The organism is Micropruina sp. (assembly GCF_047606365.1).
Lineage (GTDB): Bacteria > Actinomycetota > Actinomycetes > Propionibacteriales > Propionibacteriaceae > Micropruina.
The window spans coordinates 1-57,671 of sequence record NZ_JASGEN010000085.1 but is presented as its reverse complement, the minus strand read 5'-3'; the positions used below and the strand labels follow the sequence as shown (position 1 = coordinate 57,671).

Below are 57,671 nucleotides of genomic sequence, written 5' to 3'. Positions count from 1 at the left end.
ACGCTCACGCTTCTCCCTCTCCGCACGCTCAACGTCAGGGCGCCTCCCGCGCGCTGGTCCTCGCCGGGGCCGGAGCTGCCGGCAATGCCTGGCAACTCGGCCTGGTCGCCGGCCTCGCCGATGCCGGGATCGACCTCACCGGTGCCGACTTGATCATCGGCACTTCGGCGGGCTCCACCGGGGCGGCACAGCTGACCGGCGGGACCCGTCCGGCCGACCTGTATGCCGCTGTCCTCGCCCAGCCGCCTGCGGGGCCGCCCAGGACGGCACCACTGCGCCGTCCGCAACTTTCGGGCCCCGACTACCTGGAATGGTCGGATCGGATCATCGCCTCGGCCAGCAGCGCGGCGGGGTTCCGCCGTGCGCTCAGTGCCGCAGCCCTGGCCCTGGACTCCCCCGATGGTGCGGCGTCCGCACGCTGGCGTGGCATCGTTGCGGGCCGGCTTCCCGGCCAGGATTGGCCGCGACAGCGGGTGCTGATTCCAGCCCTCGACGCCCGCACCGGTGAGCCTGTGGTGTTCGATCGGGACAGCGGCATCGATCTGGTGGATGCGGTGGCGGCCAGCACCTCGGCACTGACCCCTTACCGGATCGGCGACGACCGTTACCTCAACGGCGGCTACCGACGCAGTTCCAACGCGGATCTGGCTACCGGGTACGGACGCGTCCTGGTGCTGGATCCGTTCAGCGGCAGATCCCGGTACCCGGCCGAGTGGGGATGGATCTCGCCACCCAGGTCGCCGAGTTGCGAGCCACAGGCAGCCGGGTCGAGACGGTCTTCCCGGACGCCGGCGCCGGGGACGTGTTCAACGCCAACGCTCTGGATCCCTCGACCCGGGTACCTGCCGCACGGGCGGGCCACCAGCAGGGCACGGTGCTGGCGGCGACCGAACTCGCCGACTTCTGGGGTGTGGCGTGATCGGTTGATCGCGTCCACGCTGATCAGGGAGGTCCCGCCGCCCCCGCCTAGGGTGGACGGCCCAGCGGACATTCCGACAGGAGGTGCTGCCATCAGCGTCGAATACTCCCCGGTCCAGCGGCTGGTCGAGCGGGTCACCGAATCGGTGCTGCCCACTCGGCACGGCGTCTTCCGCATCGTCGGCTATCGCGGCAGCAACGGCGTCGAGCTGGTCAGCCTGTCCCAGGGCATCGAGGACGGACGGCCACATTCGGGTGCGCCGTTGGTCCGGTTGCATTCGGAATGCCTGACCGGCGACGCCTTCGGGTCGTGGCGGTGTGACTGCGGCGAGCAGCTCGATGCCGCGCTCGGGCTCATCGCGCAGGCCGGTGAGGGTGTGCTGGTCTACATCCGTGGCCACGAGGGGCGCGGCATCGGGCTGGTCGAGAAGCTGCGGGCCTATCGGCTGCAGGATCAGGGCTACGACACGGTGGACGCGAACCTACGGCTGGGGCATCCGGTGGATGCTCGTGACTACAGCCAGGCGGCGGAAATTCTGCGCGATCTCGGCCTCGATCGCGTCCGGCTGCTGTCGTCGAATCCCGCCAAGCAGGAGGCGCTGGCGGCCCTCGACGTCGACGTGGTCGAACGGCTCGGCGCGGCCGTGCCGGCTCGGCCCGAGAACACCCGTTACCTGCAGACGAAACGGCAGCGGCTACGGCACGACGATCTTCGCACGGTCGCCGCGGCCGGCTCGACGTCCGACGAGGAGGCAAGCCGGTACGAATGGCTCGTCGACCGGGACGAGTGGGTGGTGGCGCAGAGCGCACAGAGCCTGGACGGGTTCCTGGCCACCCGTCGCGGTGACGGCACCGGTCTGTCGGGCGAAGCCGATCATCGGCACCTGCATCGGCTGCGGGGCCTCGCCGACGCGGTGATCGTGGGTGCCCAGACCGTGCTGAACGATGATCCGCTGCTGACCGTCCGGCTGGCGTCCGGAAGCAACCCAACCCGGGTGGTGCTCGATCCGCGCGGCCGGGTCCCGGCCACCGCGCGCGTGTTCTCGGAGCCCGATGCGCCGACCCTGTGGGTCACCGGGCCAGATGTGGTCACCATCGGCGAGGCCGCTTCGCACCTGACGCAGCTGCAGCTCGGCGCACCACCCTGGCCTGCCGGCGATGTGGTCGATGCGCTCCGGGCGCGCGGTTTGCGGCGGGTGTTGGTCGAGGGCGGTGGACGCACGGTCTCGACCTTCCTGGCGGCCGGTGCGCTCGACCGGCTCTTCCTGACCACAGTGCCGGTGCTGCTCGGTGACGGCGTCCCCGGCGTCCGCGTTCCGGCGGTCGACACCGTCGCCGACGCCCCCCGCTGGCCCGTACGTCGGTTCCCCCTCGGCGACGACACCTGCCTCGAGTTCACCCTGCGCTAACCCGTTGGTCGAGTTTGTCGAGACCTCTACCGGCATGGTTTCGACAAGCTCAACCAGCGGGGTTGCCAGGAGTGAGCAGCAGGTCGACATGCCCGACCCGGACGCGCAGCGCTCCCCGGTCGAGCAACCTCAGCCGGGCCCCGAGCCAGTCGGCGGCTGAGTTCGCCAGCTCGGGACGTGCCTCGACGGCAGCCTCGGCGCGCTCGGTCAGCAGGCGACGGATCAGTGGCGCGGCAGCAGCGTCCAGCAACCAGGGCGTGTCTGCCTCCTGCACCACCAAACCCAGGTGCTCACCACGCTCAGCCAGATAACCAGCGGCGCCGCTGCCGGGACGTCCGTCGCGCGCCTGATGCTCGTTGAAGGCCGCGATCAGGGCCGAGTCGTCGGGGTGCGGAGGGTCGAGCTGGAGGGTGCCGTCCACGGTCAGGCTGAACAACGCGGGGACGCGGTGGGCGACCAGGACCTCGGCCAGTTCGTCGAGTTCGGCGGTGGTCAACAGGTCCAGCAGGGCCGAGCAGGTCACCAGCCGGGCATCGCACCTGCGGATCAGGTCGCCGAGTTCACCGATGCCGCCGACCACACCTTCGACATTCTCGCCGGGCGACGCGGCAAGCAGTTCCGCGTCGTGATCGAGCAACACCCACCGGGCCGGCCTCGGTAGTCGCCGCTCCAGGTAGGCGCGGTTCGCCCCCGTCCCGGCGCCGACGTCCACGATGATCAGCGGGTCTCCGCCGACCGCCGCGGCGACCCAGGCGGCCACCAACTCCGGGGCACCATCCCGCGCCGCGGTGTCGGCGGTACGCCGCAGCGCCAGCCAGTCGGCGGCGATCGGACGCTCCGGCCGGGTCACTGCCCCACCACCTCGGCGAGTTCGGAGGCGACCTGATCCCAGCTGCGAAGACCCGCCCGGGCGTCGAGCGCCCGGTCACGCCACTGCTGGCGTCGCTCGGGATCGGTCAGCCAGCGCCGCAACTCGCGGGCAAGCGGGCCGGGCTGACCGGTGGGCACGGCCGCTCCGGGCAGCTCCAGCGTTGACCCGCTGCCGAGCGCCTCCACCGCCCCGGTGCCGGCCCCGACGATCGCCGGGATTCCCCGCGCGAGGGCTTCGGTGACCACCATCCCCCAGGTTTCGGCGTGCGCCGGATGCAGCAACAGATCCGCCGCGGCGTAGGCGTCGTCGAGCGCCGCGCCCTGCAACGGGCCCGTCCATTTCGCCCGAGTCGCGGGCAGCGCTGCGCGGAACCGTTCGGCGTAGTCAAGGTCGGCGACGGGGCCTACGAATGTTGCCGTCCAGGAGAGATCGTGGCAGCTCTTGAGTGCCGCAACCGTGCCGAGTTGGTTCTTGCGCGGGCCCATCGAACCCACCTGCAGCAGTTGCGGCGGGTCGTGGGAGTCGGCGGGCTCCGCCGTCGTCACACCGGGCGGGACGGCCGCGATGTCGTCGCGGCCCACCTGCCGGGCGAGTTCGTCGGCGGCCGTCCGGCTGGTCGCAACGACCCGCCACGAGGCCCGGATGCTGCGCTCCTCCAGTTCGGCCAGTTCGCGACGTTCGGCGTCCGACAGCCCACCCTCGGCGGCCAGCGGCAGATGCACCAGCAGCACGATCCGGACGCCGCGTCCGGCCGCCTCCTCGATCAGGTCCGGCGAGGCTGCGCCGACCAGGCCATCGAGCAGGATGGCCTCCGAACTGTCCAGAACAGCGCGCAGCGCTTCGGGAGAGGCCGCACTCCCGCGCGGCCAAGGGCCATCGAGCTCCACCAGCCTCGGTGGCGGGCCGGGCCAATGCCGGAGCACGGCCGCGTTGTAGCCGTGACCACCGGACGGCGCCGAGGGTCGCGGCACCACGAACCGCACTGTCATCTACAGCTCGAGCCGGTAGCTGGCCCAGGCGTCCGGATGTTCCCGCAGCCGCACCGACAACGCGGTGAAACCGGTCAGGTCCATGGCTGCCCGCAGCCGGTCTCCGATGTGCCCGGCCACCACCTCGGTGGTGCTGAACCGGCCGGCGAACGCCGGATGCTCGTCCAGGTTGCGGTAGTTGAGGTCGGCCAGGACCTCCTGCAGCCGGGTCGACGCCTCCCCGATGTCGATCACCACACCGTGCTCGTCCAGTTCCGGACGACTCCAGGTCACCTCCACCACGAACGTCGCACCGTGCAGCCTCGCGGCGGGACCGAAGAACGCGTCCGGCAGGCTGTGCGCAATCATCACGTGGTCGCGGACGGTCAACTCGTACATGCGCCCTCCCGGGGGTAGCTGATCACTTGGCAGAGGGTGGTGCCGCGACCGGCATCCATGGCGCGCAGCGTGCCGGGCAGATCGGCGAAGGGAACCGGGGGTGCCAGCAAGGCATCGAAGGCGTCGTCGCGCAACAGGTCGAGCGCCAACCCCAACCGATCGGACGTGCCCCGCCGCACCGCCCGCGCGGGGCTCACCCTGCCGACCTGACTGGCCCGCAGCGTCAGCCGCCGAGCGTGGAAGTCAGCACCCAGCGGGATGCTCGGCCGGTTCTCGCCGAACCAGGACAGCTCGATCACCTCGGCCTCGTCACCGCACAGCCGCAACGCTGCGGCCACCCCGTCAGCCTGCGCGGACGCCTCGAACACCAGGTCGCAGTCGCCGGCCGCGGCGTCCGGTCCGACCAGCGGGACGCCGATCCGCGCCGCGATCGCCGCCTTCGCCGGATCGATGTCGACCAACTGGAGGCGTCCGAGCGGGAAACGGCGCAGCAGGGCGGCCACGCTCAGGCCGACCATGCCGGCACCGATCACCGCCACCCGATCGCCGATCCGGGGTGCGGCGTCCCAGAGCGCGTTGACCGCGGTCTCCACCGTCCCGGCGAGAACGGCGCGCTCGGTGGGGACGCCGTCCGGCACCTCGGTGACCGCCGATGCCGGGACGACGTAGACGTCCTGATGAGGGTGCAGGCAGAACACCCGCCGATTGAGCAGCCGAGCCGGCCCTGCCTCCACCACGCCGACGCTGAGGTAGCCGTACTTGACCGGCCCGGGCAGGTCGCCGGCCTGGAACGGGCAACGCATCAGCGCCCGCACCGGCTCGGGGACGGCATGCCGATGTACCAGCAGCTCGGTCCCCCGGCTGATCCCGGACGCCAGAGTGCGCACCCGCACCTGATCGGCCTCGGGCTCGGGAAGCTGCTCGCGGCGCAGTTCGCCCTGCCCCGCTGCGATCGTCCAGTACGCCGTCGCCTCCATGCCGGCCACGCTACCTGTGCGGACCGGTTCCTCCGCCCAGCGTGGCGATCGGTCCCTGCAGCAGGTCGAAGGCCCGGTTGGTCGCCACCGTGAGCCGCTCCGCGATCGCTTCGGGTGCGAGCCCCACCAGGCTGTCGCGTTGCACCTGGTTCAGCAGGTTGGTCTGGATCGCGACCAGAATCCAGGCGGTGCTCGAGGCGACGATGTCGTCCTCGGTGGTGTTGAGTTCCTCGGCGATGGCGCTGGTCAGCCGGGTGACGGAGCGGTCCACCATCAGCCGGGACCGCGCTTGTAGCGAGGGGCTGTCGGCAACCATCCGATAGAACCTGCCCATCCCGGCAGCGAGCCCGACCCGCCAATCGCGCTGGTCGATCAGGTTGAGCAGATCGCGGCGGCAGGCGTCCACGAACGGTTCGGCGGGTTGTCGGGCACGGACGGCATTGGCCAGCTGACTCACCACCTCGTCCTGACGATCGAAGAAGAGGTCCTCCTTGGTCGGGAAGTAGTTGAAGACCGTCGCCACGGACACCTCGACAGCATGCGCGATCTCCGCGACGGTGACCTGGTCGAAGCCTCGCTCGGCGAACAGCGTCATCGCCGCCTCTGCGATCGATGCCCTCGTGCGGGCCTTCTTCCGCTCGCGCAGCCCCTCCGGTCTCGCCACCATGGGGTTCATTCTATCCGAAATATTATGGTCACTCTAGTTTTAGAGTGGTACTGTCTTTTCAGTGAGCACAGCGGCAGAACAGCAGCCGCAAGAGCCTCGGACTCCTCAGCGGAGACCCGCCCTTCGCGGTCGCGGAATCAACTACGACACCGGATTCGCCGGCGACGGTCACTCATCACGGACCCACTTCGATCCAGACCTGGTGCGCCGCGAGATGAGGGTCATCGCCGACGACCTGCAGTGCACAGCCGTCCGGGTCTCCGGCGGCGATCTGGACAGGCTGGTCGTCGCCGGCCGGGCTGCCCTCGATGCGGGCCTCGAGCTGTGGTTCGCGCCCTTCCCGACCGAGCTGGCGCCGTCCGACCTGGCGCGGCACCTCGCGGATGCCGCCGAGCGTGCGGACGCCCTGGAGCGGGCCTGCCCCAGCCGCGTCGTTCTCGTCGCCGGCTGTGAGATCAGCCTGTTCAACGCCGGATTCCTGCCCGGCGCCACCTTCGCCGAGCGTGCCGCGAAGCTGTCGGCCGGCGCCTGGCCGGACGAGCTCCGCGCCGCCTTCGGCCGGTTGCCGTCCGCCCTCAACGCGTTCTTCGCCGACGCGTTGACGGCTGTGCGGGCCAGGTTCCGCGGGCGGGTCAGCTATGCCAGCGGCAGCTGGGAGAGCATCGACTGGACACCCTTCGACATCGTCGGAGTGGACGGCTACCGCGACGCGCAGAACGCGGCGACCTACCGCCGGCAGTTGCGCGCCTACCTGGCCACCGGCAAGCCGGTCGCCGTCACCGAGTTCGGCTGCTGCACCTACCGCGGCGCGGCCGACAAGGGCGGTCTCGGCTGGGCCATCGTCGACTGGGAACACACCCCGCCCAAGCTGGACGGCCGCTACGAACGCTCCGAGGACGAGCAGGTGGACTACCTGCGCGAGCTGCTCGCGATCTTCACCGCCGAAGGGATCGACTCGGCGTTCTGGTTCACCTTCGCCGGCTACGAACTGCCGCACCGCGCAGACCCGCTGTTCGATCTCGACATGGCGTCCTACGGGGTGGTGAAGCTCATCGAACCGGACGTGGCGCACGAAGGGACCGGTCTCGGCTGGCAGCCGAAGAAGGTGTTCGCCGCCTTGGCTGAGGCCTACGGGAAGGAGAAGTCATGGAATGGGTCCTGATCAGCATCGCGCTCACTGTCGCCGCGGCCGGCGGCGTCCCGTACCTGCGCGGCACCGGACGGCGGCTGGCGCTGCCCGGAATGACCCTGGTGCTGGCAGCTGTCACCGCCGTCGTCAGCATTCTGGGCAACCTGAATCCGGACATCCTCGCCGGCCTCGGCCGGGACCGCCACGCGCTGCTCGGCGGGCAGTGGTGGCGGCTCGTCACTCCCCTGTTCGTGCAGGACGGCGGCTGGGCCGGCACGGTGTTCAACCTTGTCGCACTGCTGATCGTCGGCGCCCTCGCCGAGACGCTGTACGGCCGGGGCGTCCTGCTCGGCGTGTACGTCGCCGCCGGTATCGTCAGCGAGATCGCCGGCTACACGATCCTGCAGAACCAGGGCTTCGCCGGAAACTCGGTCGCCGACCTGGGCCTGACCGCACTGTGCCTGGTGACCTACGTCGTCGGTGCGCAACCATTGCCGCGGGTGCTGGGCGTGGTCGGCCTGCTCGCCGGAGCGACCCTGATCGTCACGGCGAACCTGCACGGCATCGGCTTCGCCGTTGGTGCGGTTGCCGGTCTCGTCCTGGCGCTGCCGGGTCATGGACGGCAGGCGTCCGCCGCCGTCCCGGCCGTCGAGGGCCACCGTGGACGCTGAGCCGCACACCATTCCACGGGTGGCCGTGCACAGCACGGCCGGCGGCCTGCTGTTGATGGCGTTCTTCACGACGCTCTGGGCGTCCTGGACGCTGGCCGGCCTGCCCCTTCCGGCCGGCTTCGTGGTGGTCGCAGCCTTCCTGGTGTGTGTCGTGCTGTTCGTCGTCGAGGGCATCCGCCTGTTCGTGCTCGCCCGCCGGTTCCCGACCGTTGACACCGTGGAGCGGCGCGGCCAGACCCGCAGCATGGGGCGCCGTTTCGGGGTGATCTTCGGACTCGAAGGCGTCCTCATCGGCGTGGCGAGCGGCGTACTCGGCGCAACCGGGCTGTCCGACTACCTGAACCCGGTGATCGCGCTGATCGTCGGTCTGCACTTCATTCCGCTCGCCGGCGTCTTCGAGCGCACGATCGACTACTGGATCGCCGGCTGGGTGATCGCCGCCGCGCTGGTGGGCATCGGACTGCTCACCTTCACCACGCTCGCCGCGACCACCGTCTGGACGATCGTCGCGCTCGCCACGGCCTGCGGCACCAGCACCTACGGGTTCTACATGATCTGCCAGGGACGCCGGATCGCGATCAACGCCGGCTGACCGTGCCGAAACTCCGGCCGCTTGTCGAGCTTGCCGAAACCTGTCTGGCAGCGGTTTTCGACAGGCCCAAGCCGCGAGCCTTCACATGATCAGCGCGTCCTACGTGTTCCGAACCTTCCAGAACCGACCGATCTCACTGATCCAGAAGACCGCGAAGAGCAGCACCTCGATGACTTCGAGGACCAGCACCGCCTGCGGCAGTTTCAACCACAGCCCCAGCAGTAGCCACACCGCGACCGGGGTCACCAGCATCCCGGCGACGACTCCTCGATAGAGCCGCCGACGCGCCGGGCTCGGCTCGATCGCTTGGGGCATCCACTGCCATCCCTGCGCGGCCACCGCGACGCCCAGGTGGATGAACAGCAGCACAGCGGCCGGCGTGTGCACCCAGGCGAAAGTGGTGGAGGGATTGACGACGTTCACGGCAAGCCACACGGCGTAGGCGGCCAGGACGGCGAGCGAGGTGAGGGTCAGGTTCCGCAGCAGGCCCGACCCTTTGGCCAGCCAGCCCATTGACCAGCCGCTGCGGGTGTAGTCGACGAACACGAAAGCCGCGACAGTGATCAAGGCGCCACCGAGGATGATCCGGACCACATCGCGCGGCGACGTCTGCCCCGAGGTCGCCATCTCGCTGATCTGGGCGGCGATGTCGTTCGGTACCAGGGCGACGATCGTGGCGTAGAAGCCCGCGACGTTCAGGGTGTAGTCCTCAATCGGCGTCACTCCCCAGTAGCCGAGCAGCGCGACGGCGGTGCCGATCAGACCGCCGACGAACAGGTCACGGTACTGGCCGCCGTGATAGCTGCTGAGCGAGTCGGGGATGCCGGTTGACGCCGTCCAGCCCATCACAGCCAGCAGCGCCATGATCGGCGCCAGCACCAGAAGGCGCTGCAGATGTTGGGCACCACCACCGCCCAGCGGCGGATCGCACTGCTGCTGGTCGGGCCGGATGAGCATCACAGCGGACCATTCTTGTCGAAACCCTGCCCGCGGGTTGGGTTTGTCGCAACCCTGCCCGCGGGTTGAGCTTGTCGAAACCCTGCCCGCGGGTTGAGCTTGTCGAAACCCTGCCCGCAGGTTGAGTTTGTCGAAACCAACTCAGCTCCGACACCTACCGAGCAGCTTCCCGTCGGCATCCAGAACCTTGCCCTCCACAGTCGGCGGATGATTCCAGTCGGCAAAGTGGACACGCGCTTGTGGGGTCACCCTGGCGTCGACGATCGCGATGCCATTGACGACCGAATGCGTGCTGGTCACCTTGTCGCCGGCCAGCCCGATCTGAAGGGTGGCCGCCTGAGTCAGGACGACGCCTACCTCATTGCGGACGGCGCCGGCCCCCTTCAGTTCGTACTCGGCGACGGTGCCGTCATCGTTGGCCATCAGTCCGCTGGGTTTCACGGGGCAGGCCGGGACTCCCACGGCTGCAGGACCACCGAGCGACAGTTCGACGGAGGCGGCGATGTCCTCGTCGGGGTCCTCACCCTCGGGGTGGTAGCGGACTGAGCAGCTGACGACTGTGCGGTGCTCATCGATGAACGCCACCGTCGTGGGTGTGCCGGGTAGCTCACCGGTTGGCCTGCTCAGGTTGTGACCGACGAATCGCCATTCGGTGTCCATGACGAGGCCGCTGGTCGAGCAGATCCGCCGTAGCCCCGCCTCGGTACGACGCTCGGCCGCCGTGACTGTCACCGAACTCGGGGATTCGGACCAGCCGATATCGCAGTGGTAGTCGTCGGTCCAGAAGGAGTAGTTCACGTCGACGCCCGGGGGCAGGGACGTCACCCGCGACAGGTCCGGTTCGGAGGACCAGCCCGCCGGTGGTGGACAGCGCTGCACGACGACCGAACGCGGAATCAGTGGCTGCTTCCACCACTCCCCCGGCTGGTGCACATCCAGAGCCCAGCCCTCCGGCACCTTTTCGATCGGGATGGCACCCGTGCACCCCGGCAGCACCAGCGCCGCCAGCGCCACGAGCACGACCGCGAGTCGCTCGAATCGATGGTTCACTGAGCCCCCAAACGGCGGTTCGCCACACCCCCAATAGCTCCGACTTCGAGGTATCGCGATCAGGACAGGATAGTGGGGCGCCAGCGGTGTGCATACGTGTCGACCAGCACGGCGGCATCACGCCCAGTCCTGCAGCCCTTGCGCTGTACCGACTAGTAGGTACAGTAGCGATATGGAGTCCCGGGAACGCCTGATCACGGCGATGAGCGAGCTGATGTGGGAGCGCGGCTACGCAGCGACCAGCCCGCGCGAGATCCGCGAACGATCAGGCGTGGGCCAGGGCAGCATGTACCACCACTTCCCCGGCAAACGTGAGCTGGCCCTGGCCGCGCTGGAGCGCAACTGCGCCGACCTGCTGCCCTCGACCGAAGAGTTGCTCACTGCTCCCGGCGACCCGATGGAGAAGCTCACTCTCTACCTGACGCGTCCCCTGCCAGCGCTCAAAGGCTGCAAGGTCGGCCGAATGACTCAGGATCCGGTGGTGGCACACGACGCCCGCCTCCTGGCACCTGTCGCTCAGGCGTTCGCGGCCGTCCATCGGGCACTCACCGCGGTCGTCCGGGAGGCGATCGAACAGGGACAACTCAGCGCCACCCTGGACGCCGACCGCGTGGCCCATCTACTCACCGCCACCATCCAGGGCGGATACGTGCTGGCTATCGCGGCGCAGGATCCGCGCCCCTTCGACGACGCGCGGGCCGGCGCCCTCGACCTGTTGCGGGCCTCAGCCCTGGATCCGCGGCCAACTGCCACATCGACACCATTAGGAAAGGAGCACTGAGATGACAGTGCGAATCGGAATCAACGGCTTCGGACGGATCGGGCGCAGCTATCTGCGGGCGGCCCTGGCCAACAGCGCCGACGTCGAGGTGGTCGCCGTCAACGATCTCACCGACGCCGGCACTCTGGCGACACTCCTCGAGTGGGACTCCATTACCGGACACCTCGATGGCGTGAGCGTCGACGGCGACACGATTACGGTGGGCGCCAACCGGATCGCGGTGCTGTCGCAGGCTGACCCGGCCAGCATCCCCTGGGGTGAGCACGGGGCCGACGTCGTCATCGAATCGACCGGCCGGTTCACCGACCGCACCTCGGCGCTCGCCCACCTGGTCGGCGGAGCCAGAAAGGTGATCGTGTCCGCCCCGGCCAAGGGTGACGTCCCCACCTTCGTGCTGGGCGTGAACGATGACCGGCTCGACCCGACCGCGTCCGACGTGTTCTCGAACGGATCGTGCACCACGAACTCGCTGGCACCGCTGGCCAAGGTGTTGAACGACTCATTCGGTCTGGAGAGCGGACTGATGACCACGATTCACGCCTACACCGGCGACCAGCGGCTGCACGACGCACCGCATTCCGATCTGCGTCGCGCACGAGCCGCAGCCATGTCGACGATCCCCACGTCCTCCGGCGCGGCGAAAGCCATCGGCAAGGTGATCCCCGAACTCGAGGGACGGCTCACCGGGTTCGCCCTGCGGGTGCCCGTACCGGTTGGCTCGATCACGGATCTCACGGTTGTTCTGGGGCGAACGGCGTCCGTGTCGGACATCAACCAGGCCTTCGCCGAAGCTGCCGCCGGCCCGCTGCGAGGCTATCTGCAGTACTCCGAAGCGCCGCTGGTGTCGGTGGACATCGTGGGCAACCCGCACTCGTCCATCTTCGACGCACCCCTGACCGAGGTGGTGGGCAACCAGGCGAAGGTGCTCGGGTGGTACGACAACGAGTGGGGCTTCTCCAACCGCCTTGTCGAGTTCTCGGAGCGCATCGGCGCCGCGTGAGGGCGGCTGCCGGCCGGCCCGAGGTCAGCTCAGCAGGGCCAGATCCCGTCGGATGTAGCGCAGGTGCGCCCACTCCTCCTCCAGGATCACCCGGATGCAGTCCCCCACGGTGGGGCTCCAGTCGCCGCCCCAGGGATCCTGACGTTCCTCGGCTAGCAGTTCGGGCGTCGCGGTGCTCAGGAAGTCGGTGACCAGCTGCTGCCGCTCGGCGCGCACCGCAAGGATCTCGTCATAGCTGGGGGTGTCCGTGCGGAAGATCGACATGTCGAAGCCCATCTGCTCGGCGCCGGTGAAGATCTGACCGATCTCGTGCAGGGGTTGCGGTATTCGCAGGATGCCGCCGCGCAGCCAGGCGTCGGTGGCGAGGATGAGGTGCCGCAGGGTCTGGGCCAGGGACCACTCGTCCTCGACGTGGGCGTCGACCATGTTCCGCGGTGTGCTCTCGACGGTGGTCTGCCAGGCGGACTGCACGGCGACCCAGCCGTCGCGCAAGCCTTCCGGGGTTTGCGCCTTCTGCAGCTCGCGCCCCGGGAACTGCCGGTTGAGTTCAGCATCGACCAGCGGCACCACATCGACACCGTTAACCAGGAGGCTGCCGAAGAACAGGTCGTGGCTGTCGATATCGAGTCCGTCCACGTCGACGCTGCGCATCGTGACGCCGCTGACATCGGAGAACCGCAGTGTGGCTCCCTTGAAACTGGCCTTGACGAAGGTCGCGCCTTCGAACTCCTTCGTACCTGAATAGGTCGTCATGGCTTCATCATCACAGCTGCCTCCGACATTTCCGCCTGCCCGGTCGCGCCGCCGATCCACCGTTCCAGCGTTGGGCCTCGATGGCCTTGTCAGTGCCGGACCTTACGATGAACCTCGTGCCTGACTTGTTGCCGCTGGACGTGCTGCGCCGCACCTTCGGGTACGACGAATTCCGCGGCGAGCAGGGCGCGATCATCGATCAGGTCACCGCCGGCGGCGACGCCATCGTGTTGATGCCGACCGGCGGTGGCAAGTCGTTGTGCTACCAGATTCCGGCGATCGTCCGGCCCGGTGTGGGGGTGGTGATCTCGCCGCTGATCGCGCTGATGCACGACCAGGTGACCGCCCTGGAGAACCTGGGCGTGCGCGCCGGTTTCCTCAACTCGAGTCAGAGCTACGAGCTGCAACGACTCACCGAGCAGCAGGCGTTGGCGGGCGAACTCGACCTGCTCTACCTGGCCCCTGAGCGACTCGACCTGCCCCGAACCCAGGAGTTCCTCGATCGGCTCACCCTGTCGGTGTTCGCCATCGACGAGGCGCATTGCGTGTCGCAATGGGGCCACGACTTCCGCCCCGAATATCTCAAGCTCTCAGTGCTCGGCCAGCGCTGGCCCGACGTGCCGCGGATCGCGCTGACCGCCACCGCCACCCCCAACACTCGGCGCGAGATCGCCGAACGGCTCGGCCTGCAGCGGGCGCGAACGTTCGTGGCCAGCTTCGACCGTCCGAACATCTCGTACCGGATCGTGCCCAAGCAGCAGCCGCTGAAGCAGTTGCTGTCGCTGATCCGCACCGAGCACGACGGGGACGCCGGCATTGTCTACTGTCTGAGCCGCAAATCGGTCGAGGCGACTGCGGAATCCCTAGTCAAGGAGGGCATCGAAGCCCTGCCGTACCACGCGGGATTGCCAGCCGCCGTCCGGTCGGCCAACCAGTCGCGGTTCCTGCGCGAGGACGGCATCGTGATGGTGGCGACCATCGCCTTCGGTATGGGCATCGACAAGCCCGATGTCCGGTTCGTGGCGCATCTGGACCTGCCGCGCAGCATCGAGGGCTACTACCAGGAGACCGGACGCGCCGGCCGCGACGGCCTGCCCGCCACCGCGTGGATGGCCTACGGGCTGGCGGACGTCGTCCAGCAACGCCAGATGATCGACCGCTCTGAAGGGGACGCGGCCCACAAGCGGCAGCTCGGCCAGCACCTGGACGCGATGCTGGGCCTGTGCGAGACGCTACGTTGCCGGCGCCAGTTGATGCTCGACTACTTCGGCGAGGCCAGCGAGGCCTGCGGCAACTGTGACACCTGCCTCAATCCACCCACACCGTGGGACGGCACCGTCGCCGCCCAGAAGCTGCTGTCGACGGTGGTGCGCTTGAAGCGGGAACGCAATCAGCGCTTCGGCGCTGGCCAGCTGATCGACATCCTGCACGGACGCCGCACCCCACGGGTCGAACAGTGGCGGCATCACGAGTTGAGCACGTTCGGCATCGGCACCGAGCTCACCGACCTGCAATGGCGGGCGGTCGTCCGGCAACTGCTCGCCGCCGGCATCCTGGCGGTCTCCTCCGACGGTCACCACACCCTGGAGATCACCGACACCTCGTGGCCGGTGCTCCGCGGCGAGCACCCCGTCCCGCTGCGTGAAGATGCGGTGATCCGCGCCGGCTCGACCCGCAAGCGGACAGCGTCCGCATCGTCGAAGGGCCCCGCCGCCGCGACCGAGCTCACCGCGGACGACCGCGAACTCTTCGAGCGCCTGCGCACCTGGCGCTCCGAAACCGCCCGCGCCGCCGGCGTCCCCGCCTACGTCGTCTTCCCGGACACCACCCTCGCCGCGATCGCGCAACACCGCCCGTCCAGCACGGAGGACCTGTTCACCATCAGCGGCGTCGGTGCCAAGAAGCTCGAGTCCTACGGGGAAGCCGTCCTGGCCGTCGTCACCGAGCAACCCGGCTAGGAGCAACTGCCTGTCATCCCGGCGAACGCCGGGATCTCCTGACGCGCCCGAACCATCCGGAGCGGTGGTTCTGGGCGCCCGGTGGGTCCGTAGACTCCGGCAATGCGCACCTGCCCGCCACCCCCACCGCCTCGATCACCGCAATCCGCGGCCACGCCTATCCGGTCAGTGTGATGAACACCTCCGGGCCTGCGCGAATCTTCGACCGCCTCGGAACCGCCACGCGTCCCTCTGGCTCCGGACGGTTGGGTGGTCGTGCCATTGTCCTGGGCGGCAGCATCGCGGGCTTGCTGGCCGCTCGGGTGCTCACCGACCACTTCGACGACGTGGTCATCGTGGAACCCGACTCGCTGGTGGACGACGCGGCACCGCGCCACGGCGTGCCGCAGTCCCGTCAGGTGCACACCCTGCTGCCGGCCGGCCGGGTGCAGTTGGACCGTTGGTACGACGGCTTTTCCGATGATCTGCTCGCGGCCGGCGCAGGCTTGGCGACGACCGAGAACAGCCGCGTCTACTACAACGGTCGACTCAAGGTCGCGGTACCCGAGACCGCGATGGTGATGAGTACCCGGCCGTTCCTCGAAGCGGCGCTGCGCCGCCGAGCCCTCGCGCTGCCGAACCTGCAGGTGGTCGGCAGCCGCGCGGTCGGGCTCGATGTCGTGGGTGAGGCGGTCGCCGGCGTGCGCCTGGACGGGGGCGACACGCTCACGGCCGACTTCGTGGTGGACGCCACGGGCCGCTCCACCCGGCTGGGTCACTGGCTGGAAGACGCCGGTTGGCCCGCGCCCCCTCTGCAGCGCATGCGCGTCGACATCAACTACACCACGGCGCTCTTTCATCGGGACGAGGTCGATCCCGAGGTCGCATTCACCTTCGCAAGCTGGGCTATCGGTCGGACGCCGGCCGGCCTTGCGCCGTCCATCATCAACGCTGTTGAGGGCGACCGCTGGATCGTCATGATGGGCGGCTATGCCGCTGACAAGCCCGGACGCACCCCGGACGCGCTGCGCGCGATCTGTGCCCAGCTACCGCCCCCGTTCCCGCAAGCGACGGCCGGCGAGTTGCTCGAACCCATCACCGGCTACACCCAGGCGGACAGCCGCCGCCGCGACTTCCATGCGCTCACCCGGTTCCCGGCCCGGCTGGCCGTCGTCGGTGATGCCGCAGCCTCCTTCAACCCGATCTACGGCCAGGGCATGAGTTCGGCAGCGCTGCACGCGTCCTGCCTGTCGGAATACCTGGCCTCCGGGCCTGACCTCGATCAACCGGCACGAGCGTTCTTCGATCTGCAGCGGGTGATCGTGGACGCCGCCTGGCAGACCTCGGCCGTACCCGACCTGGCACTCCCCCACGTCGGCGCACGGCAGACCGCAATGACGCGGGCCGGTCAGGCGTACGCCAACATGCTGATCGACGGGACCGTCACCGACGTCGCGCTGGCCCGCAAATTCTCCGAGGTCACGTTCATGCGTGCGCATCCCAGCAGCTTGACCAGCCCCGCAGTTGCCGCGCGAACCTTCGCCCTCGCCGCAGCCCGGGCTGTCCAGCAAAGACGAAGCCGCCGCTAGCTCCAGGTCCGGCTGACACGGTTGTGCCACTCAGTGAGATGTCCGTGTGGTGCCAGATTCGGCCCGGGGTTCAGGATTCTGGCAAAGAGAGAACCCTGCGGTTCATCCCCGTATCCATCGGTGCAAGGGGGCACTATGAGCGCCGAGAATCCCGTCAGTCCCAAGGTGCTTGCATCCGCGGCCGGGGCTGGTGCCGGTGCATCCGTCAGCACACTGCTGATCTGGGTACTCGGGGTCACGGTATGGGGCCAGGCGCCGAGCGCGAGTGACGTCGATCAAGCGTTGGCGGCGGTCCCCGCACCGGTATCGAGTGTCATCGTGCTGCTCGTCACCGTTCTGGCATCCGCAGCTTCCGGCTGGCGGGTGACCGATCCCCATCGGATCACAACCACCGAATTGATGGCATTGGAGCGGCAGCGGGAAAATTCGGCGCCGCCCACCTGAAGGGAAATTCTAGAGCAGGTTACGCCGACCTGGAATCGGCACTTATGCCACCTCGAACAGGCTTGCTCAGCTCAGCCCGGGAAGGGAAATTAGTTAACAACAATCAGGTTCGGCGCGGTCTGACGATGTCAGCGCGCCGGCCCCGCCACTGTCCACACAGGCGGAGGACTCCATGGACGATCACACGGTCAGCGGCCGCACCGTCGCCATCCTGGACCTGGTCGCCCTATCGGGTGTGGCGAGCCTCGCCGCGCTGACCGAGCACACCGGGATACCGCGCTCCACCGCGTACCGGCTCGCCGAGGACCTCTGCCATCGGGGCGTGCTACTCAAGAAGGACAACCTGTACCGGCTGGGCAGCAGGATCGTGGCCTGGGGTTGTCAGGCAGTCGCGAGCAATGAGTTGCGACAGGTCGCGGATCCGTATGTGCGGGAAATGTATGAACGGACCGGTGAGTTCACCTGGCTCTATCTGGTCGAGGGTGAGGACGTCCATATGCTCTCGCGCAGCCATGGCGCCTTGCCCGGCCAGATGGCCTCCATTCCGTGGCCCAAAGGGCAACACCGCACGGCCCTTCTGCTCGCCGCGGGCGGGCGAGCTGCGGTGGCCGGTAGGCCTGATCTGGTGGAGGATCTGCTCGCCGGTGGCGTACCTCGGAGCACCCCGTACGCGCCCCGCCGACACGATCAGATTCGCGAAGGCATGGCCCGGTGCCGCGAGTCAGGCTTCGCGGTCGAACAGGAGTGCTTCGCCCAGGGTTGGGGCTGCGTGGCCGCACCGATCAGTGATCCGGCCGGCCAGACCTGTGGTGTCATCGGCCTGACGGTCCGAGCCGGACGGCTGACCCCGGAACGGTTCTCCGGTCGCATCCTGGGCGCCGCCGAGGCGATTGCGGGTCGGCTCCGCGCATCGGCCTAGGACCGGCGCTCGAAACAGTTCCTCAGCCTCTTTCCCAAGCCAATTGGCCGGCTATTCGAACGCCGCTTGATAGCCCAGGTCGAAATGCTGGATGTCGCCGTTGGACGGCGCCCCGAAATCCGATGCGCCCCACCGCATTCCTCGACCGGCCGGCTGGCCCAGAATCGCGTCGCCCTCCTCGATCATGGCCACGACGAGTTCCCGGCGGAAGGGCAGGAATCCACGCGCCGGGTTGCGGGTGGTGCGTACCGGTTCACTGGCACTGCCGAACAACATCGGTGTCCGGACCAGTTCGAAATCGCGCAGCGTCTGCCAATACTGCTGCTCTGCCGTCCAGGGCCAGGAGGGATGCACGGCTTGCCAATCAGGATCGTCCAACAAGGTCTGCAGCATCGCGATCGCCGAGGCGGGGTCTGTCGCCAGTTCGTTGGCGCCGATCGCGGCGAACGCCGGATCGCCGTCCGGCAAATCCTGAACATTGGGGATCGGCGGCCGATTGATCTGTCGGAGTTCCCCCGAGATGACACCCGCGAAGTAGTAGATGAGCGCATCCGAGACCAATCGGAAGCGGTCGTAGGTCTGGCTGATGGTGTCGTTCTGGCGAACACTCAGGTCGGCCCGCGTGGTTCCCCAGTCGCCGAACGCGACCGCATTGTCACAGGCCTGCACCGCGCGCTCCCGCATCGCCCGCACGCCGGCCTCCGGAAGACTCGACTTCTCGCCGCCGTAGGTCGCGCCGCTACGGGTCGCGATGTAGGGCGCGGTGTTGTAGTTGATGTCGACCGCATTGCCATTGCTGTGATTGCCCTGGCCCGGCCCGCGAACGCTCCGGACCGGTTCGTCGAGACCGATCCATTCCGCCAGCGAACCGGTGTCACCCTCGGCCTGCTGTTCGGCGAGTAGGCGGCTCTCAACGGCAGCAAGAACGCGCGCCATCGTCATGCTGGTGCCCCCGGTGACGGCCCAACCGGCGAACGATGCCTGGGTGATCATTTCTCGACCCCTTCCCTGTGCCTTACGTAGTCAGACCCACAAAGGTCGAACCGTCGAGGGACTCCGCCAACCCCTCAATCGTGTCGGCGTCGGGCTCCCCGGTCGAAGCCAGACCGATCGCCAGTTGGAAATCCGAAATCGCGCCGCGCGTCGCGGGACCCGTCTGGCCGTCCAGTGGTCCGGGGTCGTAGCCGATGGAAAGGAGGGCCGCCTGGACGCCGAACAGACCGGTCAGATCGAACACCAGCAGCGCTGGATCGAGGCCCTCGTCGTCCACCCTTGCCGCATTCAGCAGCGATTGCCGATCCAAGATGTTGCGCAGTCGCAAGGTGCCGCTGTCCGGTTTCATCCGGCACTGCTCGGCCGCCGTTCGCCAGTCCCGGGTATCTACGGCGCCACGGAAGATTGTGAACTGCTCAAACTTGCCGGTCCCCATCGCCCACGCCATGCTGTGTACGGCCAGCTGGGCGTCCGCCGGCCAGTTCTCCAGGTCGGCGAACTCGGGCCGCCGCATCAGTTCGAGCTCATCGCCGTCCAACCGGCGCATCACGAAGTCATCGATCACTTCGTCCTGCAGATGCAGCGAGGTGAACGGCGGCGCGAAGGCTGTATGCCCGGCGGCGGCCAGGTCGAGCCGCCCTTTCACGGCGTCCCAATCACGGGCCACCTCGCCGCCGTCGGCGAGCCCACCGTCCGAATTGCGTTCCCAGGACAACTGATTGGCCAACACCAATGACCTTTCGCGTTCGGCGGCGCTTGCCGGCGATAGCTCTCGCGGAGTCTCATCGATCTTGTTGCCGATACCCGTGGTCACCCAGCCTCTGGAATCGAGGTACATGTATCGGACCCGCCCCTCGTAGGGCTCATTGGTCCATATCCACGTGGTACGCACGCTGTCGTGCATCTGCCACCTGCCCTCCGACCGAACGGCCACCGAATCGGTTGCTCTGCTCTCGATGGATCGTTGTTCTCTCAATGGATCTTTCGACGAACGTAGCCCCGGGCTGACATTCCGGCAGCAGACGTTTCCCACTCAGTGGGAAGCAAACGCGTTCCCGGCGAACGAGGAGGGAATCGGCGGGCGAATACTGATCCGAAAGCGCTCAAACGGGGTGTGCCACTGAGTGGTACGCGGAAGGTTCGTTCACGCTGGGGCGCGTCTAGCGTGCTGCGATATGGACCGCAATGTGGTGAGACCAGAGGACCTGTTGGTGGCGCTGCTGCAATTCGACAACCTCACCGTGGTCAGCGACCCGGACGCCCCGGGCGGGCGTGCCTTGGTGCGAATCAGGCCCGGTGAGGCCTCCCTGGTGCTGAAGTTGCCGCCGCAGCACTTCATGGAGCCGTCCTTCCAGACCTACGACGAGGCGTCTCTGCCCGCCGACGCGAGCACGCTCGCCACCTTCGCGGCGCCGGCAGTACCCCTGGTGGCGGCCGGGGCGTGGGCCCGCTTCCAGTTCGTCCCGGAGGAAGCCGTCGACCGCTGGCCGCTGCCGAGTGGTGGCCTGCTCGATCTGCTGGCGGGCTGGACACCGCAGCAGGGCAACACGATGATCGGCGTACTGGCCAACCTCACCCTCACCATGGGCCCCGACGAGTGGCAGTTTTCCGTCACACCGGGCGCTGCTGCCACGCCGGTATGGCATGCCCGTCTCCGAACGGCGTCGGTGGTGACCGGGCTGGCGGTCCCTCCCGGACGGTTCCCGGAACGGATCCAGGCGGTTGCGTTCCCGCGTCCGGGTCAGGAGCCACGACAGATCACGGTTTCGGGGGTGCTCTACCACCCGTTCCCGTATGCACCCAGGGCGTCCTTCCTGGTGCGCCGACTCATCGCGACCCCGCTCGGCGGCAGTGTCGATCTCGCCGGTCCGGTGAGCGACGACGCCGCGTTCGCCTACGAGCACCGCACCGCCCTGGGTCGCGACGCGCGGATCCGCCGCACGGTCTCCGGCACACTGTCCACCGGCCATCGGGCCAACATCACCGTGACCGCGGCCCGGGTGATCCGCGCTCGCCCACCAGGCATCACCGCCACGTTGACGGACACCACCGAGCTGACCGTGTTGGAGCACACCGTCCAGTTCGACTCGTGGCCGGGAGCGCCCGACGGCGGCCGGACGATGCCGTGGCGGACGCTGACCCTTCAGCTGGACCGGCTCACGATCAACAGCGCCTCGCTCACCGAGGCCTCGTGGCTGACCACCGCGTCAGGCTCGCTGCTGGCCGATCTGGTGGCGATGGACCGCAGCGGGCGTGTAGCGAGCCTGCGGATGCCGCTGGCGTTCCTACCCGACGGTGCCGACCCGGCCGGCCTGGTCCGACTGCTCGGGGACGGCGCCTGGGCGGTGGCGCAGCCGACTGCGGTGGCGCTGGGTACTTCACCCGATGACAGCGCCGCCGACACCGTCACGGTGACCGGTGCCGCGTTCGGACTTGCCGCGACCGGCAACCCCACGCGGCCGGTGGTGCCGTATCTGCGACAGCTGAGCATCGCCCTCGACGCCCTGGCCGGTCTGGGCGGTGAGGCACCGATCGTGACCGCCGGCTTCGACGCGGCGTTCGTGGCCGCCGGGTTCGATCCGGTGGCGAACCCCGCGGGACAACTGCTCGCGATGGAGCCGACCAGCCTCCGATTGCCCACCGGAGCGACGGGTGGGCTGGGTAACCCCGGCGGAAACGTCGATCTACTCACCACTCGCGATGGCCTGGTGAGTTCCGCGGTCGCCGGGTTGACCCCCGACCAGGCTCCTGCTCGGGAGGTGCTGGAGCGCGCATTCCCATCGCCCAAGCTGTTCGGCAGTATCAACCTGCTCGACCTGATCGCGACGCTGCCCAGCACACCCCAATTGAGCCGAACGGGACCAGCTGGGCAGGAGGTGGTTCGCTACACCTTCCAGGCCCGCCTTCAGTCGTCATCACAGCTAGGCATCAGGGCAGCTGCGGACGCCCTACTCTCCCTGACCGGTACCGTCGCACTCACTGCCGGCGGGATTCGTCCGCCACGGACGAGCGGCACCGTGACCGGGCTCACCTTCGACCTTGCTGGCCTGGTGGACATCACCTTCCCGAAGCTGGACTTCAGCAGCGACGAAAACGGACGCACCACCATGAGCCTGGGCGCCGGCCTGGTCGTGGCGTTCAAGAAGGAGCTGGAGTTCCTTCAGGACATCGCGAACACCCTGGCGGGCCTCGGCCAAGGATCCGGCACCCGGGTCGATATCGACGCGGGCGGGGTGACCGCGGGCTTCCAACTGCAGTTGCCGACCCTGGCCATGGGCCTGGTGCAGATCTCCAACCTGTCGATCTCGGCATTGGTTCGGATCCCGTTCACCGCCGAACCGATGACCTTCCGGCTCGAGGTCGCCCGTCGCGACCGTCCCTTCCTCGCCACCGTGTCCATGTTCGGCGGCGGTGGCTGGCTGGCGCTTGAGCTCGGTCCGGATGGGCTGCGCAGCCTGGACGCCGGCATCGAGTTCGGTGGATCGATGGAACTCGACATCGTGGTCGCCTCGGGTGGCATTTCCGTGATGGCCGGCGCACACTTCGGTCTCAAGCAGGGTGGGAAGGAACTCACCTTCGAGGCCTATCTACGGGCCAGCGGACACTTGAGCGTGCTCGGCATCGTCACCTTGTACGTCGAGTTCTACCTGCAACTCGGCTACCGCAAACAGAACGGCCAAGGAATCCTCTATGGCACGGCGAGCGTGACGGTGGGTGTCCGGGTGTTGTTCTTCAGCAAGGCGGTGACCCTCAGCATCAGCCGCGAGTTCGCCGGTTCCGCCGCCGACCCGTCGTTCCTCGACTGCCTCGAACCGGACGACTGGGATGCCTATTGCGCCGGTTTCGCGCCCGAGGCACTGCCGTGATCCGCCGGATCCCGTTCGATCGAGAGGCGTAGCGATGAGCCCGCAGACGACACTGTCATGGATACCGATACCGCAGGGCCGGACAACCTCAGGCGACCTGTCCCTGGCCGTGTTCGTCGCACTACGGGTGACCGTGGCCGACGGTGAACCGGCGCTGCACACGCTGGAGGAGTTGTCCACGCTGCGCGATTGGCCCGCCGCACTGGCCGGCTGCCGACTGACCCTTTCCATGGATCCGGGAACGAACGCACCCGCGCGCGTAGTGTCCACGGCGGATTCGGAATTGTGGGTGCGCATGTTCGGCGCCGACACCACGGTCGAGGCCTTTCAGGCCGACGACCTGACCAACTGCACCGTGCTCGGCTATCGCAGCGGCACCGTGGTCGGCGCACTCGAGCAGGGTATTGCCGCCGCCGCAGCAGAACCGCCTCCGATCGCCGCTCCTGTCGCTACGACCGGGGTCTCCCTGGACGACACCTCACAGGGATTCGGGGTTCTGCTCGGCACCTCTGACCCGGCGCCGGCGCCCGATGCCGCCACCCTCCAGGCCGCCCGCCTCTTCCCGGCATTCGCTGAAGCGATCGCCGATCGGCAGGCCCCCGACGCCGCCGGCTTCCTCGCCTCCGGCGGAGACTTCGGCGTCCGTGCGCTGTGGGCGGACGGCACCGCGAACGCCGCACCGGAGGGGTTGAGCCCCGAAGCCCTGGAATGCGCCCGATTCGCCGATGCCCTGGCGATGACGCCGCCGTCCGAACTGACGCCGGACGCGGCCGAGTTCCGGCGACGCTTCGACTTTCATCGGATCGTGGCGGCACTGGGAGCTCATCCCGCTCTGCTCCGCAAACTCGGTCTGGTGGTCGACATTGAGGTGCCGGCAAGCATGCTCGATGCTCTGCCGAGCGAGCCACCGACGTTCAGCCTGCAGCTCGCGATCGAACGTGCCGAGCCGACAAGCGACGTCGATGATTGCCCGTGGGTAGCCGCCACCACCCAGGCGCCGTCGGGGTTCGCCGTGGCCTCTCGCGCGGGCCTCGCGGTCGGGCTTGCACCGATCGCCGAAACCCACCGCGTGGTCGGCTTCGACTTCGAGGCCGTCGGCCAGCAGGTGCTTGGCCTGGTGTCGCCCGAGACGACCGGGACAACTCTGCCCACCCCCCGCAGTACCGGCTTGAGGTTGACCACCCAGGACGCGGCACGGGCGATGCTGGCCCGGGCGACGACCGCAGGGGTGGATACCGACGGCAACGGTTTGCTGAGCGCCGAGGAACTCGAGCGGGGCTACCGCGTGGATGTCCGCGACGAGACCGTGGGACGCTGGTTCTCACTCCAGGAGCGGCATGTCGGTTACGTCCTCCAGGACCAGGCCGTCCTGGCGACGGTCGACGAGACGGCGATCGGCGAGTGCGTGGTGAGCCCCGCCGACCAGACGGCGATGGCGCCTGGTTCACCCGTGCTGGTGCCGGACGCGCTAGTCACCTGGGACGGTTGGAGCGTCGCCTGCCCACGTCCGGGCAAGGTGATCAGTGCCGACCCGCAGGACGCCCTCGACGAGCATCGAGCGGCCAACAACACTGCGATCACCCGGCGGGCGACCAACGATCCGTTGACGTCGACGGGCCTGCGGATCGACACCGCCGTCGTCCCGGGCACACTTCCCCGGCTCAGATTCGGCCGCTCGTACCGGATGCGGCTGCGGTCCGTCGACCTGACCGGAGGCGGGCCGACCCTTGCCGAGGCGGACGCTCTGCTCGCCGATCCGGCGATCGCGAGTACGGCGACAACGGAAGCCATCCGGTTCCTCCGCTACGAACCGGTGCCACCGCCGGTAGTCGGCCTGCCCGACGACCCCCGCCTGACCGATCCGGACGGCGGAGGGCGCTTCGGTGAGACCGAGCACCGGCTCGCCGTCCGGTCCCTGTTCGATCCCGGGACCGACGTCTTCGGGCCAACTCCCGGACAGGGCATGCGCCGGCTGTTCCCACCCAAATGCCCGGTCGAACTGGCCGAGCGGCACGGCGTCTTCGACGATGCGATCGGCGGGAGTGATCCGACCGCCCGCAGGGCGGCCTACCAGCGCGCCGGACGTGAGGCGGGCGCATTGCTCCCCGGTGCCGCGGAGGTGCCGTGGCTAGTCGATCCGGAATCGGCGGGCGTCTGTCTCTCCGGTCTGCCCGGGCTCCACGCGGGCGAGGAGCTGCGATTGCCATGGCCGGACACCGGTGAGGGACCTGGCCCGATCGAACTGCATGCAGTTGCCACCAGCGGCGTGCCCACCGCACCGGTGATGTCGCCCGATGGCCGCTCGGTCACAGTCGAACTGGCGCCCGGGCAGCGGGCCACTGTCGAGGTGACCAGCATGATTGCCGACGAGGCATTGCTGGCACTGCCCGACCTGTGGCGCCGGAGGCTCGGCGAGGCCGATCTGGCCTTCGCTCTCGAGCAACTCCGGCGGCATCGGCACCCCCAGGTCACTCCCGCCACTCTCATCGAATTGGTGCACGCCACCGCCCTGCCGCTGCACGCGCCGCGACCGGTCGGCACCGCCCAGGTCGATCGGCAACCGGATCAGTCGACGATGAGAGTCGCCCAGGATTGGGCCGTGCACGCTCCGACCACCGAGCAACTCGACCTGGTCGCGCACTGGAGCCTGCCCAGCGCCGAAGTCGGCATCGTGGAGGCCGGCGCGGATGGTCATGTTGTCTGGGGGCCCATCCCGATCGATTCCACGGCACCGGCCGGTAACCGTGCGGTGACGATCGACCCGAACGGCGATCCGTCCGGCGAGACAGTGCTCCGGGTGGTCGACCCACCCGGGCAACCCGGCTCTCCTCCGGCCACGATGCGCACCATCGACCTGCAGACCACCGGTCATCCCCGGTTCGATCTGGTCGCAGTGGCCCGCAGCCGATTCGCCGAGTTCTTTCCCGAGGGCACCACTGTCACCGCCGCGTCCGAACCGGTTCAGACACTCGTCCGCAACACCAGGCGTCCACCGGCCCCGGTGATCACCGACGTGCTGCCGCTGAACCTGTTGACGGTGGACGGCACCACTATCACCCGCGAGGGTGGCTGGTTGCGGGTGTGGCTGGGGACGCCCTGGTTCCTCTCGGGATGGGACGAGTTGCCGGCGGTACTGGCCTGCATTCCCACCCAGCCGGCGCGACCCGGAGTGGAGTTCTATGAGCAGGCGAGCCTGCTGGCTCCGGATCCGGCACGTGAGGTGTTGCGAACGAACCAGTTCGCCGGAATGCGCCCGGAGTACTTGGGCGGATATCCCGTCGCCTGGCTGTCTGTCGTACTTGCCGAAAGCATGGGCTCGGGCTCCACCATCGGCCTGTCGGATCGTGGTGTGTACTGGGACCCGCAGCGAGCAGAGTGGTACACCGACATCAGGGTTGATGCACCCCAGCTGTACTTCCCGTTCGTCCGCCTCGCGCTCGTCCGCGACCAGCTGTACAGCCTGGAGGACGACGACCTCGGCGCATCGCTGCGGGTCTCACCGGTCGCCACCGCCGACCCGATTCAGGTGCTCCCGGATCGTCGACTGAGCTGGGCGTTCACCGACACCGAGGTGACCGTGACACTGCAGGGGCACAGCTATGCCTACACGCTGAGCGCCAGAGTGGCCGATTCGGTCACCGAGATGCGCGGCGACGCGACGCCCAGCCGTGCCCGCGTGGTGCTCCAACGACGCAGCACACCCGGCGACGATGTGCTGGCTTGGGACGACATCCTCGAAGCCGCGCTGGGGTGGCCGCACGGCGAGGGCGACGTCACCAGCACCGGCACCTTCAGCTTCGACCTGGCTCGACCGGCAGGCGAGTATCGACTGCTGGTCATCGAGGAGGACTTCGCGCACGGACCGGCACTTGACCCCTATCCAGACGGGCTTCGCCCGCGGGTGGTGTTCGCGGCGCACGTTCCGCTGCCTGCCGCAATCATCGACGCCTGACGGGTTCCCGTACCGCTCCGCGGCATGACCCAGGATCACATGGTGTGGCTCGCAAAGACTGTCGGAGCGGCCGCGTAGTGTCTCAGCGTGCCGATCGCTCCGTCCCCCCATGCTGGCATGGGCGCCGTCCCGCATCACGACGGCGTGACCTTCCGGGTCTGGGCTCCGAATGCCCGCACGGTGCATGTTGCGGGCGACTTCAACGGCTGGACCGCGGCCGGCCGGGTTCCGATGGCTCCCGACCATGCCCGGTCGGGCACCTGGTCGGCCTTCGTGCCGCAGGCCCGGCGCGGTTCGCAGTACAAGTTTCTGATCCGCCGCGGCGGGCCGTACCGGTGGCGAATCGACCCGTTCGCCCGCGAAGTCACCCACAGCCGTGGCAACGCGGTGGTGTTCGACCCCGCCACCATCGACTGGGGCGAGCAGCCATTCACCATGCCCGGCTGGGATGAACTGGTCCTCTACGAGCTGCATGTGGGCACCTTCACCGCCGACGGTGACCGGCCCGGCACCTTCGACACCGCGATCGGCCGGCTCGACCACCTGAAGTGGCTCGGCGTCAACGCAGTGGAGGTGATGCCGCCGTTCAGCTTTGCCGGGCCGCGCAGTTGGGGCTACAACCCGTCCCATCTGTTCACCATCGACACCAGCTACGGGGGCCCGCTGGCGTTCGCCCGCTTCGTCCGGGCCGCCCACGAGCGTGGTATCGCGGTCATCCTGGACGTGGTGCACAACCATCTCGGCCCGACCGACCTCGACCTGTGGCGCTTCGACGGCAGCTACCGCCGCGGCTACGGCGGCCAGTACTTCTACAACGACCGGCGGGCGCTCACCCCGTGGGGCGCCACCCGTCCCAACTACGACCGGAAGCAGGTCCGCAACTTCCTGCGCGACTCTGCGGTGATGTGGCTGGAGCAGTTCCGGGTCGACGGCCTGCGGTTCGACGGCACCAACTACATCCGCTCCCGCTGGGGCAACATTCATCACCCGCGGGAGCGGATCGCCGGTGGCCATCGCTATCTGGCCGCGATGACCACCGACCTCCGCCTGCGGCAGCCGTGGAAGCTGTTGATCGCCGAGGACATGCAGCGCGATCCGCTGGTCACCACGCCGGTCGAGGACGGCGGGCTCGGCTTCCACTCCCAGTGGGACGCCGACTTCGTGCACCCCGTCCGACGCGCGCTGGAAACCCCCTGGGACGCCGACCGGGACACCACCGCAGTGGCTCGCGCGGTCACCGGTCACTATCTGCGCGCCGCCCATGAACGCGTGATCTTCACCGAATCCCACGACGAGGTCGCCAACGGCCGATCACGACTCCCGGAGACGATCAACCCGGGCGCCGCCGACTCGTGGCCGTCGCGCAAACGTGCGGCGCTCGGTCTCGCGCTGGTGCTCACCTCGGCGGGCATGCCGCTGCTCTTCCAGGGCCAGGAGTTCTGCGAAGACCGATGGTTCGACGACCGCGCGCCGCTGTCCTGGGACAAGACCCATCGACACTCCGGCTTCCTGCACCTGGCCCGACAACTGATCCGCCTGCGCCGGAACCTGGACGGCACCACCGCCGGGCTTCGTGGACCACACACCGCACTGTTGCGGGTTGACGATCAGCGCAAGGTGTTGATGTATCACCGCTGGTGGCAGGGTGGCCCGGGCGACGACGTGATCGTCGCCATCAACCTGTCCACACAGGTGATCGACGGCTACCGGGTGGGACTTCCGCACGCCGGCACCTGGCGGCTGCGCTGCAACAGCGACGCCCCGATGTTCGGCCACGACTTCGGCGCGGTCCACGCCACCGACCTCGACGCGGCACCCATCCCGTGGGATCACCAACCGGTCTCGGCCGATTTCAGCATCGGTCCGTATGCCGCGCTGGTCTACTCGCAAGACGCCTGAGGTAGGTGCCGGCGTTAGCGTCGTCCCGCGACCCCAGACTCGAGTTTCTCGAGGGCTCCGGGTAGCGCGTAGATGCTGTTGAGGACGTCGATCTGGAAGTCGAGATCCGGTCGTAGCGAGTCCTGTTCGAGGCCCCAGACCCTCGTGCCCCGGCGACGAACCCAGCTCGCCGTGCGCTTAACCCACCGGTCGTACGCTTCGGAAATCGCCGCGGGATGGTCAGCCTGAGAGCCGATACTGCTGGTCCGGATGATCCCTTCCTCCCCAACAGCAGCTGGCTGCCAGAAGAGAACCGGCGACGAGTTGGGATCCACGATGCCCTTGCCCTCGTTGGAGGACATCCGCTCCCAGTTGATGCGGTTGAATACGCCGGCCCTGCTGAACTCTTCCATCGCGGGGTCACCAGGGCGGATGGCTATCGGGCCTCCGAGTTCAGCCGAAGCAACCATGACCTCGCTCGCGCGCAGCGCATCATCTCGAGTCCACGTGACTATCGGGTCGGCCACCGTCCACCAGGGGTGCAGGGTCACCCTCATTCGCTCACCAAGATGGTCCAGAAGCATCAACTGATCCTCGGTGGTCGCGAAGTAGTAGATAGCCGAGACCATGGAGGAAGTCTCCCAGCCTGCCGGCCGAATCGGACCATCCCTGTCCGGATCAATGGCGTCGACCGCTCGCCGCTGGAAGACTTTGAGCGTGACGAGTAGCGGAGCCGTGACGTTTCGATGGTTCGACGCAGAGTTCGATTCCGGTGATGTCGATCAGGACATCGTGATCTCTAGCTACCAAAGCCACCTTGATCAACTCCACGACAGTTCGAGCGACACGATCCGGGCGCTCATTCACACCAACTTGCACGACGCTCAGGTCCGCGACTGGACTGTGGAAGGCACCGTCTTCAGGTGGTCACTCGTGATCGGTGACCTTCAGACGGGGTACGAACGCGCGACGATCGAGTATCACGACGCGATACTGCGTGCCGTGACGACGGCAGAGGTGATCGATTTCGATCTGTGCGATGCCGACCATGAACTCGTGTCAGATGAAATCGACATCGTGGAGGGAACTCCGACACGCTTCGAACATCGGTTTTCGTTCTGGCCGGATTTCGCCTTCGCGATCCAGTTCGGGGACGTCACTGTCCTTCGGGAGCCTATGGCCAGCCGGCAGGCCTAGCATCAACAAATCGATCGGCCAGACTTCTTCGTTCAATACCGAGGGACGCCACGAGTGGATCTCACCGGGCCGTCAGGTCTCCAGGACCGTGAATGTGTCCCGCCCGCCAGTCCGCGATCAGCCGGTGCGCGATGGACGCCTCGCCTGGCAGGCCCACTTCACCGGCGTGCACTGCGGCGGTTAGTTCCTCACGGGTGAACCAACGGGCGGACTCGATCTCCACACCGTCCACCTGGATGTCGGTCGTGGCCGCCCGTGCCACAAAGCCCAGCATCAGCGAACGCGGGAAGGGCCACGGCTGGCTCGCGACGTACTTCACGGCGGACAGTCGGAGCCCTGTTTCTTCACCGACCTCGCGATGCACGGCTTGTTCAAGAGACTCCCCCGCGGTCACGAACCCGGCCAGGATCGACATGCGGCCCGGTGCCCAGACTCCCTGGTGGCCGAGCAGCAGCCGGTCGTCGGCGTCCAGGACGGCCACGATGATCGCCGGATCGCTACGCGGGAAGCGATCGCGTCCGCACGAGGGGCAGTGCCGCACCATGCCGCCGTTGGTGACGATCGTCGCCGCACCGCACAGGCCGCAATGCGGCAGGGTGCGATGCCACTGCACCAGCGCGACGGCTGCGACCACGAGCTCGCGATCGGCGGGGCCGAGCACGGGCATCAACTCGCGCAGACCGGCGCCCTTCTCGACGTCGGCGGCTTCGACGAAGACGGGACGCCCGGCTGACAGGCCGAGCAGGTAGTGCCGCTGGGGGTCGAACTTGCCCGCCGGACGTCGTTCGACGATGGCGAGATCATCGCCAACGTTCAGCTGGCCGGACTTGTCGACGCTCAGTAGGAGCGCGGCGGGGTTGGCCCATTGGGCGATGAGCCAGTCGGCGTCCAGCCGTTGAGGTTCGCACCGATCCAGCTGTCCCGCCTCGCCCCAGGTGTCCATGGGTCTCAACCTACGACCTCCGGACGAGTGGGTCTCGCCAGGCTCGACCAGCGGCGACGCGGCAGAAGGGTCTCGACAAGCTCGACCAACGGTGGACTCGTCATCCCGGGGGACGCCGGGATCTCCTTCGGACGGATGGCTGGCTTCGGAGATCCCGGGGGAAGCCCGGGATGACGCAAAGGCCACCCGGATCACCGTTGGTCGAGCTTGTCTAGACCTTCCCGGACAACGGTTTCGACAAGCTCAACCCAGCGATACGCCGCATTCCTCAGCTCAGCCGTTTCACCGCGTCCGTCCAGGCCGACTCGGGCGGGAGCCTTGGTGTCACCAACCGGTCGGCCAGGATGTCGAAGAAGCCGGCCTGCACCTGACTCGGCGACGCCCCGACCAGGTCAGCCCAAGCTTGCCGGTAGATGGCCAGCTGTGCCGGGTCGGCGCGGTCGACGTCGCCGGTCTTCCAGTCCACGACCAGGTAGCCGTCGGGGGTGTCGAACACGGCGTCGATCCGGCCGCGGACGATGGTGCCGGCGACCACCATGCTGAACGGCACCTCAACGGCACGCGGACGCCGGGTGGCGAACTGTCCGCGCTCGAACGCCGCGCTCAGCTGGGCGAAGTACGGGTCGTCGGGTGGTTCCTGGCCGGGGTCGACGTCGAACGTTGGCTCCAGCGAGAACCGGTCCTCCAGCCAGCGATGGAAGCGGGTGCCCAGCCGCTGTGCCGCCACCGGACGCTGCGGCATCGGACGGCTCGCGTCCATCACGAACTCGTCCGGCTCGCGGGCCAACCGCACCAGTCCGGTCACCGACAGGTATTCCGGACGCGCAGGCGCCAGCTCCTCGACCGCGGCCAGCGCCAGCGCGGACACATCCTCATCCCACTGGGCCACCTCCGCCTGCTCCTCGGCGGACAGCCCGACCGGGTCGAGCGGCACCAACAGCTCGGACGCCGCCTCGACGTCGGCCGCCAGCCGCTGCCGTCGCTCACGAGCCTCCGGGTCGCCGATCACCGGCCACTCCAACGCAGCACCCGACCCGGCGAGCGGATTCTCACCCTCCGCCGGCGGCGCCTCGCGCAGCACTTCGCCGTGCTGCTCGATGGCCCGCAGATAGGGGGACGGCTTACGCGGCTTGATCAACTCCCCCTCCCACGAGTGGGTGGTGGCGACCAGCAGCTGCTTGGCCCGGGTGACCGCGACGTAGGCCAACCGGTCCTCGGCATGCCGCGCCTGCTGTTTCAATGCGGCCGCATACTCCTTGAAGGCGGCATCGGAAGCGTCAGCCAACTGCGGAATGGCCGCCGCGTCACCGCGCAACTCGGCGGGCAGAACGGCCGCGTTGGTCACCCAGTTCTCGGTGACCCGATCGTTGGGGAAGACGCCTTCGGCCATGCCGGGCAGGAACACTACCTCCCACTCCAGGCCCTTTGCCTTGTGCACGGTGAGCAGCTTCACCGAATCGGCATCGCTGGCCACCGCCTGGTCGAGTCCGACACCGTGGTTGCGTTCGGCGTCCAGGTAGGCGAGCAGCCCGCCCAGGGACGCCTCGCCGTCCACGTCGCAGTAGGCGGCGACCGCATCGGTGAAGGCCCCCAGCTGGGCGCTCGACGAACCGGACGCCGCCAGCTCGCCCTCCACACCCAGCGTGTTGATCACCCGCCGGACCAGATCCAGCACCGGCTCTCCGGCGTGCTGCCGCAGCCCGGCCATCTCGGACGCGACCGCGGCGAACCGGCGGCGGGCCTGCGGGCTGTAGTGCAGCTCGCCCGGGTCGTGCAGCGCCTCCAGCAGGCTGGGCACAGTGACGCCCTCGGTGCGCGCCAACGCTCGGCCCAGGTCGTCCACCAGGTCGCCGTCCCGCGGACCCTCGACGGACGCCAGGTCGGCGGCGCGGCGTCCGAGCAGGGCCAGATCGGCGATGCCGATCGCCCACCGGGCTGAGGTGAGCAGCCGGATCGCGGCCGGGTTCGCACTGACGTCGTCGAGCAGCGCCAGCACCGAGCACACCTCGACGATCTCGGGCAGCTCCAGCAGGCCACCGAGGCCGACGATCTCCACCGGCACGTCGCGCGCCTTCAGATCGGCGTACAGCGCCGGTATCTGCGCGTTGCGACGCACCAGCACCACCAGGTCGGACCACAACCCCACCCGGCCGGTGCCGTGCAGCGCCGCGATCCGTTCACCGATGAACGCGACCTCCTCGGGCCAGGTGGCGAAGCCGGCGACCTCGACACGGCCGGGCGGGGTCCCCTCCGGCGCGGTGAGTTCGAGCGCGGCCGCCCCACCGCCCATCGCCGGATCGGTGTGCAGCCCGGAGGCCAACACGTTCGCCACCGCCAGGATGGTGGGCCCGGAGCGTCGGTTCACGGTGAGCGCGAACGACCGGGCAGGCATTCCGTGCACCGTCGGGAAGTCCTGCGCGAACTGCAGAATGTTGCTGGCGGCGGCCCCGCGCCAGCCGTAGATGGCCTGGTGCGGATCGCCCACCGCGGTCACCGGATGCCCTCGCCCCGACGACGGATCATCACCGGAGAACAGGGCGCGCAGCATGGCTGCCTGCGCCGACGAGGTGTCCTGGTACTCGTCGAGTAGCACCACCCGGAACTGCCGGCGCAGCAACTCCGACACCGCCGGCACCCGGCGGGCCAGCTCGGCGGCCACCGCCATCTGGTCGGCGAACTCGACGTAGCCGAGGCTGCGCTTCAACTCGGCGTAGGCGGTGGTCAGCCCGAGCAACTCCAGGCGCTGTTCGGTGATGGCCCGCGCCTGGCGCACCGACGCGTACTCGCGGCGGTACCGGTTCAGCGGCGCCTCGGCCAGCGCGGTGCGGAACTCGCGCGCATGCGCCCCCACCTCGGCGGCGCTGACCAGATGCGAGGTGAGGTCGGAATCCAGCTTCAGCAGCCGTTCGGTCAGCGTGACCGGCGCGAACGTCGCCAGATGATCGAACGGTCCGGCGGCATTGGTGACCACCCGGGCCGCCAGCCGATACCGGGAGGCACCCGTGATCATCACCGGATCGCTCTCCACCCCAATCCGCAGACCGTGCTCGGCCACCAGGCGCGCGGCGAACGCGTCATAGGTGAGCACCAACTGCTCCCCCGCCTCGTCCACCCCGGTGTCGTCGATCACCCCCGCTCGCTGCAACGCGGTCCGGACCCTGGCCGACAGCTCGGCGGCCGCCTTCCGGGTGAAGGTCAAGCCCAGCACCTGCTCAGGTGCCAGCTGGCCACTGCCGACCAGCCACACCACCCGGGCCGCCATCACCGTCGTCTTGCCCGAACCCGCACCCGCGATGATCACCCCGGGCTCGAGCGGCGCCGTGACCGCCGCCAGTTGCTGCTCGGAGAACGGCAACCCGAGCACCTCGCACAGCTGCTCGGGCGTGGCCAGCACCCCCGTCATGCCACCACCTGCCGGCCCGCCGGCTTGGCCGGGCAACTCGCCGCGAACGGGCACCAGGTACAACCCGGGCCCGGTGTCGCCGGATAACGGCCGGCCCGGATCAGCCGCACCGCCCGGGACAGCCGCTCATGCACCCAGCTGGGATGCTCCGCGTCATCGTCGGCCAGATGCGGCTGCTCGGACAAAGCAGCCTGATGGAATTCCTTCGGATAGTCGTCGAGATCGCTGCCACCGGGCACCCGCAGGTAGACCAGGCAACCGCCCGCGCTCGCCGCGCCCGGGCCGGCCAACCGTTCGAAGCCGCCGGCCTCGATCGCCAGCTGATACACGCCCAGCTGCTCGTGTGAGGCGGTGGCGCCCGCGGTCGGCGGCCGCTTTCCGGTCTTGAAATCGACCACCCGCAGCCGTCCGTCGGCGGCACGCTCGAGCCGGTCGACCGTGCCGACCAGCCGCACCTGATCGCCGGCCACATCGACCTCGACGTCGAAGTCGACCTCCACGCCGAGCACCTCGGTGCCGGCGTTGGCGTCCGACCAGTTCAGGAACCGGGTCAGCGCCGCCTCCGCCTGATCGCGTTCGGCCACCGACAGCCAAGCCGTCGCGAACGGCAGTTCGCCCCACACCTCGTCGAGCTTCGCGGTGAGTTCGTCGAAGCCGAGCCCGGAATTGCGGGCGTGCTCGGCCAGCACGTGGATCACCGAGCCGAGGCTGGTCGCGGCATTGCGCGGCGGATCGGCCTTCACCTGCCGGGTCAGGTAGTGCTGCCGCGGGCAGGTCAGCATGCCGGTGAGCATCGACGGACTGATCCGCAGCGGACCGGTGGGCGTCGGCGGGCGACCGGTGGCGTCCAGCACCCCCCACCACCCGGACGGCCGAGCTTGCGGTGCCAACGCACGCCCATGGGAGTCGGTGAGCGCCGCGAGCCGGGCCAAACGGGCCGCCGCCGCTTCACGCAGCGCCGCTGAACAGCCCGGATCCGCAGCACGCCGGCGCAGTTGGGCCACCAGCGCGGGCAGGGTGAGCGGCCGCGCGCTGGGCTGGAACTCGGCCGGCTCGACACCCAGTTCGGTGAGGAATCGGGACGGCTGGTTCGCCTCGCCGTCCGAACCCTGCACGGCGGTGACGATCAGTCGGCGGCTGGCCCGGCTGCACGCCACGTGGAACAGCCGCCGCTCGTCGGCCACCGCCTCGCGGGCGTCCGGACGTCCGACCAGGCCGTCACTGACCAGTTCGGACGGCTCCAGGATGGCGGCTCCCTGACCGGGTGCCGGCCACAGTCCCTCCTGGACGCCGGCGATCACCACCAGCGGCCACTCCAAACCCTTGGCGCGGTGCGCGGTCAAGAGCCGGACGCCCCGCCCGCGCACCTCGGCCTCGCGGGTGGTGTCGGCCGGGATCTCCTGGGCCGCCACCTCGGCGAGGAAGCCGCGCACCCCACCCGGACCGGCAGGCTGTTCGCTGGCATTGGCCGAGGCGAACAATGCGATCACCGCGTCCAGGTCGCGGTCGGCGCGACGTCCGCCTTCGCCACCGGCGAGGCTCGCCCCGCGCAGCCGCTGCGGCCATTCGGTGCCCGACCACAGCGTCCACAACACATCGGACGCCCCGCTCGCCGGATTGCGGAGGGTCCGCGCCGCGCGCTCCAGCAACTCGGTCAACCCGCGGACGGCCGTCACCTCAGGCGTGTCGGGCAGCCCGGCGAGGCGTTCCGGCTCAGCCAGCGCATCGGTGATGAGCTGACCGGGGCTGCGTGCGATCAGCGCCGTACCGGTCTCTTCACGTTCGACCTCCAGCAGCAGTCGGCCGAGGGTGCGCAGGCCCACGGCGTCCAGCCCGACCAGCGGCGAGGTGAGCAACCGTTTGGCCTCGTCGGCCTCGAGCTCGCTGCCGCCCGGTTCGGTCCCCCGCAGCACCACCTCGAGGGCCAGCAGCAACGGCCGGACGGCCTGCTCGGACAGCAGCGGGATCTCATCGCCGGCCACCTCGACCGGAATACCGGCCGCCACCAGGGCGCGGGCGATCGGCGCGATCTGCCGCCGGCCCGAGCGGACCAGCACCGCAATGTCGGCATGCCGGAAACCCTCGTCGAGATGCGCCCGGCGCAACTCCTCGGCAATCAACTGCGCCTGCTCGGCCTCAGTCGCACAGATGAAGGTGCGCACCTCGGCCCCCGGAACGCCCTCCGCCTCGGCGCTCGGCTCACCTGCCACCTCACCGCGCAGCACCCGAGAGGCGGCATCACCCAGCACCGGGAGCGGCAGCCGACGGGCGACCCGTCGCCGCGCCGCGGTGATGCCCGGGCTACCCCGGTGCACGGCATCGAGTGCGAGCACCGCGGCCGGCTCGCCGGCGGCGGAACGGAACGTGTCGGGAAAGTCGGCGAGAGCACGCGGATGGGCGCCCCGGAACCGGAACACCACCTGGTCGGGGTCACCGACGGCCAGGATCGGGCCACCCGGGCCGACCAGGGAACGCAGCAGGCCGACCTGCGCCGGGTCGAGTTCGCCGTACTCGTCGACGACGACCCTGGAGATCTCGCCCCGCACCGCCGCCGCCAGTTCTTCGTCGGCGAGCACGATCCGAGCCCGGTGCACCAGCTCGGCGTAGTCGAGGCTGCCCTCGTGGTCGAGAATGTCGAGGTACTCGGCGAAGAACCGCCCGACGCTCACCCATTCGTCGCGGCCCGCGGCCCGCCCGGCCGCCACCACATCATCGGGATCGAGGCCGAGTTGCCGAATACGCGCGATCGCCGAGCGGACCTGGCGCGCGAATGCGCGAGTGCCGACCGCCTGGTGAATCTCCGCCGGCCACGCCTCGGCCCCTCGCCCGGCCAGCAACTCACGCACCCGGAACTCCTGCTCGGGCGCTGTCAACAGCCGCGGCGCGACCGTTCCGGGGGCAGCGGCGCGGCGCAGCAGCCACAGACAGAACGCGTGCACCGTCGTCACCCACGGCGGGCTGACCGTGCGATCGAGCGCCCGCGCCACTTCGTTGCGCAGCTGGCTTGCGGCACGCCGTCCGAACGTCAACACCAGCGGCTGAGGCTCGCCCTGGGCGCGTTCGCCGAGCTCGAGTGCGGCGGCCGCGGCCACCACCGTCGTCTTGCCCGAACCGGGCGGACCCACCACCAGAACCGGTGTGCGGCGGTGCGCCTCGACAGCCTCGCGCTGTACGGCGTCCAACTCGCGCATCGTGGGCGCTCCGACCGATTTCATGTCCTCATCGAATCACCCGCCACCCACATTTTCCGGACGGCGACACGCGGCGTCCGGGGTCACTCGCGCGAGTGACAGGCGCGGGCGGATGTGAGAGTGTTGCTGGCGCTGCCGCGAGGGCGACCGCACTGGTCGTCTGGGACAGCTCGTTCGGCAGTGGCCGTCAGCGACGGTCGTATTAAGGCTAAGGAGAAGTACATGGCGCAGGGGACCGTCAAGTGGTTCAGTGCCGAGAAGGGCTACGGCTTCATTGAGGTCGAGGGCGGTACGCAGGACGTCTTCGTCCATCACACGGCCATCGACATTCAAGGCTTCCGTACCCTCAACGAGGGCCAGAAGGTCGAATTCGAGATCACGTCGGGCCCGAAGGGTCCGCAGGCGGACCGGGTTCGGCCGCTCTGACCTGACATCTCGAGTCCATCGCGATTCGCGGGCCCCATCCGCCGATGGGGCCCGCTTCGCATTTCAGGAGCGTCGCGACAGGCTCGACCACGGGATTCGCACCCGCTTCCAGGGTTGTCCCCGACGCTCTCCCCACTGCTTGTGTCCTCGCCGCCCGCTAGATTGGGCGGGAAGTCTTTGCCCGCGTCGAGAGGTACCCATGAGTTCCACCACGCCCCCCGGCGGCGCCGCCGCGATGCCGCTCCAGCCGCCCGCCACGCTCACCCTCACCGCCCCGGACGCCCCCGCCGTGATCACCGAGACGCAGGCCCCGGCGATGGCTCCGCAGGTCGAGGCCACGCAGGTGCCGGTGCTCGACGCCAAGGTCGACGAGTTCCTGCAGGCACTCGACTCCTCCGAAGAGAAGTCGCCGACCTTCTCGGCGCAGGCTGACGCGGTTCGCAGCATGGGCGACGCCGACATCCGCAGAGCCGCCGAGACCTCCAACCGCCTGCTGAACGCGCCCGTGCGGGCGCTCAAGGAAGGCGGCCTGTCCGAGGGGTCCAAGGTCGGCCAGACCCTGGTGCAGTTGCGTCGCACCGTCGAGGACCTCGATCCGGGCAAGGCACGCGGCCCGAAGAAGTTCCTCGGCATGATCCCGTTCGGCGATCAGGTCACCGACTACTTCCGCCGCTACCAGAGCTCGCAGCAGCAGCTCAACGGCATTCTCCACGCGCTGCGCAGCGGTCAGGACGAGCTGACCAAGGACAATGTGGCGCTCAACATGGAGAAGCAGAATCTGTGGACCGTGATGGGCCGGCTCAACCAGTACGTCTACATCGCCGAGCGGTTGGACGCGCGGCTGTCGGCACAGATCGCCGAGTTGCAGATGACCGATCCCGACAAGGCCAAGGCGCTCAGCCAGGACGTGCTGTTCTACGTGCGGCAGAAGCACCAGGATCTGCTCACCCAGTTGGCGGTGTCGATCCAGAGCTACCTGGCGATCGACATCATCATCAAGAACAACATCGAGTTGATCAAGGGTGTCGACCGGGCCTCGACGACCACGATCTCGGCGCTGCGGACGGCGGTGATCGTGGCGCAGGCGCTGGGCAACCAGAAGCTGGTGCTCGATCAGATCACCGCGTTGAACACCACCACCTCGCAGATGATCCAGCGCACCTCCGAGATGCTGAAAGAGAACTCGGCGCGCATCCAGGAGCAGGCCGCGTCCTCGACCATCGGGCTGGAGCAGCTGCAGGCGGCGTTCGCCAACATCTACTCCACGATGGACTCGATCGACGAGTTCAAGGCCCGGGCCCTCGACACCATGGCGCAGACCATCGGTGTGCTCGAGGGTGAAGTGGTGAAGTCGAAGGAATACCTGGAGCGGGTCTCACAGCAGGATTCCCGCACCCAGTCGATGCCGCAGATCAACCTCTGAACCATCAGCGGGTGGTGACCCGCGACACCGAATCCGAGACGAGGTAGTGGACGAGCAATGGGCTTCTGGGACTGGCTGACCGGCCGCGATTCCACGCCGCCGCCGGTCGCCGTACCCGAGGTCGATCCGGCACCCACCGAGGCCGACATCCTGTCCTCGTTGGACGGCGTCGAGCAGCTGATCGCGTCCGGCACGCTGCCCTCGGTGGTGCGTTCCCGGGCATCCCGGGTGACCAGGCTGGTTCGGGACACGCTGCCCAGGCTGGGTTCGCTGGGGCTGGGCAGCTACGACAGCTATTCGGTGGTGGCCACCGCCACCGACTACCTGCCCGAGGCGATCGGCGCCTACCTGCGGCTGCCGCGCGACTGGGCCGACAGCCGTCCGGTCGAGAACGGCAAGACCCCGCTGCTGTTGCTGATCGACCAACTCGACCTGCTGGGAGCCACCATGGAGAAGATCTACGACGCCGCCAACTCCACCGATGCGGCCGCCCTGATCACCCACGGACGGTTCCTGCGGGAACGCTTCGGGCATTCGCAGGCGCCCGAACTGAACGTCCCGGCGCCACCGCCTGAGAAGTCCACCGATCCCTTTGACCTGGAGCGACCGTGAGCAGCCCTGACCTGGCCGGAACCCTCGACGCACTGGCGGACGCCGCACGCGCCGCTAGCGTGGACGCCGACGCCGCGCGCATCGAGGGTGAGCAGTTGGCCGCCTCCGTCGCCGAATCGGCGGTCGGCTCGTTCGTCGACTGGTGCACCGCCACCGGACGGGCGATCAGCGCTCAGGTGTTCATGGAGGCCGCGGTCAAGGGCCGACGCTTCCGCACCTCCGCGACGCCGCTGGTCGCCCAGCTGCACAACTCGCGTTCCCGGCAGGCCGTGCCGTACGCGAAGGCGCTCGCCGAGGTGGCATCCGCGGCCGCACTGCTCGGCCAGCCGACCCCGTTGAGCATCGGTGCCGCGCAGAGCGCGGCGAGCGCCCAGCTGAACGCCGCGCAGGGTCTCAGTGCCGTTCCGGCCACGCCGGCGATGCCGTCGGGTTCGGACGCCGAGTTCGTCCGGCAGGCGCCGCAGATCCTGTCCAGCGTGCTGGATCGGATGCACACCAGTCAGTCCCGGCTGCTCGACCTGCGGCAGTTGGATCCGTTCGGCGCCGGAGCCTTCCCCGGGCTGGGAAGCACCGCGACGGGTGCCGATCGGCAGGGTCTCGACCAGCGGAGTGGCGACCAACCGGGTCCCGGCAAGCTCGACCAACCCGGCCTCGACCAACAGGCACCGCCGGTGCAGGCCGCTCCCCCGCCCGCCAACGAGGCACCGGCCGAGCCCGAGCAGCCGGCCGAGCCGGAGAAGTCGCTCGATGAGCTGCTGGCAGAGCTCGATGCGCTGGTCGGTTTGGCCACGGTCAAGGCCGAGATCCACCGCCAGACCGCGGTGCTCAAGGTCGACGCGCTGCGGGCCAAGGCCGGTCTGAAGAGTCCGACGATCACCCGGCACCTGGTGTTCGTCGGCAACCCGGGCACCGGCAAAACCACAGTGGCGAGGCTGGTGGCCGGCATCTACCGCGCGGTCGGGCTGCTGTCGAAGGGCCAACTGGTCGAGGTGGACCGTTCCGAGCTGGTCGCCGGCTATCTGGGCCAGACCGCGATGAAGACCGCCGAGGTGGTCGCCAAGGCCGAAGGCGGCGTGCTGTTCATCGACGAGGCGTACAGCCTGAACGGCGACCAGTACGGCGAAGAGGCGATCAACACGCTGGTCAAAGAGATGGAGGACAAGCGCAACGATCTGGTCGTCATCGTCGCCGGTTACCCGCTGCCGATGCAGATCTTCATCGCGCAGAACCCCGGCCTGACCAGCCGGTTCCGCACCACCATCGGCTTCGACGACTACACCGACGTCGAGTTGGAGGGCATCTTCACCGGCATGGTGACCGGGGCCGACTATGACCTGGGCGAAGGCTGCCTGACCGCCTTCCGCGACCTGCTGGGCACCCAGGTGCGCGACGAGACCTTCGGCAACGGCCGGTTCGCCCGCAACGTACTGGAGGCCGCCGTCGGCAAGCACGCCTGGCGGCTGCGTGACGCGACCGAGCCGACCCTGGACCAGCTGCGCACCCTGCTGCCCGAGGATCTGGCTCCGGACGCCGCGCCCGCGGTCGACTGGCCGGCCACACCTCCGGGCGGCCTCGAACCGCCGTCCGACCCCACGCTGCGCACGGCAGACCCCGGCGACGCCGGTGACCATCCCGTCCAGGCGGCACCGTGACCGCCGTCCGGACCACCACCCCGGGGCCCACCACGAGTGCTGGCGTCCCCGCTGTCGCGCCGGTGCCCGTCCGGCGGCGACGCGGCGCGACGCCACGATCGGTGCGACGACTCCGCCGGCTGCAGACCACCGCGGTGGCGTTGCTGCTGGCCTTCGGTGCCCTGGTGGTCACCGCGCTGGCGCTCTCCTTCACCGCCTCGTCACAAGCTGCCGAGAGCCTGGCGCAGTACCAGCGGCTCGCCGATGCCCGCATCCAGGCGCTCAGCGTGCAGGAGGCTGCCAACACCTGGGCACTCACCCCCACCGACGCCGTCCGCACCGACGTCACCGAACAGCTGACCTCGCTGGCCACCACCCTCGCCGACGCGTCGGCGGTGGAGACCGACCGCGACCGCATCGTGCCGCTCACCGGCGCCCTGGTGCACTACTCGATGACCCTGCAGGACGCGCTGAACGCCAAAGGCACCGCGTCAGCGGCATTGCTGGCCAAGGCCGACACCCAACTCACCGACGAACTCCTCACCCCGCTGACCAGCGCTCGCACCGCAGCCGGTGACCGGCTCGCCGGCGAGTTGACCGCGGGCTGGCTGCCCTGGGTGATCGGCGGTCTCGTGGTGACCGCGGGCGGGTTGATCGCCATCTCGGTGGCGCTGGCTCGGGCTTCACACCGGTACGTCAATCCCGGTGTGGCGCTGGCGCTGCTGTGCGCGGTGGCGTCGGTGGCCGTGTTGGCCACGTCGTCGACCGCCGCCTCGAATGCGGCGACCGACTTCACCGCGAGTGCGCGCGCCGAACTCGACAGTGTGGCGACCCTCCAACAACAGCTGCATCAGGCCCGGGCCGACGAGGTGCTGGCCGTCGGGCTACAGACCGCCGGCGCCTCGTACCAGACCCGGTGGAGCACCGCCTACAACACCGCGCTCGAGACGATCCCCCGGTTGCCGAACGCGACCAGCTCGACGACCTCCGCGCTCAAGGCGTACAAGACCAGCCATGACCAGGTGACCGGCGCCACCGACAAGGCCCAGTGGGTCACCGCGACCGGCCTGGTCACCGACGCCTCCGCGAAGGCGTTCGCCAAGCTCGACGGAGCGTTGAACACCATCTACGCCAACCTCAGGTCGCCGGTCACCTCCAGCATCAAGTCAGTGGGCGACGGGGTCGTCGCCGGTATCGCCGGCGTGATCGTGTTCACCTTGGCCGGCGCCGGTCTGGCCTTCTGGGGCGTGTCCCGGCGGATCGAGGAGTACCGATGAGTCCCGTCAGCGCACCCGCCGCACCCGGCAAGCTCAATGAGCCGGTACAGCCGCAGGCGATGGTCGGCTATCTCGCCGAACTGGACGCCTGGACGGCCGCCCGGCGCAGCGAACTGGCCGCGCTGGACGCCGAGATCCTGGGCCGCCGGCTCAACGCGCTGACCCCGGACATGCAGTTGTCGCTGGCGTTGTGGCAGGCAGTGAAGAGCCGCTACGACCTGCTGCTGGTCACCTGGGATTCGGGCCGGGTCGGTCCGGCCGAGTGCGCCCGGCTCTCCTCACTGATCTGGGGACGTCTCGATACCGGCGCCGCGCCGTCCGCGCAACTTGCCGGGATGGCGGTGTCGCTGCCGGAGGCCTGCCGGCTCTCCGACGCGCTGGTCGCCCAGTTGCGGCAGAAGCTCAACCTCGACCCGAATGCCGAACAGTTGGCCCGCCGGCTGCGTGACTTGCGCGCCCAGCTGGAACGGATCCGCGAGCAGATCCGGATCGAACCCCCGGCCTCCGCCGAGGCGGCCCGGGCCCAGCTGGACCAGCTGGCCGCGCGTACCGCCGACTTGGAAGCCAAGCGGGAACGCGGCGGCGACATCGGCGGCCTGCTCGGCCCGCTCGAGATCGACGCCGCCCGCTATGAACGCGACCTGATCGTCGGTGGCGCCCGCCGCCGCGAGAACCGGGACGCGCTGGCCCGGGCCCGTGAGCTGTCCGACGACCTGGCCGCCCGCGAACAGGCGCTGCGTCAGCTGGTGGGCAACGCGGTGGCCGCGGTGTCGCCGGCACCCAAGTACGCCGTCCCGGACGTGGCCGCGCTCGGTCCGGTGCCCAACACCCGGGCCGCGATCGACAGCTATCTGGGCCGGCTGGAACAGGTCGGCCGGGCCATGCAGGTCGTCCAGGACGCCTATTCCGGTGCGCTTGCCGAACGGGATGCGCTGGCCGCCCTGATCCCGCCGCTGCGGGCCAAGGCCGAGGCTCTCGGCCACGCCGACGATCCCGATTTCGTCGCACTTACCCAGACCGCGGAGCGGCTGCTGGCGCGGCGTCCGACTCCGATGGCGGTGGTGCGACAGGTGCTGCCCGCCGCCCAGGCACTGCTCGACGCACTCGCTGAAGGTGGCGTCCGATGAGGTGCCGGCAGCCGGGCTGCACCGGCACCATCGTCGACGGCTACTGCGATGTCTGCGGCATGCCGGGCAACGCGGTGACCATGCCGGTCGGCCGCGGCACACCCGGACGCCGTCCGTCATCGACGGCCAGCGGTCCCTGCCGGCAACCCGGCTGCCCGGGCTCGATCGTGGACGGCTACTGCGACACCTGCGGTATGCCGCCGGAGTCGGCTGTGACGCCCAGCGCCTCGTCGGTGACCCGAGCCTCGGTGCAGCTCGGATCGACCGCACTCGGTTCGGCGCGGGCGACGTCGTTCGGCGTCCGCCCGACCCGTCGCCCGCCCAGCAGTTCCCGCCGGATGGGCCGGATCGGTCAGGGCCTGACGATCGTTCCGCCGGCGCCGGCGGTCGACCCGGCCAAGGCCGTGATGGCGAATGCCGAACTGCCCGAGGACAAGCGGATCTGCCCCAACTGCGGCGCTCACGTCGGACGTTCCCGCTCGGACAGCGCCGGACGCTCCGACGGCTTCTGCCCGCAGTGCGGTGCCGCCTACTCGTTCAGCCCCAAACTGAAGCAGGGCGACCTGGTCGCCAACCAGTACGAGGTCGCCGGGCTGCTCTCCTACGGCGGCATGGGCTGGATCTACCTCGCCCGCGACAAGAACGTCTCGGACCGCTGGGTGGTGCTCAAGGGCCTACTGAACACCGGCGACGCCGACACACTGAAGGCCACCATCTCCGAGCAGCAGTTCCTGGCCCAGGTGGAGCACCCGCTGATCGTCGAGATCTACAACTTCGTCACCCACGACGACAACGGCTACATCGTGATGGAGTACGTCGGCGGCCGGTCGCTGAAGCAGCTGCTCAAGCAGCGGATGGAGACCAACGGCGGCAGTTACGATCCGCTGCCGGTCGATCAGGCGCTGGCCTTCCTGATCGAGATCCTGCCGGCCTTCAGCTACCTGCACGATCTCGGTCTGCTGTACTGCGATTTCAAGCCTGACAACGTCATTCAGGTCGGCGACTCGTTGAAGCTGATCGACCTCGGCGGCGTCCGGCGGGCGAACGACGACGATTCGGCGATATACGGCACGGTCGGCTACCAGGCACCCGAGGTGGCTCAGGCGGGCGCGACCGTGGCGTCCGACATCTTCACCATCGGGCGCACCCTGATGGTGCTCTGCGCCGAGGTGCCCGGCTACCAGAGCGAGTTCGAGTTCAGCATTCCGCCGGCCGACGAGATGCCCGCGTTCGCGCAGTACGACTCGCTGTACCGGCTGCTGTTGAAGTGCTGCGCGCGCGACCCCAACGACCGGTTCAACACCGCTGAAGAGTTGCGCCAGCAGATGCTCGGCGTGCTGCGCGAAGTGGTGGCGACGGCGTCCGGGACGACGGCGTCCACCTCGATCAGTTCGCCGCTCTTCGAGGCGCCGTCGGTGTCGGGCAACCGCTTCGATTGGCGGCAGCTGCCGCAGCTGCGCCGCGACCCGAGCGACCCGCAGGCGGCGTGGCTCGACTCGCTGGACCTCAGCGACCCGGTCGATCGGCTGGGCGCCCTGACCCGGCCCCCCTCGCTCTCCACCGAGGTGCTGCTGGCCCGCTGCCTGGCGGCGCTGGAGACCGGCAACCAGCGGGTGTTGGACGAGTCGGTGCACACGCTGCTCACCGAGGATCCGTGGGAATGGCGTGCGGTCTGGATGGCCGGCCTGGGTGCGCTGGTGCGCGGCGATCACAGCACCGCCCTGTCGTCGTTCAACGCCGTCTACGGTCAACTCCCCGGCGAGCTGGCACCGAAGCTGGCGCTGGCGGTCGCGTGTGAGTTCGGCGGACAGCAGGACGTCGCCGAAAGCCTCTACCGGATCTGCGCGGTGACCGACGCCAACTACGTGACGCCCGCCGGCTTCGGACTGGCCCGGATCCGTGCCTCGCGCGGCGACCTGCCGGGTTCCCTGACCGCGCTGGAGCTGATCCCGCAAACCTCCCGGGGCTATCAGGAGTCGCAGAAGCTGACCACCGAGCACCTGATCGCGCTGGGTAAGGACGCCGCGCATCTGGCCGAGGCGCTGCGGGTGCTGCAGCATGCCCGGCTCGATCAGGTCAGCCACCTGAGGTTCGAGGCCGACATCCACTCCAAGGCGCTCGCCTTGGCGTCCAACGGGGCGGTCAAGCTGGGTGCCACGACCTACACCGAGCGCGACCTGCGGGACAAGCTCGAAAGCTGCTACCGGCGGCTGGCGCAACTCAGCGCCGACGCCGAGGAACGTGCCGAGTTGGTCGACAAGGCCAACGCGATCCGAGGGTGGAGTCTGTTGTGACCGATGAGTCCCCTGCCTGGCCGCTGTGGGCCACTGAGCACGAGGCGGCCGCAAACGCGGCAGCGCAGGAGTACGGCACGCTGGCGTTGACCGCACCCTGCCCCTCCTGCGGCGCGTCCGTGCGGCCCGATCAGCGGTACTGCGAGAACTGCGGTGCCGACGTGCACCCCGAGGTCGGGCCGGTGGCCAGGGCCGGGGTGACCACCGAAGAGACGGTCAAATTCAACCGGCCGAAGGCGTCCACGCCGCCCTGCGTCGAGTGCGGCGGTGAGGTCGACGCCGACGGCTACTGCCAGACCTGTGGCGCCAAGGCGCCCTCGGCACGCGACCATTTCGAGGCTGTTCCGGCGTCCTGGCTGGCGGGTGTGTGCGATCGCGGCCTGGTGCACAACCGCAACGAGGACGCCATGGCGCTGTGGGCGGCGTCCGAGCCGGACCGCGCCGCCGTGCTGGTCATCTGCGACGGTGTCTCCAGCTCTCAGGACTCCGACGTCGCCGCGCTGGCCGCCGCCGAGCGGGCACGGGACGTCCTCGCCGAGCGCCGCGCGAACTCCTCAGATGATCGCGGGTCGAACTCGTCCAACCCCGACGACGGCCGCTGGTCGAGCTCGTCGAAACCCCTTGCCGACGCGGACGAACCCGACCCGCTCAGCACCGCGCTGATCGAGGCCACCGCCGAAGCCCAGCAAGCGGTCATCGAGCACACCGCCCCGGACAGCCCCAACGCCGCCTCCTGCACCTTGGCGGCCGCCGTCGTCGAGGACGGCCTGGTGCACTGGGCGTCCCTGGGCGACTCGCGGATCTACTTCCTCGCCGACGACGCCCACGTCCAGCTCAGCACCGACCATTCGGTGGCCGAGGAGCTGATCCGCGGCGGCGCGTCGCGGGTGGAGGCCGAGAACAGCCTCCAGGCGCACGCGATCACCCGCTGGCTCGGCCGGGACGCCGACAACATCGTTCCCGACACCGGCGTTTTCGCAGCGCCGTCCGACGGCTGGTTGCTGCTCTGCACCGACGGGTTGTGGAACTACGCCTCCGAGCCCACCGCGCTCGCCGAGCAGCTGCAGGCGGCGTCCGCCGAGAGCGACGAGCCGGTGAAGATCGCGCGTCAGCTGGTTCGGTGGGCCAACTCGCAAGGCGGCAAGGACAACATCACCGTGGCCCTGGCTCGGCTGGCGGCTAACCTGAACAGGACGCCACAAGCACCTTCGGACGACCTCAACGAGCCCGCCGCCGGTGCGAGCGCATCGAGTACGAGTGTCGAGGAGAAGGACTGAGAATGGCCCTGTTCACGTCCGCGGTGTACCAGAACGAGTTCCTGCCCGACGGTGGCACCGACGTCAACGCGATCGTCACCGTTGCCTGCAGCGGCGCGGGAGCGGCCGGGCAGACCGGTAGCGGCGACGCCGGCGAGATCATCATCGTCGACACCTCCGGCTCGATGGGCAACGTCAACATGGCGGCGGCGAAGCAGGCGGCGATGGTCGCCCTCGACCACATTCTCGACGGCACCTACTTCGCCGTGGTCGCCGGCAATCACAAGGCGTACCTGGCCTACCCGATGGTGCAGTCAGGGGCCGGCATGGTGCGCATGGATGCCCGCACCCGGGCCGACGCGCGGCGGGCGATCAGCTACTTCCGCGCCGACGGCGGCACCGCGATGGGCAACTGGCTCAACCTGGCCAAGGCCCTGTTCGACTCGATCGGACACCTCGCCCAGAAGCACGCGATCCTGCTCACCGACGGCGAGAACCACAACGAGACCCAGCAGCAGCTCGACATGGCGATCCGCAACTGCGTCGGCCAGTTCCAGGTGGACTGCCGAGGTGTGGGGGTCGATTGGAAGGTCTCCGAGATCCGCACCATCGCGCAGGCGCTGCTCGGCACCGTCGACATCATTCCGAACCCGTCCGCGCTGGGACAGGTGTTCGCCGAGTTGATGCAGAAGTCGATGGGTCGTGGCGTGGCGCAGGCCGATCTGCGGATCTGGATTCCGCAGGGCGCGCAGGTGCTGTTCGTCCGGCAGGTCTCCCCCACCGTGGAGGATCTGACCGACCGCGGTGTGCCGATCAACCCGCTCACCCAGGCGTACCCGACCGGTTCGTGGGGCGATGAGGAGCGTGACTACCACGTGCAGATCCGGCTGCCGGCCAAGTCGGTCGGGCAGGAGCAGCTCGCCGCCCGCGTCCAGTTGGCGGTCGGCCCCGAGGTGCTGACCCAGGGCCTGGTCAAGGCGAAGTGGTCCTCGGACACCAACCTGACCGCGCAGATCAATCCCGAGGTGGCGCACTACACCGGGCAGACCGAGTTGGCGCAGGCCATCCAGGAGGGGCTGCAGGCGAAGGCGTCCGGCGACGAACGGACGGCGACCACCAAGTTGGGCCGGGCCGCCCAGCTCGCCGCGGAGACCGGCAACGCCGAAGCCACCGCGAAGCTGCGCAAGGTCGTCGATATCGACAACGCCGAGACCGGCACGGTGCGGTTGAAGCGCGGTGTCGCCAAGGCCGACGAGATGGCGCTCGACACGGCGTCCACCAAGACCACGCGAATCAGGGGCTGACATGGCGATTTGTCCGGCGGGACACACCTCAAAGGCGGACGACTACTGCGATCTGTGCGGACTGCCGGTGACCCAGGGCACGGACGCCGCGTCGCCGGCCGCTGCCGCACCGGTGCAGCCGCTGCCGGGTGCGTTGTGCCCGCACTGCGGCACCAACAACGCCCCCGATGCCCTGTTCTGCGAGGCCTGCGGCTATGACTTCACCACCGGCACCATGCCGCGTTCGGCGACGCCGACCGCTGAGGTCCCGCCCGCGCAATGGTCGAGCCTGCCCACGCCCGAGGGCGACGCGGATCGTTGGACGAGCCTGCCGGGGTCTGAGGCCGTCCAGGAAGGCGATCAGGCGGGCGACCGCTGGTCGAGCTTGTCGAGATCCGGCGACGCCGAGGACTCGGAGGCCGAGCAGGGCGCACCCGACCCTCGCTGGTCGAGCTTGTCGGGGCCCCAGGAAGCCGACGAAGCCGAGAGTCAGGACGTTCAGCCCGATCCTTCCTCGCCGGACGCGCCCAGCCCCGAAGCTCAGCAGGCCCAGCCTGAGGCCGGCCAGCCAGGAGTGGCTGGACCCGAGCAGCCCGCGGATACGTCCCCGGACGTTCCCGGACCCGCTGCGAGCCCGGCTGAGTTCCCCGCGGCCGTCTCTCCGGCAGCACCCACCGCCGGCTCCGAGTCGGCGCCGGCCGAGCCGCCCGTCCCGACGCCGCCGTCACGCCGCCCGCTGCAGGCGCGTCCGACCTCGGTCGAGTGGGTGGCGGAAATCTGGATCGACCCCGACTGGTACGCCACTCAGGGGGCCACGGACGCCCTGCCGTCTCCCGGTCTTCCCGAGGTCGTGCCGTTGCGGGCGAGTTCGGCGCTGATCGGACGCACCTCGCGCAGCCGCAACATCCACCCCGACATCGATTGTGCGCTGGATTCCGGCGTCAGCCGGCGGCACGCCCAGGTCACCAGCGACGGCACCCGCTGGTGGATCGAGGATCTCGAGTCGGCCAACGGAACTTTCCTCGGATCGTCCGCCGGTCCGCTGCCCACCACCCCGATCGGCCGCGGCCGCATCGAATTCGCCCCCGACCAGCGGATTTACCTCGGCGGTTGGACCCGCATCGTCATCCGGGCCGCCACCGACGACGAGAAGCAGGCCTTCAACGCCTAACCCTCCAAACCCCCGCCTCGTCATCCCGGGCTCCGATCCGGGATCTCGTGCGGAGGAGAGCCCGGGATGACGTGAATGATCAGCGTTTCTCAGGCAGGAACCCGCTGATCGGGTTGCCTTACTCGAAGACCACGCGGCCGTCCTCGTCGATGCGCCAGCCGGGGTTGTGCGCGATCTCCCAGATGACGCCGTTCGGGTCGGCCGCATGACCGTGGAAGACTCCGCCGAACGCTCCCTGCTGCGCGGGCTTCAGGATCGTTCCACCGGCTGCCTCGAACGCGGCGAGGGTCGCAACCACACTCTCCCGGTCGGGCACGTTGTGTGCGAGCGTCACGCCGCTGACCCCGCTCGTCGAATGGTCGCGGAGTAGGTCCTGGTCGAACTTCGCCGCATCGAACAGGCCCAGCAGCAAACCCGGTGCGATCTGGAAGAAGACGATCTCTCCCGGCTCGTCGTAGAACACCGTCCAGCCCAGGCCGTCACGGTAGAACCGGCGCGCCGCGTCGAGGTCGGGGGTCGCCAGGGTGAGGAAATGCAGCCGTTGCTCCATACCCTCCAGTCTGACGACTCGCCCCGACCATCAGCCACCGCTTCGGAAGGTCAGAGCATCAGCGGCACGTATTTGATCACCACCATGGCGGTGACGCCGACCAGCCACAGCGTCACCAGCAGCAGATCCAGATCGTGCGCGATCAGCGAACGAGCCACCCGGCTGGCCGACTGCGGCAGGTACAGGTTGCCGTCCCGAATGTTCACATGGGTCAGCGAGGTGAACACCAGCGTGGTCGACAGGGTCACCAGCAGGCACCACGGGCACAGCGCGCCGATCACAAAGAAGGCCTGGAAGAACAGCCAGTAGGCGAAGATCAGGCCGAGCGTGTAGACGATCTGCGCGGCGAACATGAACCAGCGCGGGAAACGGACGCCGCCCAGGCTGGCCACCGCCACCGTGATCACCACGGGTTCGGCGACCAGCCCCAGGAAGGCGTTCGGGAAGCCGAACAGGCTGGCCTGCCAGGACGCCCCGACCGTTCCACAGCTCAGCACCGCGTTGATGTTGCAGGCCAGTGCCGCCTGAGGATCGGCCGCCAGCACGACGGCGTCCACCGAGAGCACGAAGGACGCCGTCAGGCTGAGCAATGCCGAGAACAGCATGGTGCCGAAGATCCAGCCGTTCGACTGGCGCAGGAGCCGCAGCCGACCCATGCCCGAGCGCTGCCCTTCGGCTTCCCCGCTCGCGTCGGACGCGTCGCCTGGCACTTCGGCGTCCGCGTCGGTGACAACGGTCACCTCAGGCACCGGACGCCGCCTGCTGGATCGCGTTGGCGAGCGGGCCGGGCGTGTACAGGTCGCCGGTGAACGGCTGGCCGTTGATCTTGACCGTGGGGGTGCCGGTGACCCCGGAGTCGAAGGCCTGCTGGGTGAGCTGGTTGACCCACGGCACGAAACGCTGCTCCTTGAACGACGCCACGACGTCCGCCGAAGCCCCCGCCTGGGTGGCCAACGCGGCCAGCCGGTCATCGCTCAGTCCGGACGACCCTTCCGAGGGCTGGTTGGCGAACAGCAGCTGGTTGAACCGCAGCGCCGCGTCGGGATCGCTGTTGGCCACGGTGACGAAGGCATTGGCTGCGCGGGTGGAGTACTTGCTGCCGGCCGATTGGGAATCCAGGAAGGCCATCGGGTGGACCTCCAGCTTCACGGTGCCGGCGGCGACGGCGCTCTGCAGCGCCTCACCGTTGGCACGTTCGAACTGGCCGCAGAACGGGCACATGAAGTCGGCGTACACGGTGACGGTGACCGGAGCATCGTCCTGTCCGAAGCGGACGGCGCCGGCGTCCGTCCCGTTGGGCGGCACGATGACCGGGCCGCTGACCGGCGGTGCCGCGGAACTGGTCGACCGGGCGTTGGCCACCGTCCAGATGGTGACGCCGAGGATCACGGCGATGGCGGTGATGCCCGCGATCCAGGCGGTACGGACGATGATGCGCAGGCGGCGGTCGGCGGCAGCCTGCTGTTGTTGACGGCGGCGCAGCGCCTCGCGGGCCTGGCCGCTCTTGGCGGGTGTGGGTTTCTTGGGCATGGTTGGTTCCTGATCCGGGCCGGACGGCCGGCCCCGCTGAGTGTTCGATGCGGCGACTCCGGGTCGCCGGGCGGTGCGCGGGAGGTGCGGTACGGGGGGACGGTTCTTTTCGTTCCACCGTTGCAGCGCACGACCGCGCGGGGTGAAGCTCAGCCGACCCGCACGTCACTCGATCGGACGCGGCGGGCCGGGTTCAGGAAAGCGTCGGCGGACCGCGGCGCGGGTTGACCCGGTTCCAGCCGGGACGAGCCGCGACCACGGGCACCGGGACGGGTGCGGGTTGCGGCCAGGCCAGGACGGCGACGCCCTCCAGCCAGGCCAGTGCGGCCACCAGGACTCCGCGTCCGATGCCGATCAGGCGTTGCGCGCCGCTCAGCAGCAGGGCGGCCGCAACCAGTGCGGCCGGGGTCAGGACGAGGTGCACCACCAGGGTGGACGCGACCATCAACGTCCAACTGACGACCGGTGCCGGGGCGCTCACACAATGAATGGCACCCGCCGGTTCGGTGCTGGGCACCAGGCTGTACAGCGGATGGCCGGCGTCGAAACAGGCCACCACGGCAACCCGAGGCAGCCGGTCGAGAAGCGGCAACAGGGCCGCCGTGATCAGCGCGGCAACGATGAGATGCGGCCCCCACATAGGGAGCCGCAGTCGTCGCCACGGGATGCTCACGACAATGAGACTACCAACGGCCCGCGGCCCTGGAGGCCGAACCATCCAGGCACCCCACGACACGCCCTCCCCACCGTGATCAAACGCGACCACCGGCGGTTGAGCTTGTCGAAACGCCTCCCCGGAGACGCGCAGTCCGAAGCCTCGACAGGCTCGACCACCGATTCCCTACGCTGTCGCAGGTGCGTGCGTTCTGGGAGCTGGCAGCCAGCAGCTTCCGGCGCTATCTGCGTTACCGGACGGCCATCGTCGCCACCATGATCACCAACTGCGTCTTCGGGTTGGTGCGGGCGTCGCTGCTGATCACCGCGGTCGACGGGGCCGGTGGCGAGATCGCCGGCTACGACGCGCTGCGTGCCTCCAGCTATGTCTGGCTGGGTCAATGCCTGGTCGGCGTGGTGTCGCTGTGGGCGGTGGGCGAGATCGCTCAGCGGATCAAGGCGGGTGACGTCGCTGTCGATCTGCTTCGGCCATTGCCGCCGGTGCTCGGCTGGCTGGCTGCCGAGTACGGGCGCGCCGGCAGTGCGCTGCTGGTCCGGGTGCTGCCGATGCTGGCACTCGGCGCGCTGACCACCGGGTTGTCCCTGCCGATCGATCCTGGGCTGTGGCTGTTGAGCCTGATCTCGCTGCTGCTCGCGGTGACCATTGCCTTTCAAGGGTTGCTGCTGGTCAACCTCGCCGCGTTGTGGGTGCTGGAGGTCCGCGGTTACATCAATCTGTACGTGATCGTGATGAACCTGTTCTGCGGGTTGATCGTGCCGGTCTCATGGTTCCCCGACTGGCTGCTGGCGATCAGCCTCGCCACACCGTTCCCCAGCATGTTCCAGGCCCCGATCGACCTGGCGATGGGCGTCGGCTCGGCGCCGGCGACGTTGGCCGTTCAACTGCTCTGGGTCCTGGTGCTGGGCGGTGCCGCCCAGTTGGTGCTGCGGCGCGGCCTGAGCAGGGTGGTGATTCAAGGTGGCTGAGCAGGTGAGCACCTCACGGATGGTCTGGACGATGCTGGCCGCCCGGCTGCGGTCGCAGACCGTTTACCGGGGCAGCTTCGCCGGCGATCTGGCGTCTCAGGCGTTGCTCGGCCTCACCGAGCTGGCCGAGATCTACGTGCTGCTGCACAATGCGCCGGTCTTCGGCGGGATGACCCTGTCGCAGGCCTGTGTGGTCTACGGAATGGCTGCGATCGCCTTCGGGTTGGCCGACATGGTCTTCGGGCAGCTGGACGCGGTCAACGTGGCGATCCGGACGGGCCAGCTGGAGACCCTGCTGGTGCGGCCGGTGCCGCTGCTGCTGCAGCTGATCACCGCCGACGTCCAGTTGCGCCGGCTGGGCCGGGTGGCCCTCGGTCTGGCCGTCTATCTGTGGGCGCTCACCGTCGCCGGTGTGGAGCTGACACCCGCGTCCGTGCTGCTCGTGGTGGTCGCGCCGCTGGCCGGTGCGCTCATCTTCGGGGCGTTGTTCCTGGCCGCGGGCAGCCTGCAGTTCTGGCTGATCGACGGAGCGCAGGCGGGCAACTCGATCACCTACGGCGGACGGTACGTGGCCAGCGTTCCGGCCGGCGCGCTGCTGCTGCCGGTGCGGGTGTTCTTCACCTTCGTGGTGCCCGCGACCCTGATCGCGTTCGTCCCTGCGGCGGTGCTGACCGGTGCGCCGCTGCCGTGGCCGTTCGAAGCCTGGATGGCCTGGCTGGGGTTGCCGGTCGCGGCGCTGATCTGGGGCGTGGTGGGATTGCTGTGGCGGGCCGCCGTCCGTCACTACACCGGGGCGGGAGGCTGACTTGTGGCGATCATCGAGGCGCGGGCACTGACCCGCGACTACCGTCGGCGCGGTGGCGCGCTGCGCGCTCTGGACGCACTCGACCTGACGGTGGAACCCGGCGCGTCCATCGGCTACCTGGGTGCCAATGGCTCGGGGAAGTCGACCACGATCAAGATGCTCTGCGGCATCCTCACCCCGACCGCGGGCACGATCCGCACCTGCGGTCTCGATCCGGTACCGAACCGGCGTCGGCTGGCTCGTCGGATCGGTGTGGTGTTCGGGCAGCGCAGCGTGCTGTGGTGGGATCTGCCGCTGGCCGACAGCTTCCAGATCCTGGCCGCCATGCACCGGTTGCCGTCGTCGGTGTGGCGTCCGCGGCTCTCCGAGTTGGTGGACGAGTTGGCGCTTGCCGACTTCCTCGACCAGCCCGTGCGGGAACTGTCGCTCGGCCAACGGATGCGCGGCGAGGTGGCCGCGGCGCTGCTGCACTCCCCCGAGTTGCTGGTGCTCGACGAACCAACCATCGGTCTGGACGTGCTGAGCAAGGGCGCGCTGCGTGACTTTCTGCAGCGCGAGCGGGCCGAGCGTGGCACCACGTTGTTCCTCACCACGCATGACCTCGGCGACGTCCAGCGGCTGTGCGATCGGATGGTGATCATCGATCACGGCAGACTCGCCTTCGACGGCACCGCGGCCGACCTGGCGCGGGTGACGGACGCCGAGCGCGTCCTGGTCGCCGATCTGACCGAACCGGTCGGAGAGCTCGCCCTGCCCGACGGTGCCAGGCTGGTGGACATCGGGGCCGGCGGGCATCGCGTCCGGATCTCGTTCCGGCCCGGCGCAGTCAGCGCCGCCGACCTGTTCGCCGCCGTCGCCGACCAGGCCCGAGTGGATGACCTGACCCTGACCGAGCCCGCGATCGAGGAGCTGGTGGCCCGGATCTACACCCGTCCCCCAGCACCCTGACTTATCGGCCACCCCTTCTCGGGCCCACGAAGCCCGAGGTCTCGACAAGCTCGACCAACCAGCCCGCCACCCGGGGAGGACGACCCCGCATATTGCGCTGGCAGCGGACGACGCCGCGCCACGGGCAGCGACCCGACTAGGGTCTGTGCAGAGATTCTGTGTTGGGCTGTTGTAGGAGAAGCAATGGAGATCAAGGTCGGCATCGTCCACGGCGCTCGGGAGATCATCGTCGAGACCGAGGAGACGGCGGCGTCCGTCGAGACGGCGTTCAGCAAGGCGGTCGACGACGGCTCGGTGCTCACCCTGACCGATGATCGGGGCCGCAAGGTGCTGATCCCGGCGTCCCGGATCGCCTATCTCGAACTCGGCCAGGAAGCGGCCCGCAGGGTGGGCTTCGGCGCTCTCTGAGGCTTGCATCGGGGCTGCACCGCACGCCACCGAGGCACCGGACGGCCGGTCGGGCTAGACTGACGGCCGAACGCATACGATGTGCGTCCCCACCGCCCGTGCGGCCGATGATCCCGCCGCCGGTGTGTGGGTGTCACTTTCCGGCCTGACGGCCGGTGCACGTAAGGCCATAACACTGAGCGACACCGCTTCCGAGGCGCTGCAGTCCGCAGACGCCCAACCGACATTCGCCGACCTCGGCGTCATTCCCGAAATCGTCGAGGCCCTCAAGGCCGTCGGCATCGAACACCCGTTCCCGATCCAGTCGCTGGCGATTCCGATCGCTGTCAACGGCACCGACATGATCGGGCAGGCCCGGACGGGCACCGGCAAGACCCTCGCGTTCGGCGTCAGCCTGCTGCAGCGCGTCGTGGTCAAAACCGACCCCGGCTACGCCGATCATTCGCCGAAGGGCAAACCGCAGGCGCTGGTGATGTGTCCGACCCGTGAGCTCGCGCTGCAAGTCGCCGACGACCTCGAGGTGGCGTCATCGGTCCGCAAGGCGCGGGTGCTGACCGTCTACGGCGGCGTCGGCTACGACACCCAGGTCGGCACGCTGACCAGCGGCGTCGACATCGTCGTCGGTACCCCCGGACGGCTGCTCGACCTGGTCACCCGCCGTTCCCTCGACCTCTCCGCGGTCAAGGTGCTGGTGCTCGACGAGGCCGACGAGATGCTCGACATGGGCTTCCTGCCCGACGTCGAGCGGCTGATCTCGAAGACGCCGCCGACCCGGCAGACGCTGCTGTTCAGCGCGACCATGCCGTCCGCGGTGGTCGGCCTGGCCCGGATGTACCTCAACCAGCCGGTCAACGTCCGTGCCGAAACGCAGGACGCCTCGGTCACCGTGCCCGAGGTCGACCAGTTCGTCTACCAGGCGCACGACCTCGACAAGCCCGAGATCATCGGACGCCTGCTGCAGGCCGAGGGCTGCACCAAGACCATCATCTTCACCCGCACCAAGCGGTCCGCGCAGCGGTTGACCGACGAGCTCACCGACCGCGGCTTCAGCGTCGGGTCGTTGCACGGCGATCTCAACCAGGTGCTGCGCGAGAAGTCACTGAAGCGGTTCCACGCCGGCAAGGTCGACGTGCTGGTCGCCACCGACGTGGCGGCGCGTGGCATCGACGTGACCGGTGTCTCGCACGTGGTCAACTACGAATGCCCGGACGACGACAAGACCTACGTGCACCGGATCGGCCGGACCGGCCGGGCCGGCGCCAAGGGCGTCGCGATCACCCTGGTCGACTGGGCCGACCTGACCCGCTGGAAGGTGATCAACAAGACCCTCGATCTGGGTTTCCCTGACCCGACCGAGACCTACTCCACCTCGCATCACCTGTTCACCGAGCTGGGCATCGCACCCGGCACCAAGGGCCGGATCGCCCCGCCCAAGGAGGCCGAGCCGCGCAAGCCCCGCGAACCGCGGGAACGCGGTCCGAAGGCCGAGCGGGTCGAGACCTCGGACGGCCGGGTGCGCCGCCAGCGCCGCCGCCGCTCCGGCGGTGACAAGCCCGTCCAGCCGGAGTCGAGCGAGGCCACGCCGACCCAGGCAGCGCCCGGTGAGGCGTCCGACAAGCCGCGTCGCCGGCGCCGCCGTCGTTCGTCCGGCAACAAGCCGGCCGAAGCCGCGCCCGCGGAGTAACCATATCTTAATCGAATAGAACCGTCACCGAGGATGCGAATCTCGCAATTCGGGGACGGTTCTTCGCGATGCGGTTTTCAAACTTCCGGGGACGGTTCTTTCGCGTGCGAAATTCGAATGCGAGATACCCGTCCCCCGACGTGCGAATCTC

The 57,671-nt window shown here is 69.0% G+C and carries 48 protein-coding genes; 30 read left to right on the top strand and 18 right to left on the bottom strand.

Annotated features, from left to right (window positions below; all coding sequences use genetic code 11):
* Window positions 1-718: 718 nt before the first annotated feature.
* Complete coding sequence (locus QM624_RS09925; RefSeq protein ID WP_415091308.1) at window positions 719-919, top strand: hypothetical protein; 201 nt, start codon at window positions 719-721, stop codon at window positions 917-919.
* Between the two features lie 52 nt (window positions 920-971).
* The gene (ribA, locus tag QM624_RS09920; RefSeq protein WP_415091306.1) at window positions 972-2,327 is read left to right on the top strand and encodes a GTP cyclohydrolase II; all 1,356 of its coding nucleotides are present in this window, start codon (window positions 972-974) and stop codon (window positions 2,325-2,327) included.
* A gap of 49 nt (window positions 2,328-2,376) precedes the next feature.
* Here the strand turns inward: ribA and QM624_RS09915 are convergent, their stop codons facing one another.
* Genes QM624_RS09915 through QM624_RS09895 form a run of 5 tightly spaced genes read right to left on the bottom strand, consistent with a single transcriptional unit; the run spans window position 2,377 to window position 6,209 of the window.
* Window positions 2,377-3,177: a class I SAM-dependent methyltransferase gene (locus QM624_RS09915; RefSeq protein ID WP_415091304.1), complete on the bottom strand. Its 801-nt coding sequence runs from the start codon at window positions 3,175-3,177 to the stop codon at window positions 2,377-2,379.
* Entirely contained in the window at window positions 3,174-4,187 is a 1,014-nt protein-coding gene (locus QM624_RS09910; RefSeq protein WP_415091302.1) for a glycosyltransferase family 4 protein, read from the bottom strand. Before QM624_RS09910 ends, QM624_RS09915 begins: the two co-directional genes overlap by 4 nt.
* Complete coding sequence (locus QM624_RS09905) at window positions 4,188-4,565, bottom strand: 6-pyruvoyl trahydropterin synthase family protein (RefSeq protein WP_415091300.1); 378 nt, start codon at window positions 4,563-4,565, stop codon at window positions 4,188-4,190.
* Window positions 4,553-5,542: a zinc-dependent alcohol dehydrogenase gene (locus tag QM624_RS09900; protein ID WP_415091298.1), complete on the bottom strand. Its 990-nt coding sequence runs from the start codon at window positions 5,540-5,542 to the stop codon at window positions 4,553-4,555. Before QM624_RS09900 ends, QM624_RS09905 begins: the two co-directional genes overlap by 13 nt.
* Before the next feature lie 10 nt (window positions 5,543-5,552).
* Entirely contained in the window at window positions 5,553-6,209 is a 657-nt protein-coding gene (locus QM624_RS09895; RefSeq protein ID WP_415091296.1) for a TetR family transcriptional regulator, read from the bottom strand.
* A 214-nt stretch (window positions 6,210-6,423) separates the two neighbouring features.
* On the opposite strand from QM624_RS09895, the gene QM624_RS09890 reads away from it, so the two are divergent.
* The 3 genes from QM624_RS09890 to QM624_RS09880 are packed head-to-tail and all read left to right on the top strand — an operon-like array spanning window position 6,424 to window position 8,601.
* A complete protein-coding gene (locus QM624_RS09890; RefSeq protein WP_415091294.1) occupies window positions 6,424-7,371 on the top strand; it encodes a hypothetical protein in 948 nt (315 codons plus the stop codon).
* Entirely contained in the window at window positions 7,356-8,009 is a 654-nt protein-coding gene (locus QM624_RS09885; protein ID WP_415091292.1) for a rhomboid family intramembrane serine protease, read from the top strand. Before QM624_RS09890 ends, QM624_RS09885 begins: the two co-directional genes overlap by 16 nt.
* On the top strand, window positions 7,999-8,601 hold the full coding sequence (locus QM624_RS09880) for a hypothetical protein (protein ID WP_415091290.1): 603 nt from the start codon (window positions 7,999-8,001) through the stop codon (window positions 8,599-8,601). The genes QM624_RS09885 and QM624_RS09880 overlap by 11 nt, the downstream gene beginning before the upstream one ends.
* A gap of 99 nt (window positions 8,602-8,700) precedes the next feature.
* Here the strand turns inward: QM624_RS09880 and QM624_RS09875 are convergent, their stop codons facing one another.
* Both QM624_RS09875 and QM624_RS09870 read right to left on the bottom strand, forming a co-directional pair.
* The gene (locus QM624_RS09875) at window positions 8,701-9,561 is read right to left on the bottom strand and encodes a hypothetical protein (RefSeq protein WP_415091288.1); all 861 of its coding nucleotides are present in this window, start codon (window positions 9,559-9,561) and stop codon (window positions 8,701-8,703) included.
* Window positions 9,562-9,699: 138 nt separating this feature from the next.
* Window positions 9,700-10,608, bottom strand: coding sequence for a hypothetical protein (locus QM624_RS09870; protein WP_415091286.1), 909 nt, complete (start codon window positions 10,606-10,608; stop codon window positions 9,700-9,702).
* Window positions 10,609-10,780: 172 nt separating this feature from the next.
* On the opposite strand from QM624_RS09870, the gene QM624_RS09865 reads away from it, so the two are divergent.
* Window positions 10,781-11,389 (top strand): TetR/AcrR family transcriptional regulator, encoded by a 609-nt coding sequence (locus tag QM624_RS09865; protein ID WP_415091284.1) that lies wholly within the window; start codon window positions 10,781-10,783, stop codon window positions 11,387-11,389.
* A gap of 1 nt (window position 11,390) precedes the next feature.
* Window positions 11,391-12,389 (top strand): type I glyceraldehyde-3-phosphate dehydrogenase, encoded by a 999-nt coding sequence (gene gap, locus QM624_RS09860; protein ID WP_415091282.1) that lies wholly within the window; start codon window positions 11,391-11,393, stop codon window positions 12,387-12,389.
* Window positions 12,390-12,413: 24 nt separating this feature from the next.
* On the opposite strand, the gene QM624_RS09855 is transcribed toward gap, so the two are convergent.
* Window positions 12,414-13,142, bottom strand: coding sequence for a DinB family protein (locus tag QM624_RS09855; RefSeq protein WP_415091280.1), 729 nt, complete (start codon window positions 13,140-13,142; stop codon window positions 12,414-12,416).
* A 107-nt stretch (window positions 13,143-13,249) separates the two neighbouring features.
* Between QM624_RS09855 and recQ the strand changes: the two genes are divergently transcribed.
* The 4 genes from recQ to QM624_RS09835 all read left to right on the top strand — a co-directional run bounded on the left by recQ (window position 13,250) and on the right by QM624_RS09835 (window position 18,031).
* Window positions 13,250-15,100 (top strand): DNA helicase RecQ, encoded by a 1,851-nt coding sequence (gene recQ, locus QM624_RS09850; RefSeq protein ID WP_415091278.1) that lies wholly within the window; start codon window positions 13,250-13,252, stop codon window positions 15,098-15,100.
* A gap of 173 nt (window positions 15,101-15,273) precedes the next feature.
* Window positions 15,274-16,668 (top strand): FAD-dependent oxidoreductase, encoded by a 1,395-nt coding sequence (locus tag QM624_RS09845; RefSeq protein ID WP_415091276.1) that lies wholly within the window; start codon window positions 15,274-15,276, stop codon window positions 16,666-16,668.
* A 135-nt stretch (window positions 16,669-16,803) separates the two neighbouring features.
* Entirely contained in the window at window positions 16,804-17,112 is a 309-nt protein-coding gene (locus QM624_RS09840; protein WP_415091274.1) for a hypothetical protein, read from the top strand.
* 172 nt (window positions 17,113-17,284) lie between these two features.
* A complete protein-coding gene (locus QM624_RS09835; protein ID WP_415091272.1) occupies window positions 17,285-18,031 on the top strand; it encodes an IclR family transcriptional regulator in 747 nt (248 codons plus the stop codon).
* A gap of 51 nt (window positions 18,032-18,082) precedes the next feature.
* Here the strand turns inward: QM624_RS09835 and QM624_RS09830 are convergent, their stop codons facing one another.
* Window positions 18,083-19,024, bottom strand: a complete 942-nt coding sequence (locus QM624_RS09830) for a hypothetical protein (protein ID WP_415091270.1) — start codon at window positions 19,022-19,024, stop codon at window positions 18,083-18,085.
* Between the two features lie 22 nt (window positions 19,025-19,046).
* The gene (locus tag QM624_RS09825; protein ID WP_415091268.1) at window positions 19,047-19,928 is read right to left on the bottom strand and encodes a peptidoglycan-binding domain-containing protein; all 882 of its coding nucleotides are present in this window, start codon (window positions 19,926-19,928) and stop codon (window positions 19,047-19,049) included.
* Between the two features lie 307 nt (window positions 19,929-20,235).
* On the opposite strand from QM624_RS09825, the gene QM624_RS09820 reads away from it, so the two are divergent.
* From QM624_RS09820 to QM624_RS09810, 3 genes are all read left to right on the top strand, one after another.
* A complete protein-coding gene (locus QM624_RS09820) occupies window positions 20,236-22,890 on the top strand; it encodes a hypothetical protein (protein WP_415091266.1) in 2,655 nt (884 codons plus the stop codon).
* Window positions 22,891-22,924: 34 nt separating this feature from the next.
* Window positions 22,925-26,842 (top strand): hypothetical protein, encoded by a 3,918-nt coding sequence (locus QM624_RS09815; RefSeq protein ID WP_415091264.1) that lies wholly within the window; start codon window positions 22,925-22,927, stop codon window positions 26,840-26,842.
* Window positions 26,843-26,929: 87 nt separating this feature from the next.
* Window positions 26,930-28,741, top strand: a complete 1,812-nt coding sequence (locus tag QM624_RS09810) for an alpha-amylase family glycosyl hydrolase (RefSeq protein ID WP_415091262.1) — start codon at window positions 26,930-26,932, stop codon at window positions 28,739-28,741.
* Between the two features lie 14 nt (window positions 28,742-28,755).
* On the opposite strand, the gene QM624_RS09805 is transcribed toward QM624_RS09810, so the two are convergent.
* The gene (locus QM624_RS09805) at window positions 28,756-29,349 is read right to left on the bottom strand and encodes a hypothetical protein (RefSeq protein ID WP_415091260.1); all 594 of its coding nucleotides are present in this window, start codon (window positions 29,347-29,349) and stop codon (window positions 28,756-28,758) included.
* Between the two features lie 88 nt (window positions 29,350-29,437).
* Here QM624_RS09805 and QM624_RS09800 point away from each other — a divergent pair, with 88 nt between their 5' ends.
* Window positions 29,438-29,917 (top strand): hypothetical protein, encoded by a 480-nt coding sequence (locus QM624_RS09800; RefSeq protein WP_415091258.1) that lies wholly within the window; start codon window positions 29,438-29,440, stop codon window positions 29,915-29,917.
* A gap of 61 nt (window positions 29,918-29,978) precedes the next feature.
* Here the strand turns inward: QM624_RS09800 and nudC are convergent, their stop codons facing one another.
* From nudC to QM624_RS09785, 3 genes are all read right to left on the bottom strand, one after another.
* Window positions 29,979-30,860, bottom strand: a complete 882-nt coding sequence (nudC, locus tag QM624_RS09795) for an NAD(+) diphosphatase (RefSeq protein WP_415091256.1) — start codon at window positions 30,858-30,860, stop codon at window positions 29,979-29,981.
* Between the two features lie 268 nt (window positions 30,861-31,128).
* A complete protein-coding gene (locus QM624_RS09790) occupies window positions 31,129-34,263 on the bottom strand; it encodes a UvrD-helicase domain-containing protein (RefSeq protein WP_415091254.1) in 3,135 nt (1,044 codons plus the stop codon).
* Entirely contained in the window at window positions 34,260-37,478 is a 3,219-nt protein-coding gene (locus QM624_RS09785; RefSeq protein ID WP_415091252.1) for an ATP-dependent helicase, read from the bottom strand. The genes QM624_RS09790 and QM624_RS09785 overlap by 4 nt, the downstream gene beginning before the upstream one ends.
* A gap of 198 nt (window positions 37,479-37,676) precedes the next feature.
* Here QM624_RS09785 and QM624_RS09780 point away from each other — a divergent pair, with 198 nt between their 5' ends.
* From QM624_RS09780 to QM624_RS09735, 10 genes are all read left to right on the top strand, one after another.
* Complete coding sequence (locus tag QM624_RS09780; protein ID WP_298130889.1) at window positions 37,677-37,880, top strand: cold-shock protein; 204 nt, start codon at window positions 37,677-37,679, stop codon at window positions 37,878-37,880.
* A 199-nt stretch (window positions 37,881-38,079) separates the two neighbouring features.
* Window positions 38,080-39,303 carry a toxic anion resistance protein gene (locus tag QM624_RS09775; RefSeq protein WP_415091250.1) on the top strand — a complete coding sequence of 408 codons (1,224 nt, stop codon included), beginning with the start codon at window positions 38,080-38,082 and terminating at the stop codon, window positions 39,301-39,303.
* A gap of 57 nt (window positions 39,304-39,360) precedes the next feature.
* Window positions 39,361-39,915: a hypothetical protein gene (locus tag QM624_RS09770; RefSeq protein ID WP_415091248.1), complete on the top strand. Its 555-nt coding sequence runs from the start codon at window positions 39,361-39,363 to the stop codon at window positions 39,913-39,915.
* Window positions 39,912-41,567 (top strand): AAA family ATPase, encoded by a 1,656-nt coding sequence (locus QM624_RS09765; RefSeq protein WP_415091246.1) that lies wholly within the window; start codon window positions 39,912-39,914, stop codon window positions 41,565-41,567. Before QM624_RS09770 ends, QM624_RS09765 begins: the two co-directional genes overlap by 4 nt.
* Window positions 41,564-42,823 carry a hypothetical protein gene (locus tag QM624_RS09760; protein WP_415091244.1) on the top strand — a complete coding sequence of 420 codons (1,260 nt, stop codon included), beginning with the start codon at window positions 41,564-41,566 and terminating at the stop codon, window positions 42,821-42,823. Before QM624_RS09765 ends, QM624_RS09760 begins: the two co-directional genes overlap by 4 nt.
* Entirely contained in the window at window positions 42,820-43,950 is a 1,131-nt protein-coding gene (locus QM624_RS09755; protein WP_415091242.1) for a hypothetical protein, read from the top strand. The genes QM624_RS09760 and QM624_RS09755 overlap by 4 nt, the downstream gene beginning before the upstream one ends.
* A complete protein-coding gene (locus QM624_RS09750; RefSeq protein ID WP_415091240.1) occupies window positions 43,947-46,244 on the top strand; it encodes a tetratricopeptide repeat protein in 2,298 nt (765 codons plus the stop codon). Before QM624_RS09755 ends, QM624_RS09750 begins: the two co-directional genes overlap by 4 nt.
* A complete protein-coding gene (locus QM624_RS09745; protein WP_415091238.1) occupies window positions 46,241-47,521 on the top strand; it encodes a PP2C family serine/threonine-protein phosphatase in 1,281 nt (426 codons plus the stop codon). The genes QM624_RS09750 and QM624_RS09745 overlap by 4 nt, the downstream gene beginning before the upstream one ends.
* Before the next feature lie 2 nt (window positions 47,522-47,523).
* Entirely contained in the window at window positions 47,524-48,804 is a 1,281-nt protein-coding gene (locus QM624_RS09740) for a vWA domain-containing protein (protein WP_298129269.1), read from the top strand.
* 1 nt (window position 48,805) lies between these two features.
* A complete protein-coding gene (locus QM624_RS09735) occupies window positions 48,806-49,954 on the top strand; it encodes an FHA domain-containing protein (protein ID WP_415091236.1) in 1,149 nt (382 codons plus the stop codon).
* Window positions 49,955-50,072: 118 nt separating this feature from the next.
* On the opposite strand, the gene QM624_RS09730 is transcribed toward QM624_RS09735, so the two are convergent.
* The 4 genes from QM624_RS09730 to QM624_RS09715 all read right to left on the bottom strand — a co-directional run bounded on the left by QM624_RS09730 (window position 50,073) and on the right by QM624_RS09715 (window position 52,707).
* Window positions 50,073-50,504: a VOC family protein gene (locus QM624_RS09730; RefSeq protein WP_415091234.1), complete on the bottom strand. Its 432-nt coding sequence runs from the start codon at window positions 50,502-50,504 to the stop codon at window positions 50,073-50,075.
* Between the two features lie 50 nt (window positions 50,505-50,554).
* Entirely contained in the window at window positions 50,555-51,253 is a 699-nt protein-coding gene (locus tag QM624_RS09725; protein WP_415091232.1) for a vitamin K epoxide reductase family protein, read from the bottom strand.
* The gene (locus QM624_RS09720) at window positions 51,246-52,034 is read right to left on the bottom strand and encodes a DsbA family protein (RefSeq protein ID WP_415091230.1); all 789 of its coding nucleotides are present in this window, start codon (window positions 52,032-52,034) and stop codon (window positions 51,246-51,248) included. Before QM624_RS09720 ends, QM624_RS09725 begins: the two co-directional genes overlap by 8 nt.
* A 193-nt stretch (window positions 52,035-52,227) precedes the next feature.
* A complete protein-coding gene (locus QM624_RS09715) occupies window positions 52,228-52,707 on the bottom strand; it encodes a hypothetical protein (RefSeq protein WP_415091228.1) in 480 nt (159 codons plus the stop codon).
* A 182-nt stretch (window positions 52,708-52,889) separates the two neighbouring features.
* On the opposite strand from QM624_RS09715, the gene QM624_RS09710 reads away from it, so the two are divergent.
* From QM624_RS09710 to QM624_RS09690, 5 genes are all read left to right on the top strand, one after another.
* A complete protein-coding gene (locus QM624_RS09710; protein ID WP_415091226.1) occupies window positions 52,890-53,675 on the top strand; it encodes an ABC transporter permease in 786 nt (261 codons plus the stop codon).
* A gap of 4 nt (window positions 53,676-53,679) precedes the next feature.
* Window positions 53,680-54,480 carry an ABC transporter permease gene (locus QM624_RS09705; protein WP_415091224.1) on the top strand — a complete coding sequence of 267 codons (801 nt, stop codon included), beginning with the start codon at window positions 53,680-53,682 and terminating at the stop codon, window positions 54,478-54,480.
* A gap of 3 nt (window positions 54,481-54,483) precedes the next feature.
* The gene (locus tag QM624_RS09700) at window positions 54,484-55,428 is read left to right on the top strand and encodes an ABC transporter ATP-binding protein (RefSeq protein ID WP_415091222.1); all 945 of its coding nucleotides are present in this window, start codon (window positions 54,484-54,486) and stop codon (window positions 55,426-55,428) included.
* Window positions 55,429-55,611: 183 nt separating this feature from the next.
* Window positions 55,612-55,836 (top strand): DUF3107 domain-containing protein, encoded by a 225-nt coding sequence (locus QM624_RS09695; RefSeq protein ID WP_415091220.1) that lies wholly within the window; start codon window positions 55,612-55,614, stop codon window positions 55,834-55,836.
* Window positions 55,837-55,966: 130 nt separating this feature from the next.
* A complete protein-coding gene (locus QM624_RS09690) occupies window positions 55,967-57,520 on the top strand; it encodes a DEAD/DEAH box helicase (protein WP_415091218.1) in 1,554 nt (517 codons plus the stop codon).
* Window positions 57,521-57,671 lie beyond the last annotated feature (151 nt).

What these genes read in the sequence shown, in the direction of transcription:
- QM624_RS09925 (WP_415091308.1), top strand. Translation starts at nt 719, where the DNA reads ATGGATCTCGCCACCCAGGTCGCCGAGTTGCGAGCCACAGGCAGCCGG.
- QM624_RS09910 (WP_415091302.1), bottom strand. Translation starts at nt 4,187, where the DNA reads ATGACAGTGCGGTTCGTGGTGCCGCGACCCTCGGCGCCGTCCGGTGGT.
- QM624_RS09905 (WP_415091300.1), bottom strand. Translation starts at nt 4,565, where the DNA reads ATGTACGAGTTGACCGTCCGCGACCACGTGATGATTGCGCACAGCCTG.
- QM624_RS09900 (WP_415091298.1), bottom strand. Translation starts at nt 5,542, where the DNA reads ATGGAGGCGACGGCGTACTGGACGATCGCAGCGGGGCAGGGCGAACTG.
- QM624_RS09895 (WP_415091296.1), bottom strand. Translation starts at nt 6,209, where the DNA reads ATGGTGGCGAGACCGGAGGGGCTGCGCGAGCGGAAGAAGGCCCGCACG.
- QM624_RS09890 (WP_415091294.1), top strand. Translation starts at nt 6,424, where the DNA reads ATGAGGGTCATCGCCGACGACCTGCAGTGCACAGCCGTCCGGGTCTCC.
- QM624_RS09885 (WP_415091292.1), top strand. Translation starts at nt 7,356, where the DNA reads ATGGAATGGGTCCTGATCAGCATCGCGCTCACTGTCGCCGCGGCCGGC.
- QM624_RS09865 (WP_415091284.1), top strand. Translation starts at nt 10,781, where the DNA reads ATGGAGTCCCGGGAACGCCTGATCACGGCGATGAGCGAGCTGATGTGG.
- gap (WP_415091282.1), top strand. Translation starts at nt 11,391, where the DNA reads ATGACAGTGCGAATCGGAATCAACGGCTTCGGACGGATCGGGCGCAGC.
- QM624_RS09855 (WP_415091280.1), bottom strand. Translation starts at nt 13,142, where the DNA reads ATGACGACCTATTCAGGTACGAAGGAGTTCGAAGGCGCGACCTTCGTC.
- recQ (WP_415091278.1), top strand. Translation starts at nt 13,250, where the DNA reads ATGAACCTCGTGCCTGACTTGTTGCCGCTGGACGTGCTGCGCCGCACC.
- QM624_RS09845 (WP_415091276.1), top strand. Translation starts at nt 15,274, where the DNA reads ATGAACACCTCCGGGCCTGCGCGAATCTTCGACCGCCTCGGAACCGCC.
- QM624_RS09840 (WP_415091274.1), top strand. Translation starts at nt 16,804, where the DNA reads ATGAGCGCCGAGAATCCCGTCAGTCCCAAGGTGCTTGCATCCGCGGCC.
- QM624_RS09835 (WP_415091272.1), top strand. Translation starts at nt 17,285, where the DNA reads ATGGACGATCACACGGTCAGCGGCCGCACCGTCGCCATCCTGGACCTG.
- QM624_RS09830 (WP_415091270.1), bottom strand. Translation starts at nt 19,024, where the DNA reads ATGATCACCCAGGCATCGTTCGCCGGTTGGGCCGTCACCGGGGGCACC.
- QM624_RS09825 (WP_415091268.1), bottom strand. Translation starts at nt 19,928, where the DNA reads ATGCACGACAGCGTGCGTACCACGTGGATATGGACCAATGAGCCCTAC.
- QM624_RS09815 (WP_415091264.1), top strand. Translation starts at nt 22,925, where the DNA reads ATGAGCCCGCAGACGACACTGTCATGGATACCGATACCGCAGGGCCGG.
- QM624_RS09805 (WP_415091260.1), bottom strand. Translation starts at nt 29,349, where the DNA reads ATGGTCTCGGCTATCTACTACTTCGCGACCACCGAGGATCAGTTGATG.
- nudC (WP_415091256.1), bottom strand. Translation starts at nt 30,860, where the DNA reads ATGGACACCTGGGGCGAGGCGGGACAGCTGGATCGGTGCGAACCTCAA.
- QM624_RS09790 (WP_415091254.1), bottom strand. Translation starts at nt 34,263, where the DNA reads ATGACGGGGGTGCTGGCCACGCCCGAGCAGCTGTGCGAGGTGCTCGGG.
- QM624_RS09785 (WP_415091252.1), bottom strand. Translation starts at nt 37,478, where the DNA reads ATGAAATCGGTCGGAGCGCCCACGATGCGCGAGTTGGACGCCGTACAG.
- QM624_RS09780 (WP_298130889.1), top strand. Translation starts at nt 37,677, where the DNA reads ATGGCGCAGGGGACCGTCAAGTGGTTCAGTGCCGAGAAGGGCTACGGC.
- QM624_RS09775 (WP_415091250.1), top strand. Translation starts at nt 38,080, where the DNA reads ATGAGTTCCACCACGCCCCCCGGCGGCGCCGCCGCGATGCCGCTCCAG.
- QM624_RS09770 (WP_415091248.1), top strand. Translation starts at nt 39,361, where the DNA reads ATGGGCTTCTGGGACTGGCTGACCGGCCGCGATTCCACGCCGCCGCCG.
- QM624_RS09755 (WP_415091242.1), top strand. Translation starts at nt 42,820, where the DNA reads ATGAGTCCCGTCAGCGCACCCGCCGCACCCGGCAAGCTCAATGAGCCG.
- QM624_RS09750 (WP_415091240.1), top strand. Translation starts at nt 43,947, where the DNA reads ATGAGGTGCCGGCAGCCGGGCTGCACCGGCACCATCGTCGACGGCTAC.
- QM624_RS09740 (WP_298129269.1), top strand. Translation starts at nt 47,524, where the DNA reads ATGGCCCTGTTCACGTCCGCGGTGTACCAGAACGAGTTCCTGCCCGAC.
- QM624_RS09735 (WP_415091236.1), top strand. Translation starts at nt 48,806, where the DNA reads ATGGCGATTTGTCCGGCGGGACACACCTCAAAGGCGGACGACTACTGC.
- QM624_RS09730 (WP_415091234.1), bottom strand. Translation starts at nt 50,504, where the DNA reads ATGGAGCAACGGCTGCATTTCCTCACCCTGGCGACCCCCGACCTCGAC.
- QM624_RS09720 (WP_415091230.1), bottom strand. Translation starts at nt 52,034, where the DNA reads ATGCCCAAGAAACCCACACCCGCCAAGAGCGGCCAGGCCCGCGAGGCG.
- QM624_RS09695 (WP_415091220.1), top strand. Translation starts at nt 55,612, where the DNA reads ATGGAGATCAAGGTCGGCATCGTCCACGGCGCTCGGGAGATCATCGTC.